This is a genomic window from Bacillus sp. TL12, assembly GCF_022625245.1.
Lineage (GTDB): Bacteria > Bacillota > Bacilli > Bacillales > Bacillaceae_G > Bacillus_A.
Genome location: NZ_JAJJBY010000025.1, coordinates 1 through 57,671 on the forward strand (window position 1 = coordinate 1; position 57,671 = coordinate 57,671).

Consider the following 57,671-nt stretch of genomic DNA (forward strand, 5'->3'; position numbering starts at 1 on the left):
TTTGGTCATAAAAAAACACCTCCAATTGTTAGTTAGTGTCCAACAATTGGGGTGCAGTTCACAATCAGGCTCCGTCTTTTCAGCGTATAACGAATTACAAAAATTTTAATTTGAAAATTTTTGTAACTTTTTGTTTTTTTATGTCATCTTTATTATAAATTAAAGAAATGATTCTATTAAATGTTTGTTCTTTCTTCATCATATGCAACGCTTCTACTCCATAAAGTAAATAACAGCAGTTAATAAGGGTGTTTTATTTTGCATTAGGGGAGAAAGGGATATCGCCACATGTCCTTTACTAGTTTAAATAGGAGGAAGTTTTGAAGTGCAAACAAGAGCAGTGAAAATAGAGGAAATCTATCAAGAAGTATTAGACGGTAAAAGAAGTAGGTTCCCGGCGAATACATGGAAAGAAGATGACAATAGAGATCTATCTAGAAGAGTAACAAAATATTTAATTGAAACAATTTTAAAGTGGAATGAAGAGGATATTAAACAAAAATGGAATACGCCTTTAATTATAAAATATCGATTACTCGGTGCGCTCAAACATGGTTATGATAATAGTCCCTATAAAATGATTGAAGACTTATATCCCAATAGATTTAAAGAGTGGGAATTTGGTATGGCACCTTTAAATTTTTGGACTAAAGAAAAAGCTCTTGAAGTATTAAAATGGACTATTGAAGAAAAAGAACAGCTAAGTAAAGTACAACTACTAAAGATATACGGAAAAAAATGGATAAAAGAAAATAAACTCAGTGCGCCATTAGTTATGTATTGGAATGGTAGCCCTTATGCAATGATAAACGCTTTATATCCTAATAAATTTAAAGAATGGGAATTTAGTATGACTCCAAACAAGTTTTGGACCAAAGATAAAGCATTAGAGGCACTAAGATGGACTATTGAAGAGAAAGAAAAGTTAACTCCTGCTCAATTATTACAAGTTTACAGTGTAAAATGGCTAACTATTCATAAATTAATCTCTCCTTGTCAGATATTATGGAAGAACAGTCCGTACTCTATGCTCAATGAATTATATCCGGATCAAAATAAAGAATGGGAATTTAAATTTACACCTACCGGATTTTGGACCGAAAAAAAAGCATTAGAGGCGCTGAAATGGACTATTGAAGAAAAGGAAAAACTAACAGAGGAGCAATTACTATCTACTTACACACAAAGGTGGTTAATAAAACATAAATTATGGACGCCATTAAGAAGGTATTGGAATGGTAGTCCATACGAGATGTTAAATGCTTTATACCCAAATCACTATTCAAAAGATATGTTAAAAGGTTATAAAAATAAATAATGATTACTAATACATAGGAACGAGCAAAAAGACCATCGCTATCAACCTAACGAAATTGAATACCTCAAAAACAAAAAATTTGAATCTGTTAATAAGGATTAAAAAAGAAATATTAATAAATTTTAAAACGTTAGTTTGTGTCTTTTTTTGTAGCTATTAATATAAACTGAAATTGAATTTTTAGAAGAATATGAAATCAATCAAAAAGAAATGATGATTATATTAGAAGTCCCACGTATAGTCATAAACTATCAAGTTTAAGATGAGTTAACAAAAAATTTGCTTTAAACAATTCCTAACTTAATTATAGGAAAATAAAAAACTTAATTAGAGGAGCGAAATTATATGTCACCTTTACGCGATGAAGCATTAAAAATGCATAAAGAAAAACAGGGCAAGATCGGTGTTTATCCTAAAGTTAAAGTGCAAAATTCGACAGATTTAAGTCTTGCTTACTCACCAGGCGTTGCTGAACCATGCTTAGAGATTTATAAAGATGAAAGTAAAGTATATGATTATACAATGAAAGGGAATCTCGTTGGAATTATATCCGATGGAACTGCAGTACTAGGTCTTGGGAATATTGGGCCTAAAGCAGCTATGCCAGTAATGGAGGGAAAAGCTTTACTTTTCAAGTCGTTTGCTGAGATTGATGCTTTTCCTATTTGTTTAAACACTAATAATCCAGATAAGATTGTTGAGGCTGTTAAATTATTAGAACCAAATTTTGGGGGGATAAATTTAGAAGACATTGCAGCACCTCAATGCTTTGAAATTGAGGAGCGCTTACGAAGATCTAGTGATATTCCTATTTTTCATGATGATCAACACGGTACAGCTATTGTAACTATTGCTGGCCTAATTAATGCTCTTAAGTTAGCAAATAAAAAAATTGAAGATGTACAAATCGTTGTAAATGGCGCTGGTGCTGCTGGGATAGCTATTGTTAAGCTGTTACTTCATATGCATGTAAAAAATGTTATTTTATGTGACACAAAAGGGATAATATATGAAAACCGACCTGTTGGCATGAATACACTTAAAGAAGAAATAGCTCGTATTACCAACATAGAACAGAAGCGGGGAACATTAGCAGACGCCCTTATTGGTGCTGATGTATTTATTGGGGTATCAGCTGCAGATGTAGTTGATGAGGAAATGATTCGTTCTATGAATAATGATCCTATTATTTTTGCTATGGCTAACCCTACACCTGAAATTATGCCTAATAAAGCAAAAATAGCTGGAGCACTAGTAGTTGGTACAGGTCGTTCTGATTTTCCGAATCAAGTAAATAATGTACTAGCATTCCCTGGAGTTTTTCGTGGAGCTTTAGATGTACAAGCAAAAGAAATTAATGAAGAAATGAAGCTAGCAGCTGTTTATGCAATAGCTGAGTTAATTTCAGAAGAAGAGCTTCATGTAAACTATGTCATTCCAGATCCGTTTGATCCTAGAGTGGTGCCGCATGTAGCATATGCTGTTGCGCGTGCTGCAATGGAAACTGGTGTTTCAAGAAAAAATATCAGTATGGCTGAAATTAAAAACAACCTATTAAGATTAACAGAAGAGGCAAATGTATTGAAATAAGTATTTGTCTTGAGAAAAGAAAATGTCATGGAGCAAAGATTGCATGTATTTGAAACAGGCTATCCCGACTAAGATAGCCTGCTATATTTTTAAAATTTTTTAATTGTTAATGCAGTTATCTTGAAGTTTTGACACCAAGATGATTTTTCTAATACTTAATATTTTTTGTAAAATCATGTACTTTTTGATTAGATTTTGTAGTATTAATTATAAATTAAAGATACGTTTCTATTAGAATAGGTTTGAAAGCGTTTCGACTCCCCTTATAAAGAAATTGCCAATTTCTTTATAAGGGGAGTTTGCATGATGGTTTTTTATTAGCTTAGATTCTTTTACTTACAGGCTATTTATATAGATTAGTAGTGAGAAAGCGGATAAATCCATGTTCTTAAGAAATTTAACAAAAAAGCACTTAATGACTATTGATTATTATCAGAGTGGATTTTTGCAAACATGTAAAGGACGTGTTTATAACTTTGGTTTAAATCAACAAACCCTTATTTTAATAGATGAATAGCAAAAGGTCTTCTACTTAGTTCTTAGCGTATAAAACGTTAAAACATGTATGTTACTCTTTCTATTATCTATAAAATACATATATATCTAGTTATTTGTAAATAAAATGGAAACGAACAAAATCTTAAAAGGAGCGAACTTGAATGATGATTGTTCTTCAGGTAGTTTTAGCAATTTTTATTTTAGTAGGGGGATTCATAAAACTTTTCCGTATACCTTTTCAGATTGAACATTGGCAACACTATCAATATCCATTATGGTTCATGTCTATAATCGGTTTTGTTGAAATTGTTGGGGCAATAGGAATAATCGGTGGTATCTGGAATCAATACTTAGCACTGGGATCAAATATATTATTAGTAGTTCTCATGGTCGGAGCCATTCATGCTCATATTTTTCGGGCACATCAATCTATCTTAATGATTATTCCTGCAACACTCTGTTTAATATTATCTACGACGATAATTATTTGGAACTTAAATGTATTTTCTTAAACTTAATTATAAACTTCCACTTCAAATAATGGGAATTATATAAATAACAATTTTAATTGAATAAATATAATTTTAAAATAAATAATTATTAAAAAATATTATATAAGATTTATTTAAAATGGTGATTAGTTAAAGAGTATTAATGCCGAAAAAATTATCACCACTTTACTTCTCCTTTTAATGATTATGTGAATGGAAAGCCCCTTTATTTCTTAAAATGTACCCTTGTAAAGGACATGCAAAAGCCTAGGCAACTTTAAGAAGGTGATCTCTTGATTGCATAGGGATGACCTTTTTAAATTCCATTGGTATATGTAGTAAATCATATATTGTTTATTTTCTTTTTTTATTCATCTAGAGTCTTTAATAGAGACTTCATCTTTCAGAGGGCCTAAGAAAGATTCTTTGAGAGAGTTATCCCAACAGTTTCCTCTTCTTGACATAGATTATTGTAACCCTAGTTTCTTAACTGTTTTTTGGATATTAGGAGGCATATAGTGAACTTCTTGATCTGAGTGAATCAATACACCTTTTGCCCGATACTTACTTGTTCGTTACAAAAAGCTAACATCTCTCGCGAAATCTCATAAGGTATTTGAAGATAAAAGATTTTGAATCTCTCGAGCAAATAATTGTAATTCATCAGATACAAAAATAGACATACTAAAACGCCATCCTTTCCTATAATTCTACAGAAAGAATATCGTATTTTTTATTTTAGGGGGGAGTTTGTGTTATTGGCTTGATGGTGATGGGGTAAGATTAAATCAGTCTGTCCAAAATCAGAAAGAATTTATTCACCAATTGTTTGGGCTTACAGCATAAGATACGATTCCGTTAGGAATATATGCGTTTTATTCTCTTTCGTGTTATTTTTGTACCAGAACTCTAATGGGTGGGTTGAACAAGAAATAAGATACTAGTCTCGATATAGTTTACAATGTTTATTTCTACTGTACGGGATATCAACAAATTTTTTCAGAATAATAATTTCAAACCGATAAAATTTATGATAAAAGGAGCAAAAGCGAGTTATTATGAACAAACAAATAGGATTCATCGGATGCGGAAACATGGGTATCGCTATGATAGGTGGGATGATTAGCAAAAATATAGTTCCTTCGGATAAAATAATTTGTTCAGATTTAAATGTCATTAATTTAAAAAGTGCTAGTGAAAAATATGACATAGCTACAACTACTGACAACAATGAAGTAGCTAAAAGTGCTGATATTTTAATTTTATCAATCAAACCAGACCTATACTCATCAGTAATTAACCAAATAAAAGAGCAGATAAAACACGATGTAATAGTCGTAACTATTGCTGCAGGAAAAAGTATTAAGAGTACTGAGAATGCCTTTGGCAGAAAGTTAAAGGTTGTTAGAGTAATGCCTAATACACCTGCTCTTGTTGGAGAAGGAATGTCTGCGTTATGTTTTAATGAAATGGTTACAGAAAAAGATCTAGAAAATATACTAAATATATTTAATAGTTTTGGTCAAACGGAGATAGTAAATGAAAAATTAATGGATGTTGTAACATCTGTAAGTGGTTCTTCTCCAGCATATGTATATATGTTTATAGAAGCCATGGCAGATGCTGCTGTACTAGATGGTATGCCAAGAGCTCAAGCATATAAATTTGCAGCTCAAGCTGTATTAGGTTCTGCAAAAATGGTACTGGAAACAGGAATACATCCAGGCACACTTAAAGATATGGTTTGTTCTCCAGGTGGAACGACAATAGAAGCTGTAGTAACACTAGAGGAAAAAGGTTTAAGAACAGCTATCATTTCAGCTATGAAACGTTGTACTCAAAAATCTGTTGAATTATCCAGTTTAACTAATAAATAAGAAGCTTCGTTTAGGGGTAACGTCACATCCATTAATTTAAGCCATTTTTAAAGTTAAAAGCCTGTTGCTATTATCTTATAGGGGAGGAGGACCGTAACATGGCCTTCCGCTACTGTACTCTAAGCTGGAATAACCTAAATTAGTATATAATTTACATAAACAAATAAAGAGTGTATAAAAATTTGTAATCGGAGGATTTATTATGTCAAAAAAAGTTCCTTCTTCCTTTATCATAATTATAGGATTAATGCTATTTGCATTGTTTTTTGGAGCAGGAAATTTAATTTTTCCACCTATGCTTGGTCAAATGGCTGGAAAGAATGTATGGATAGCCAATGCAGGTTTCTTAGTTACCGGAGTTGGTTTACCATTGCTAGCAATAACAGCATTTGTTTTTTCAGGTAAAAATGATTTACAATCTTTAGCTAGTCGTGTACATCCGTTGTTTGGTATTGTATTTACGACTGTTCTCTATCTAGCAATTGGTCCTTTTTACGCTATCCCTAGATCTGGTAATGTATCGTTTGAAATTGGAATTAAACCTTTTTTATCAAATGATGCAAGTCCTGTTACATTAATCATATTTACAATCTTATTTTTCACAATTGCATGCTTGTTATCACTTAATCCTACAAAAATTATTGATGTAGTTGGAAAATTTTTGACTCCTATTAAATTGACATTTATCGGATTGCTCGTAGTTGTAGCTCTTGTTCATCCGATTGGAAGAATTCAAGCACCTTTTGAAGGGTATACATCACATGCATTTTTTAAAGGTTTTCAAGAAGGTTATTTAACTCTGGATGCTCTTGGAGCTTTTGTTTTCGGGATTATTATTGTGAATGCAATTAGAGAAAAAGGGGCTACCACTAAAAAACAGCTTATGATTGTTTGTGCAAAAGCAATGGCTATTGCTGCTACACTCCTAGCTCTTATCTATACTGCCCTTTCCTATATGGGGGCTTCTAGTGTTGAAAAACTAGGTCGTTTAGATAATGGGGCTGAAGTTTTAGCAAAAGTTTCGGACTATTATTTTGGTTCTTACGGTGCAATTTTATTAGGTTTAATGATTACAGTAGCATGTTTGACCACAAGCGTAGGACTTATCACTGCTTGTTCTTCTTTTTTTCATGAATTATTTCCAAAGATCTCTTACAAAAAATTTGCCATTATTTTGTCTGTTTTCAGTACACTAGTTGCAAATATAGGATTAACACAATTAATTACGATTTCAATCCCTGTATTAATGACTATGTATCCAATTGCTATTACCTTAATATTCTTAACATTTTTACACTCTGTATTTAATGGTAGATTTGAAGTATATCAAGGGAGTTTGATATTAACATTTATTATTAGTTCATTTGATGGCTTAAATGCTGCTGGAATAAAAATCGAAATAATTCATAAGTTTTCCGCCCATTTTCTCCCTTTGTATAGTGTAGGTTTAGGTTGGGTACTTCCAGCTATTATTGGCGGTGTATGTGGTTATATTTTTAGCGTATTACGGAAGAAAAATACCCTTAGTTCTGGTGAAATTCGATTAAATAAATAATTTATTTATTATGTATGAGATATCACTAAATTCCTATCAGGCTAATAAAACTAAGCATCTCTTTAGAATGAAAAAATCTGTTATTCTTTGTTTTGGGAGTCACTCAAAATATCTACAATCTATTTATAAATAAATTGCAGCTGATTTTTGTTGAACATTGGATGAAGGAGAAAAAATAGAATCTATTCCTATAAAGATTCTCAAAAAAGCACCGATATTTTTTCTGAATATTTTAAATCTACATGATGTAAAGTTTTGGGATAGCTAATATCTAAGTAAATTTATATATACCACAAGAATTAGAAAAACATACCTTATTTTTTAAAGGGGATACAGAGAATATGAGTAAGTTATTAAAAAAGAAATCTGTTACACAATTGTTAGAGCATAATCAAAGTAAGACCTTAACAAAAACATTAGGAGCATTTGATTTAATTATGTTAGGAATAGGCTCGATAATTGGAACGGGAGTTCTTGTGTTAACTGGATTAGTAGCAGCAAAAGATGCTGGTCCAGCAGTTATTTTTTCATTTGCACTTGCAGCGATTGTTTGTACATTTATAGGATTATGTTACGCAGAAATTGCTTCTACACTCCCAACGTCAGGTAGTGTATATACGTACTCCTATGCAACAATTGGTGAGTTTGTGGCTCATTTAGTAGGTTGGACGTTACTCTCAATATATATTGTGGCAACAGCGGCAGTCGCTGGTGGATGGACAGGATATTTCCACAATTTAATAAGTGGCTTTGGATTAGAGATACCCAAAGTTCTATTAACGATTCCATCGCAAGGTGGTATTGTGAATCTACCAGCGGTAATCATTACATTGATATTAACATGGATGTTATCGCGTGGTACGGAGGAAAGTAAACGTATCAATAATACAATGGTATTGATTAAAATTGGAATGGTTGTATTATTTATTTTGGTTGGTATATTCTATGTAAAGCCAGAGAACTGGGTACCGTTTGCACCATACGGTTTAAGTGGAGTTTTTGCTGGTGGGGCAGCCATATTATTCGCTTTTACGGGCTTTGATATATTAGCAACTTCAGCAGAAGAAGTAAAAGATCCGCACCGTAATCTTCCCATCGGTATTATTGTATCGTTAATCATATGTACACTTATTTACGTTATAGTATGCCTTGTTATGACAGGGATGGTTTCCTATAAAGAATTAAATGTACCTGAGGCAATGGCTTATGTAATGGAAGTGGTAGGACAAGGAAAAGTTGCTGGTGTAATTGCTGCAGGTGCTGTAATTGGCCTTATGGCTGTTATTTTCTCGAATATGTATGCAGCAACACGAGTATTCTTTGCAATGAGTCGTGATGGACTGTTACCAAAATCACTTGCGAAGGTTAATAAGAAGACTGGAGCACCCACCTTTACAATTGGATTGGCGGGAATAGGAAGCTCTGTGATAGCTGGATTTATTGATTTGAAAGAGTTGGTTAATTTGGTTAATATCGGTAGTTTAGTGACATTTGCGCTAGTTTGTGTATCAGTTATTATCCTCCGTAAATCACACCCAAGTTTAAAACGTGGATTTATGGTACCGTTTGTACCTGTATTACCAAGCATTTCAATTATATGTTGTGTGTTCTTAATGCTAAATTTACCGTTAAGAACATGGTTGTACTTTAGTATTTGGATTACTATTGGGGCAGTAATATATTTCATTTATTCGATAAAACACAGTACTTTAAATGAGGAAACGATTTCAAAAGCACATGATAAAATAGCGAGATAATAACCACAGGAAATGCTATTAATAATCATATCGATAGTTGAGTACTATAGAAGCTGACTTCTGTTGAATACAGAAGTCAGCTTCTTGTTGTTACATAACTTAATTCAGCTAGTTTACTTCCGAATGAAGTTGATTACATAGTAGAACATACAAATATCCCTTTTAAATCATTGATTAAACCAATTTATGAATATTACTACACAACCTATAAAAAAATAAATAAAAGTATTAAAGTGGCTCCTATACATGACGTTGTTGTAATGAGTGCATTGGTTACCCTGAATTCTTTCAATATATGAATGGCGAAATGGAAGTTGATTTAACGAATTATCCGAAAGAATTCTCCTTCCCCAAGCGTGTGCAGGGCGATAGCCCAACGGTAGGTAGGAGATGAATTTCGGTTTGGCGCAGCTAAAAAGCACTTAACTTTGCTTTTTATTTTTTTGTTCTGACTTTCTATTATTTTCATATTGTCTGCTTGTCAAAAAGAATACAACGGTAAATATGTACAATGGGGTGACACTATAGACAGTATTAATACAGATAAACTAGAGAGAAATAACATTTCATATAAAGTTGAGGATAATAAAGCATACATTCCCAAAAATGAAAAACGAGTTGAATTCTCATAAATAATTAACGGTAGGGAACTGAATTTTTTGTTTAGGAGGTACTTTAAAATATTAGCTTGATGGGCATGTGGTACTACCATATATATAGATTCATTAAGAGTAAAAAACTATGCTATAAATACATTCGATAATATGCATATAATTTGCAGGAAAAAGAATAATGACTGGCGAAATTTTACAACATATGGATTGAAATAAGGAGTCATGTTATATGAATTTAGAAAAAACAAAGCCAGTAAATGAAGAATTAGCGGAGTTAAAAGAACTTGTAAAAGAATTGCATGGTAGTGTGCATCAACTACAAAGTGAAGTTCAACAGCTTAGGCATGAAAGACCGGTTGTAGAAGTGAAAAAAGGTGTTCAACTATCACCGGCAATCGTTGGACAAATTGGCGGTATGATTTTAGGGGAACTGGCAATTATTGGGGTATTTTGGTGACAAAAAGTTTGCAGCATATTGCTGCAAACTTTTTTACAGAATTTGTGAGCGGGAAAGCCCACGCGCTTTAGCCGTGGGAGTGGTCAAATTAAATAACGTAAATATATATAAGCATGTGATAATAATAATGCAATGATTGTTAACGGAAAACCAATTTTTAAGAAATCAAGGTAAGAAAATCCATGTCCTTCGCGGTTAGCAATCCCAGCAACAACTACGTTTGCTGATGCCCCAATAAGCGTTCCGTTTCCTCCTAAACAAGCGCCAAGTGATAATGCCCACCATAGTACTTCAATTTGAGGAGAGTCAACAGAAAGTCCAAGTCCTGATGCTAAATCTTGAATAAGCGGAATCATCGTTGCGACAAATGGAATATTATCAATAGTAGCTGATGCCACGCCTGATACCCAAAGGATAAGTATGGCAGCAAAGCCAATATCGCCATTTGTTACATCAATCACTTCTTTTGCGAGGGATGAAATAAGGCCGATATCAATTAATCCGCCAACAAGAACAAAAAGACCAGCAAAGAAGAAAATCGTTACCCATTCTACATGAGCAAATACATCTTCTAATTCGTGTTGTTTCACACCAATCAACATGAGAAGTGTTGCGCCAGTCATCGCGATAACTGCGGCATCTACATGAATAATCGAATGAAGAACAAACCCGAGGATTGTCAAACCTAAAATGGAAAGCGATTTTAGGAGTAAGCTTCGGTCACGAATATAGTCCTTTTCATTTAAAGCCATAAGTTTTGTAATTTGTTCAGGTGTTGTTTTTAATTTTTTACGATACATCAAATAAATAATGCCTAATGTAACAATGGAAATAATAAGTACAATTGGTGCCAAATTGAGCAAAAAGGCATTAAAATCTAAGTGTTTATTAGCAGATCCAATCATGATGTTTGGAGGATCACCAATTAGCGTTGCGGTACCACCAATATTTGAAAATAATACTTCGGAAATCAAATAGGGAACAGGTTGTACCTTTAAAATTCGTGTAATCGATAGTGTAACAGGAACGATTAATAAAACGGTCGTTACATTATCTAAAAAGGCAGAACCGACTGCGGTTAGTAGGGATAGAAATAATAAAATTCGAATGGGTTTTCCGCCGGCTGTCTTTGCTGCTTTAATGGCTACATATTCAAATACACCAGATTGGCTCGTAATATGTACGAGAATCATCATCCCGATTAAAAGCGTAATGGTTTCCCACTGAATATGTGATGTGAAAGCAGTATGTAAGTCTACAATTCCAAAAATAATCATAATGGCAGCACCGAACAGTGCAATTACAGCACGGTTCAATTTCTCAGAAATAATAAATCCGTATATCACTAAAAATACAGCGATCGCAAAATAATATTGCAGGTTTGCTACTTCATGTGCTGAATGTTCCAACATGTCACCTTCTTTAAAATATGTATTAAATTGTCGAAATATATCCCTCTGCATAACCACTATTGTAGCAAATTCAAAACGAGAAAGAAAATAATTTGCAAAAGTGAAAAAGATTAATAAATTTCACATACTATTATAAAAATAAAAAACAAAATGCAAATTATTATGCAAAGCGAGCTTTGTCCTCTAATATAGAGATAGCAATTTACATTATTTTTGCGTAAAATGGTTTAAAGAGGTGAAATCCGATGGAAATAGTAAAAGATAGTGCTGTTATTCAACATGAAATCGAACGTTTTGTAAATAAAGATGTATATATTCATTTAGAAACGACAAATGGAGCATACGCTTCACATTTTAATGAAAAAATGATGACAGTGGGAGCATTCATTAGAAATGCAATTATTCGTTTTGAACGCGGGAAAATAACAGGAACTAATCCATACCGAGTAGGTCTTAAAATGGATCATGGCTGGGTATATGCAGAAGGTATTACGCATTGGGAAGTAGACGAGCAAGATCGTCTATTACTAGCGGGACATGACAATAAAGGTCGCTTAGCCGTAGCGCTTGAGTTAAGCTTAACGCCATTTAAATAAGAAGGAGGGGAAAGTATGGAAAGACACGTACTTGTTGTATTTCCGCATCCAGACGATGAATCGTTTGCAGCAGGAGGAACAATTAGTTTATTAAGAAAGCAAGGAGTACCTGTAACATATGCGTGCGGAACGCTTGGACAAATGGGACGTAACATGGGAAAGAATGTGTTTGCAAACCGTGAAACAATTCCAAATATCCGTGAAAAGGAATTAAAAGATGCATGTGAAGCGATGGGCATTGAGGATTTAAGAATGCTTGGTTTTCATGATAAAACATTAGAATTTGAAGATGTAGACTTTGTAGCAGATAAAATTGAAACGGTGATTCGCGATGTGCAGCCATCACGAATTATTACATTCTATCCAGAGCACGGTGTTCACCCAGACCATGATGCATTCGGTCGTGCTACAGTTCGTGCAGTATCACGTATGCCAAAAGAAACGCGTCCGGTTATTCATGCAGTTGCAATTACAAAAAATCGTGAAGAAGTATTAGGTGAACCAGATGTTGTTAACAACATTAGTGAAGCATTTGAACAAAAATTAGCAGCTTTACGTGCGCATCGTTCGCAAACAGAAGCGATGTTAGAAGAAACGGAAGTAAAACTGCAAAACAAAGATGCTGCAACATTAAAATGGTTACAAATTGAACAATTTTGGACTTATAAATGGGAGTAGGTTAGAAGAGCTTCTTCTAGTCTTCCTTACATACGAAAACGATGTCATATTGAGGCGTCGTTTTTTCTGTTAGATAGGCACTTCCTGCATGCAGGCCACATACACTACAGAAAATCTTGAAAAGAGGGGAGCCATATGTACTATTCATATGAAGACGTGTTCGGTTATTTTCGAGATGGTTATGAGGTAAGTGGTGAAGTGGTAGCGCTTGTTGATCCATATGTTGTACAAACATTGCAATCTATCGTTGGAAAAAGAATTGTAGTGGAAACAATTCGAGGAAGTGTAAATGGAACTTTGCGAAGTGTGAAGCCAGATCATGTTGTATTAGAAGAAAATGAAATACCGGTATTTGTGAGAATTCAGCAGATTGTGTGGTTTACACCTGAAAAATAGAGATGCTTTGTAGACGGATTGGATTATGAGAATGAAAAGAAGAGCCTACTACTTGATTAGTAGGTTTTTTATATACAAAAACTCATAATATATGTTAATCTTTGTAAATAGAAGCAATGAAAAATTAATGTTAATTCATACCCTCCTATAGGTATTAACATGAAGTAATCGAGGTGTTTCGTTTGTTGTTTAATGATCGTATTTCGATAATGGCCCCTCCAGTTCCGTAGCGAAGAAAAACTCTAAAGATCTGAGATTTTCTAAGTTATAGGAGGGTATTAGAAAATGAAAAAAGTCTCAGTACCATCGTTATGGTTAATGATTATTCTTGTGGCATTCCCACAAATTAGTGAAACAATTTACACACCATCTTTACCAGATATTTCGAAAGCGTTGCATGTCAGTAATAATGCTACGCAGCTAACGCTTAGCATTTACTTTGCAGGGTTTGCTTTAGGTGTATTTTGCTGGGGCTGGTTGTCTGATATAATTGGGCGTCGTCCAGCAATGATTTGGGGAATTGTAACTTATGGTGTTGGTAGTTTATTATGTTACTTGGCACATTCAATTGAAGTATTGCTACTTAGTCGTTTTGTACAAGCGTTTGGAGCAAGTACGGGTTCAGTTGTTACACAAACCATTCTTCGTGAAAGTGTAGATGGGCATAAACGACATGTCATGTTTGCGCAAATTTCAGCTGTCATTGCATTCACGCCAGCTATCGGTCCGTTAATTGGTGGCTGGATAGATCAAATATTTGGATTTAGAAGTGTTTTTCTTACTTTAGTTTTGATGAGTATTGGGCTATTGTTTTGTACTTGTATGAACTTGCCAGAAACTCGTACGAATGTAACCGCTAATAGAATAAATATTTTTTCTGTAATAAAACGAATGATTCGAGATCCAAAAGTCGTAGCATTTGGTGTGCTGATTGGAGGAACAAACGGTATATTATTTAGCTATTACGCTGAAGCACCGTTTATCTTTATCGAGTATTTTAATCTATCACCTGGTGTATTTGGTTTTTTAGGTATTGTAGTAGCTTTCGCTTCCATTATTGGAGCGCAAATTTCAAAGCGATTACTTTTAGTTTATAAACCAGAAAAGATTATTGATATAGGTCGCATCGTAATGACAGGAGGAACGATTATTTTATCAATCGTTGCTTTTGCTGGAACGATTGCAAATATGATATATATGATTCTTTTTCTTGTAGCTATATTTGTATTGCTATTAGGGATAGGGATTGCTTTGCCGAATTGTTTAAGCTTAGCGTTAGTAGATTTTCAAGATGTGATTGGAACAGCAGGTGCTTTATTTAGCCTAGGATATTATATAATTGTTACTGTTACAATTTGGGGAATGAGTCAGCTGCATACAGGTTTTTTACTTGTTATGCCTCTATATTTTCTTCTACTTGCAGTTGTCATGACAGTTCTAAGTCGGATGTTTATTTATAATAATAAGATTAAAAAATCTGCTTAAATATAAAACTACAAACATATAAGGTGAAAGGAGTCCTATAGATGAAATGGGACTCTTTTTTTTGCTTTGTGTGAAATTATGAATTCACATTGTTAGGAAAAGATTAGAGAAAGGGAAAGGAGTAGTTTTGAACATCCTTTCCCTTTAATGCTAGTATTTAGTATTCATGTAACAAACAAATAAATCGATTTTTTTTGATTTATTTGTTGAATTTATAATGAAACAGTGCATATAATATAAACATCAAAAAAAGTTGATAAAGGGAGTGGAGCGCGTGAAAGAAAACTTCGGACAGTTTGAAAAGAAGTTTAAAGCTCTTGCAGACAAAAAAAGATTAGAGATTATGTACGAGTTATGTCAACGCGGACAGACTTGTGTATGCGATTTAACTGAAGTATTTGGGATTTCGCAATCTAAACTTTCGTATCATTTAAAAATATTACTTGATGCAAATTTAATTGTAAAAGAAACAAAGGGAACATGGAGCTATTACGATTTAAATGATGAAGAAGTGAATAATTTGTTGTCGGAAGAACTTTGTTGTGTGTTCCGAAAAACTGGTAGAGGAAGTTGCTGCTAAGTTTTTTGTACTATATAAATCAAAAAAAATTGATTAATAAATTGAGGGAGGAATAGAATATGCAATATGTACATGTTGGGATTAATGTGACGAATCTGGAGAAATCGATTGAGTTTTACAGTAAAGTATTTGGAATGGAACCAGTGAAAGTAAAAGCCGATTATGCGAAATTTTTATTAGAAAGTCCAGGATTAAACTTTACTTTAAATGTAAGAGATGAAGTAAAAGGAAACCAAGTAAATCATTTTGGTTTTCAAGTAAACAAACAAGAAGAAATCATCTTGCATAAAGAGCGTTTAGAAAAAGAAGGGTTCTTTTCTCGTGAGGAAATAGATACGACTTGTTGCTATGCTGTGCAGGATAAGTTTTGGGTGACTGACCCTGATGGGAATGAATGGGAGTTCTTCTATACGAAGGCTGATAGTGAAATTCATAAAGTGGAAACGTCTAGTGTAATTCCTGATGACAAGAGTATAAATTCAACTTCATGTTGTTAAAACAAAAAGGAGAAAAAATGAAACGATTAGCGTTTTTAGATCGATATTTAACCCTTTGGATTTTTGTGGCGATGATAATGGGAATTGGAATCGGGTATGTATCACCCGGATTTGTGGATGGGCTGAATCATTTACAGGTAGGAACAACTTCTATTCCGCTTGCAATTGGGTTAATTCTAATGATGTATCCACCGCTTGCAAAAGTTCGTTATGAAGAGATAGGGCGCGTTTTTAAAGATGTAAAAGTACTCATCTTATCACTTGTACAAAACTGGATTATTGGTCCTGTCCTTATGTTTGCTTTAGCCATTATATTTTTACAAGATAAGCCAGAATATATGGTAGGGCTCATCATGATTGGCTTAGCACGTTGTATTGCAATGGTTATCGTTTGGAACGACTTAGCAAAAGGTGATACGGAGTATGCGGCAGGGTTAGTTGCTTTTAACTCTGTATTCCAAATGTTATTTTTCTCAGTGTACGCTTATGTGTTTGTAACAGTCATTCCAGAATGGCTAGGGATTGAAGGTGCTGTTATTGATATTACAATGGCAGAGGTTGCAAAGTCAGTCTTTATTTACTTAGGAGTTCCTTTTATCGCTGGCATGTTAACGCGTTTAATTTTTGTAAAAGTAAAAGGTCGAGAGTGGTATGAAAAAGTATTCATTTCAAAGATTAGTCCAATTACATTAGTCGCATTATTATTTACAATCATTGTGATGTTCTCATTAAAAGGCGATGTCATTGTTAGCGTACCACTAGATGTTATACGTATTGCAATTCCGTTACTGATTTATTTTATAGTAATGTTCTTTGTTTCTTTCTTTATGGGCAAGAAGATTGGGGCAAATTATGGGGTAACAACAACATTAGCGTTTACAGCTGGAAGTAATAACTTTGAATTAGCAATCGCTGTAGCTGTAGGGGTATTTGGAATTCAATCTGGAGCAGCATTTGCGGCAGTTATTGGACCTTTAGTTGAGGTGCCCGTTATGATAGCACTTGTAAATGTAGCACTATGGTTTCAGAAAAAATACTTTCAAAAACAATTGTAATAAAGGTGGAATTCACATGGAAAATAAAAAAACGATTTACTTTTTATGCACGGGTAACTCTTGTCGCAGCCAAATTGCAGAAGGATTTGGAAAGAAATATTTGGGAGACAAATGGAATGTATATTCTGCAGGGATTGAAGCGCATGGCGTGAATCCGAATGCTATTAAGGCAATGAAAGAAGTAGATGTCGATATCACTGAGCAAACATCTGATATGATTAATCGTGACATTTTAAATAAAGCAGATCTTGTTGTTACACTTTGCGGTCATGCAAACGATGTGTGTCCGACTACACCTTCGCATGTAAAACGTGTTCACTGGGGATTTGATGACCCAGCAGGGCAGGAATGGTTAGTATTCCAACGTGTTCGTGATGAGATTGATGAACGTATTAAGAAGTTTGCTGAAACAGGGGAATAATCTATATAGAAACGAGGCTGTCTTTAAAAAAATTTTTATAAACAGCCTCGTTCTATTTTTGGTGATGTTTTGTTGCACATTACATTTTGAACGATTTTTTTAATAGAATCATAAACCAAACTAGGGTAAGACCAATGAGAGAGTGAGAGAATCCGATTATGTAGGTTAATTCTTTAAAATTAGCACCATTTAGCTGAAGAAGCCCCCGAGTTGCCAGTGAAGAAAGGGTTAAAATTAATCCAATATTATGGACGATGAACCACATATTAAAACCCTTCACTTTATGGAATGAAAATGCTTTTGCTAATGCAAGGGCGATTAAGAAAAATAAAAAACCGAGTACGAGCGTATGAGTATGTAAAAGGTTCAGCAGTGTAGATCCTAGAATACCCTTTGATTTTGCGTATTCTCTAGCGAATACACCTGATAATAAACCGATGACTAAATATACGAACGATGCATAATATAATTTTTTCATTTTATACCTCCTGAAGTAAAATTCGTAATGTTGATTTTTGATTCGTAAATTCCTATTGTATTTTCAAATGTTATATAGCAAAAACTCCTAGTTGCCCAGGAGTCATGTTATATCAGATTAAAAATTATTTTATCATAATTATAAGGTATTTGATTATATGAAATAACCGAACTTTTTGTGAACAAAAAGAGAGTGTAAGAATTAGATTTAAAGAAAACGGCTCTTCATCGGCCTCAGAAGCATCCAATTAATTTAAGAATAAATATTGACACCATCAAAATTATGATATAATCTATTCCCGTAATGTAAAACGTAATGATTACTATTTTCATTTAATTGAACAAAGAAAATCAATAAAAATATGACGTAAAGGATAAGTGAGATGACACAGGAAATAGAGTTTATAAAATTTAATCCAACTCAAAATATGACGATTCTCGTTAAGACTAATCATCCAGTTATAGAGTATAAGACGATTGCAAAAAAAATTATGTCGTATGACAGCGTGTATGCAGAACAAGTAGGATTTATAGAAGAATCTACAAAGTATGAAGCCGACGCACATCTACAAATGGCTGGAGGTGAGTTCTGTGGTAACGCCTGTATGGCATTAGCAGCTTTTATTGCATCTAAAAAAGGACTGAAACACAATGATTTATCAGAAATATTATTAGAAGTTTCGGGTACAGACGAACTCATAGTGTGTCAAGTGAGAAGAGAGTTAGAGGAATATTATTGTCAAGTTACTATGCCTATCCCTAAAGAGATAGAACAGAAAACTATAAAGCATGAAGGAAATGATTTGGACATTGTTATAGTAAATTACCATGATTCTATTCATATTGTGATAGAAGTAGAGGTTATTAGTGAAGAAGTGAGAAAAAAAGCCCAAACATTAGCAAAATCACTGGCATTAACCTTAGACACTAAATTGATAGGTATCTTATTGTATAAATCAAATTCTAATGAATTGGCTCCACTTATCTATGTTCCACATCTTGATAGTATGGTATGGGAAAGGGGATGTGGTTCAGGTACTGCCTCTTTAGGAGCTTATTTGGCTTGGAAAAATCAAAAGGAGGTGGTTGCACATGTAAGACAACCTGGTGGAACTATTATTGTTGTCGCCAACTTTCATAAAGAAGAGTTAACAAGTCTTAAAATTGAAGGAGGTGTTGGGATAGTAGCACAAGGAAAAGCATTTATAACTGTTTAACTATTACATTGTATTGGAGAGAAAATGAATGAATGACTTAGGGGATTTTCTGAAATATTTGAGTAATTACCTAGAGAAATTTACTGCCTTGATAGGAAGATATGATCACACTATCAATGATTGTTTAGAGTTAGAGACCTTAATAGATGAATACTCACACTTTATTATAAACACAAGGAACAAAGAAATATGGGAGAAATTGCAGCAACAAGAACACAGTGATTTGAACCAACTTGCGGTGTCTTTAAGAGAAAAATCAGCGCTTTGTGTAGCTATTATGGAAAAATATCGTGCATTAAAGCTTCTTAGTGGAGTTGCTGAAATAACAGATTACTTTAAGAATATAGAATCGTGTATTGAAAAGGAATTTGGTAGTTTTCAAATTACTTCTGATTCCAAAGTATTACTAGTAGGGGCTGGTTCATTTCCAATGACACCAATATTAATTGCTAAGCGAACTGGAGCAGAGGTTGTTGGCATAGATATTGATGATGAGGCTATCAAACTTGGATTAAACGTTGTAGAAAAAATAGGTGCAGGATTAAATATTAGATTAGAAAGAATACCAGTAGAAAATCTTGATTTTACAAGAGATGCGACTCATATCATTTTTAGTTCAACCGTTAAACATAAATATGACATACTAGAACAATTACATACATTAACAAATGATAATGTAGTGGTAGCTATGAGATATGGTAATCAGTTAAAGTCTCTATTTAATTACCCTTCGAGGGAAGTTGATAAACAAAAATGGAATAAAGTTGATGATATATTGCGTCCAGATGATGTGTTTGATATTGAGTTGTATCAAAAAGTTTAAATTGCTTACTTATGAGAAAGGAAAGATTTTATGAGTGCTTTTAAGCGTGTCTTAGTATTAGGAACTGGTCCTACATCTATTCAACTTGCTGTAAATTTAAAAAAGAAATTGAAAAGTGACGTAGGGATTGCTGGAAGAGAATCAGCTCGTTCAGAGAACTTTTTTTCGGCTCTTAAACAAAGTAATCATCTAATTCGTGTAAGTATTCAAAATGAAAAACATCGAAATATGGAAGGTGAATGCTTCGTTGATCAAGTTTTTAAAGGGTATGAAACTATTAAGGGTAATTGGGATACCATTATTTTCTCTGTAACAACGGATGCGTATATTGAAGTAATAAAGCAGATTAATAAAGAACTTCTGAAACAAGTAAGGTGTATCGTTTTAATTTCTCCGACTTTTGGTTCAAATAGCTTAATAAGTAATTATATGAATCGTATTAATTCGGAAGCAGAAATTATTAGTTTTTCTACATATTATGGGGATACACGTTGGATGGAAGATAGCCCTTCTAATCATGTTTTGACAACAGCGATTAAGAAAAAAATCTATATAGGATCGACGGATTATCCATCTAAAAATGTCGACATGCTCTGTAAGGCATATGAACAATTAGGAATTATTCTAGAAATCATGAAATCTCCAATTGAGGCAGAAACAAGAAATATTTCTTTGTATGTTCACCCACCATTATTTATGAATGATTTTTCGTTAAGTGCGATATTCGAAGATTTAGATACCCAAAAATTTGTGTATAAAATTTACCCTGAGGGTCCAATTACACAATATTTAATACGTGATATGCTGGCCCAATGGAAGGAAATTATGAATATTGTAGAAAAAATGAAGATTAAAAGACTTAATTTGTTGAAATTCATGACAGATGATAATTATCCAGTAAGATTGGAAAGTCTATCTCGACAAGATATAGAAAACTTTAATCATTTAGAAGATATCTATCAAGAATATTTATTGTATATTCGTTATTCCTCATTATTAATTGATCCTTTTTCAGAACCAGATAAGAATGGAAAATATTTTGATTTTTCAGCTGTTCCAATTAGAAAAATGTTTGTCAACAGAGAAGGGTATTGGGATATCCCGAGAATGCCTAAGGAAGACTATTATCGTATTAAAATAATACAAGGAATTGCAAAATATTTAAGTTTAAATTGTCCAACAATAGATAAATTTATTAAGACATACGAGAGTAAAATTGAAAAAGTTGCTCAATTCTATAAAGGAGAATTATTATCTAATGCATATTATATTCAAAGTTTCGATGAAGATTTGAATATGATTTGTAGTGAAATAGGAAAAAATATTGAAGGTAAGATGGTGGAATAAGCTTTCACTTAAAGTAAATCACCACACTATTTAAATCGTAATGATTACTATTTTCGTATTTTGATTAATATGTTTGGAACGTCAATCATAGTTAAATAGCAAAATAAATTACATCTAAATTAAGAAAACGAAAGGGAGAGGAATACTTTGTTGATTAAAAGATTTAAGGTAGCGACTCTAGTTTCTTCGGTCTTATGCCTTCTAGCTGCCTGCTTTATAATTTTGAAAAGCTCAGATAGCAAGAAAAAGGAAGGTGATCATTCAATAAGTAACAAAAAAGAATTAACTTATGCAGTATCTAAAGATATTAATGATATGAATCCGCATTTGTATACAGGTTCAATGTCCGCTCAAGGAATGGTATATGAATCATTAGTTGAAAATACAAAAGAAGGGATTAAGCCTTTACTTGCTAAATCATGGGAGATATCAAAAGATGGAAAAATATATACTTTTCATCTAAGGAAAGACGTGAAATTTCATGATGGGGAACCATTTAATGCAGAAGCAGTGAAAAAAAATATTGATGCTATACAAAATAATGCAGAAAAGCATTCATGGATTAAACTATCAACAAAAATAGTAGCTTGTAATGTGGTGAATGAATATACAGTTGAATTGGTGCTATCAGAAGCATATTATCCAACTCTAGTTGAATTGTCTATGACTAGACCTTATGTATTTATATCACCTAAAAATTTTGTAAATGGGAAAACAAAAGATGGTGTAAATGGATATAACGGTACAGGTCCATATATTCTCGATGAACATAAAATCAATGAATCCGCAACTTTTAAAGCAAATGAAAACTATTGGGGTGGCTTACCTAAAATTAAGGAGATAACTTCTAAAGTTCTACCAGCAGGGGAAACAACATTTTTAGCATTACAAAAAGGAGAAGTTAATTTTGCTTTCACAGATGATAGAGGTGCAGACAGTATTGATGTTGAGGCAATGAAGCAATTGATTGATTCAGGCAGCTATAAAATTACTAGAAGTGAAGCAATGAATACGAAAATGATCGTGGCTAATAGTAGTAAATCTCATAATCCAGTAAGTGAAAAAGCTGTTCGCGAGGCTATTTGGTACGCTATTGATAGAGAAACAATTACTAAGGATATTTTAAATAATACCGAAACAGTAGCTAATACACTGTTTTCTTCTAATGTTAATTATGCAGCTGTTCCATTGAAGAAACGAGGCTATGATTTAGAAAAAGCAAAAGAAATTTTAAAAAAAGCAGGCTGGGTATTGGAAGGTGATGCTGTTGTTAGAACTAAAGACGGCAATAAACTAGCAATGAATCTTTATTATGATAGTAATTCTCCTTCCCAAAAAGCAGAGGCTGAATTTATTCAAAGTTCGTTAAAAAGTATAGGTATTCAATTAAAAATTATTGGTGAAGAATCAACTTCAATCGCTAATAGAAGGTCAACAGGGGACTATGACTTATTATTCAATCAAACATGGGGACTAGCGTATGATCCACAAAGTACAATAGCTGGTTTTACTTCCAATGCTTCTTATTTGCATACTACAAGTGGTATTGCAAAGGCAGATGAGCTTTACAATAAAATTGCTGAGGTTATGGTATCTACGAATGAGGCAGAACGAAAACAATTGTATGCTGATATTTTAAAAACTGTTCATGATGAAGCAGTCTTTATTCCAATTTCATATGGTCGTGTCACTGTAGTTGCTCCCAAAAACTTAAAAGACATTTCATTTAAGCAAACACAATATGAGTTACCATTTGAGAGAATGAACTTTAAATAAAGATGTAGAGGGGGATTTTCCCCCTTTTATTAAAAGGAGATTTTCTATGGGAAGCTATATTATTAAAAGGTTATTAATATCTATTCCTTTACTTTTTGTTATTTCATTGGCAACGTTTGTTTTAATCAATCTTTCTCCTTTAGATCCAGCAGAAGTGGTATTACGTGCACAAGATACTCCAGAAATAACAGGTGAATTAATTGCACAAACGAAAGAGAAGTTAGGGCTGGATAAACCATTTATAGAACAATATTTACATTGGACCATTGCCTGCTTGCAATTAGATTTTGGGAATTCATATGTCACAGGGAAACCAGTTTGGTTATTAATAGGACCAGCTTTTCTAAATACATTAAAACTAACCATAGTGTCATCTGTTTCCATTATTATTTTATCGATATTATTAGGTGTTATCTGTGCAATGAAAGAAGGACGGATAATTGATAAATCAGTAAGAGGGATTTTATTTCTTCTAACAGCAATGCCGTCATACTGGCTTGCTTCCGTTATGATTTGGTATTTTTCTGTTAAATTCGATCTATTACCAACAAGCGGGATGAATTCGTATAAAAGTTATATTCTACCGGTTATTGTCATCACGATAAGTTATGCAGGAGTTTACTTTCGAACTGTTAGAAGTTCGATGTTAAGTAACTTAAGTGAAGACTATGTACTGTATGGAAGAGCATGCGGCTTAACAGAGGGGAAAATTACTATACATGTTTTAAGAAATTCACTGCAAGTTGCCGTTTCAATATTTTGTATGTCTATACCTATAATATTGGGAAGCACAGTAGTGATAGAAAATGTGTTTGCATGGCCGGGGGTAGGAAGCCTGAGTGTTAAATCTATTCTAAGTAGAGATTTACCGGTTATCCAAGCGTATGTCCTTATACTAGCGGTAGCATTTGTGTTGTTTAATATGATTTCCGATATTATAAATGCTGTAATGAATCCTAAATTAAGGAATGATCTCTAAATGAAAATATTAAAAGCTTTAAGGAAAGATAAGTTAGCCATTATATCTTTGGTAGTCATTGTTGTGATAATTGTTGCCGGTATATTTGCTCCTTTACTTGCGCCACATGATCCCGAGGAAGTAAATATGAGACTTCGGTATGAAGCCCCATCGTGGAAATACCTATTAGGTAATGATCACTTAGGGAGATGTGTCTTATCTAGACTGATTTATGGAATTCGTCCTAGCATTCTATGGGTTTTAGTTACGCTATTGATAATTGTTTCAATTGGAACTATTTTAGGCCTCATAGCCGGCTACTTTAGAGGAAGAGTAGATGCTTTTATTATGAGGATTTGTGATATAATGCTTTCTTTTCCAGGTTACGTTATGGCATTAGCAGTTGTGGGTATTCTAGGCGTGGGTTTTAAGAATATATTAATTGCATTTATTTTCATCAAATGGGCATGGTTTGCTCGAGTAATCAGAACATCTGTTATGCAGTATTCTGAGTTAAACTATGTGAAATTTTCTAAAGCATCTGGTATGAGTGATATACAAATTATATGTAAGCATATTGTTCCTGTTGCATTGTCTGATATAGCGGTGATCTCAAGTAGCTCTATTGGTTCAATGATTTTACAAATATCTGGTTTTTCATTTCTAGGTTTAGGAGTTCAAGCTCCAGATGCCGAATGGGGAATGATGTTAAATGAGGCGAGAAAAGTTATGTTTTCAAAACCAGAGTTAATGTTAGCACCTGGATTAGCTATTATTATTGTAGTATCCGCGTTTAATTTTTTATCTGATGCATTTCAGATTGCTTTAGACCCTAAATTAAGAACTTCTAAAAATAATGCTCGAGAAAATTGGATCACCCCTAAAGAAAAGTTCAAAGAAAAAGAGGTGGCAAAATAAATTTATGAATATATTAGAAGTCAAAAACTTAAGAATCTGGGATAGCAACACCGATAAAGTGATTATTTATAATAGCTCATTTCATTTAGAGTATGGAAGCTGTCTAGCAATCGTGGGAGAAAGTGGCAGTGGTAAGTCTGTAACGTGTAGGTCAATTATGAGATTGAATAAACTTTGTATTCATCAATCGGGAGATATTCTATTTAAAGGAGAAAACTTGAATAGTCTTTCTGAGAAAGAGATGAGAAAGAAAAGGGGAAAAAACCTTTGTATGATTCTACAAAATGGTATGAGTGCATTTGATCCTTCCTGTGTGATTGGTGTTCATTTAAGGGAAACACTTGCCCAACATTTTGGTTGGAATAATAGCAAAATAGTAGGTGAAATGAAACATGCTATGGAAAGTGTCATGCTGAAAAATCCGATAGAGGTAATGCATAAATATCCATACCAGCTATCAGGTGGAATGTTACAACGAATTATGATTGCATTGGCATTAGTATTGAAGCCTGACATTATAATTGCTGATGAGCCGACCACAGCACTAGATACAATTTCACAATTTGAGGTCGTTGAGCAATTTATTAAATTAAGGGAAAGAGTGGGGTGTTCGATGATTTTTGTTTCCCACGACTTAGGTATTGTAAAAAAAATTGCCGATAACGTTTTGGTAATGAAGGATGGGAGAGTTATTGAAAGGGGAAATACCCAAACCATCTTTTCAGAAGCACAACATGAATATACAAGATATTTAGTATCCAGTAGATTAGCACTAAGCAATCATTTTAAGAGAATAGTGGGGAGGAGTTCTAATTGTTGAAAGTTGATCGTGTTGAGAAATCCTATAATAAGGGCGGATTATTTTCTAGAGAAAAGCAGAAAATCGTGAAGAAAGTTAGTTTTGAATGTAGGAATGGTGAATGTCTCGGCATTATCGGAGAAAGTGGTAGTGGTAAGTCAACATTAGGACGTTTGATATTAGGAATTGAAAAGCCTGATCGTGGAACAGTTTTATTTGAGGGAAATCGTGTAGAGGACAGAAAAGTGAGGTTAGGTAACATTAGCGCTGTCTTTCAAGACTATGCTTCCTCAATCAACCCATTTTTTACTGTTGAAGAAGCGATTATGGATCCCTTAAAAGCTCAGAAAAAGGATAGAAAAGAATTTAACAACAAGATTGATAATTTGCTAAATCAAGTTGGATTAAATCCGTCCTATAGAAAGAAATACCCTCATGAGTTATCGGGGGGGGAGATTCAAAGAGTATGTATCGCAAGAGCCATCTCAACAGAGCCCAAATGCATTTTATTAGATGAAGCAATCAGCTCTTTAGATGTATCTGTTCAAAAACAAGTACTTGAATTATTAAAGGAATTAAGAAAGATTTATGATATGAGTTATATTTTTATAACACATGATATTCAGGCTGCTGCCTATATCTGTGATAGAATTATAATCTTTAAAGATGGTCAGATTGAAGAAATGGCCCAGATTGAGCAATTAAAGGATGTTCGGTCAGAATATGAAAGGAAATTACTGGGGATGGTAGTAACGTTTTGATATGATCCATGTTGAGTATGCATCATTATTATAGTGTAGGTATGAAAAGAGTAGGTCTTTTTAGGTAAATAATGAAACGATTTCAGAAAAAGAGTTCGTTGCAAAGAGGTATAGAATTAGGAGGAGAAATTGTGAATGGAGCTATGTCTTGGCCTTTTCTACGTTTATATATATTAGTTTTTCTTTATTTTAGTGCTAATGCCATATTAAACGTTATTATTCCTTTACAAGGGGGAATATTAGGGGCGAACAATACAACAATTGGTTTAATTATGGGAGGGTATTTATTTACAACTATGTTCTTTCGCCCGTGGGCAGGTCATATTATTCAAAAGCACGGTCCGGTAAACGTATTACGTATTATTCTCATTCTCAATGGTATTGCTTTAATATTATATACTATTTCTGGGTTAGGGGGCTTTTTCATTGCACGTATTTTACAAGGAGTTTCGACAGCTTTCTTTTCAATGGCATTACAGATGGGGATAATTGATGCACTGCCAGAAAAGGATCGCTCTCAGGGAATTTCACTTTACTCTTTATTTGCTAATATGCCAGGTATTATTGGGCCTGTAGTAGCATATAACATTTGGAAGGCAGGAGGTATGGATTATTTTACAGTGGTGCTGATAACAATTGCTATCTTTACAGGGATGTTTGGCTATAGTGTTAAAATAGAAAAAAGAAAGAAGCAACCTGTTTTAGATAGTACCGAGCAAGAAGAAAGTATACTTAAATCTTTCAGGCAGTTAGTAAAAAATCCGCTTTTGTTCAAATGCAGTGTATTAATGTTAGTTGCTTCGATTGTATTTGGAGCTATTACAACATTTATACCACTATACGCTATACAATTGAAAAGTGGAAATGCTGGAGTTTATTTAATGCTTCAGGCGGGGACTGTTGTCTTTGTTCGTTTTGCTTTAAGAAAAAAAATTCCTTCAGACGGTAAATGGCATGCGTCCTTTGTTATGGGGACTATGCTTCTTTTAGCAGTAGCTGCACAGTGTGTAAGTTTTTCTATAACGGGTGGAGCAGTTTTTTTCTACATGGGTGCAATTTTAATGGGAATACCTCAGGCACTTCTTTATCCAGCATTAACAACGTATTTGACTTTTGTCTTGCCACAAAAGAATCGTAATGTGTTAATTGGTTTATTTATTGCCATGGCTGATTTAGGTGTTTCGCTAGGCAGTGTCATTATGGGGCCGATAGCTGATTTTACCTCATACTCATTTATGTATATGGTTTGTGCTATTTTAGGTGTAATGATGACCATTTTTGCTTATGATCGAAGAAGAATATTTGCTGAGTAAAAATTTAATATTATCTCGAAATTCATCCCCCACTTCTAAACGTGAAGTTGTAAAAGCATCAATGAAAGTGGGTGATGAATTTTTGTTAGGCGAAACCAATTTTTTTAAATGATTTTGGCAATCACGGGCAGCAAGAGCTAGAAAACTACTGGTAGAGTTGCAAGAGAACGGAATTTACTATAATTATAAACTAGTTGCTCGGGTTTAGTTGCTAGACGCAGGTTAGGTAGACGTTGCAGCAATGTGCCAAATGCAATTTGTCCTTCTAGGCGTGCCAGCGGAGCACCTAAACAGTGATGGATACCATTGCCGAAAGCTAAATGATCATTTTCTTCGCGTGTAATATCTAATGCTTCAGGATTAGAGAATTTCTTCGGATCAATGTTGGCAGCTGCAAGTGAAAATAGTACCATTTCACCTTTGTGAATCGTTTTGCCATGCATCGTGATGTCTTCACTGGCAAAACGGTTACCTATCATAATTGGACCAGCATATCGCAACAGCTCGTCGACAGCGGAGGGAAGCATCGAAGGGTTGTCTCGTAGCCGGTCCATTTGTTCGGGATGTTGCAGTAAAGCCAGTACGCCATTACCAATTAGATTGACTGTTGTCTCATGCCCAGCGATAATGAGAAGCCAAATCGTCGAAAGAAGCTCGTTCTTACTTAGCTTGTCTTCCTTTTCTTGTGCTTGGACCAGAGCGCTCATCAGATCATCGTTAGGATTTACGCGCTTTTGGGCTAGTAATGTTTCAATGTAATGAATAAACTTTTCGAGCGTTGCAGTAACTATAGCACCCTGACGAGGATCCAAAGCAGCGTTCATGAGCTCATGTGTCCAGTCACGAAATTGATTTCGATCAGCAGTGGGAATTCCAAGCATTTCTGAAATAACAATAATGGGCAGAGGATAGGCAAAATCTGCAATAATATCCATCTTTCCTTTTTCCTTTACCGTATCCAACAATTCGTCAGCAATCTCCTGAATACGGGGATGAAGTTTCTCAATCATACGCGGGGTAAAGGCTTTAGAGACCAACCGGCGTAAGCGAGTATGATCAGGTGGATCGACCGTAAGCATATTCGGCATATTCATCATCCATTCAAACAGCTTGCTCACAGATGTATTTTCTTCAGTAAATTCCTTTTTATCTTTGGGTGGTTCGAATTTTCGCAAATCTTTGAGGAAGCGAGGATCTTTCAGGATGGAAAAAACATCGTCATAGCGCAATGCGATCCAAGCTCCTCCCATACCGTAAAAATCATCAAGTCGAAAGAGGGGTTCTTGTTGTTCGAAGAAAGACTTATAGAAAATAATGGGATTACGCATAGTTTCTGGTGAGTTTAAATCACCAAGATTAATTTTTTTCATTCGTTTACTCCTTTCATTATTAATGTATGTTTTATATTGTTATAATAGAGGATGTAAATTCTACAACATTTTTCATTGGAAAACTAATGAATATGAAAGTTTCCCTACTAAAAAAGGAAAAGAATTATTATAATTCTTTTCCTTTTTTGTTAATAAGCAAAACTAATCTAATGTAAGAAGATACATGTATACAATTGTTAGTTCTAATGCAAATATATTACGACATCGAAAAACTCAAAAAATGCCTTGATCAAAACACTTTGTTATATCCTTTTGGTGGTAACAAGCATTTTGAAAAAAGGTGTTAAAATATAATCGTATCAAAAATGAATGAAAGAAAGACCGATAAAAACCTAGCTTTCCTTATATACGTATTTAAACAATGTTATTCTTTAACAACACTTCTCTTTCATTGCTTTCATCATAGACATAGTAGAATTCATCATTTCATCACATTCTTGCATTTTATTCACCATAGCTTTATCCATTTCTACATCCATTTGCATCATATTGTTCATCATCATTTTCATACATTTCATTTCACACATCATCTTTTCCATAGACATCATCATGTTTGTTGTTCCTACCATCATTGTTTTTTCCATTTTAACATCCTCCTAAAATTTTTCTATCTTGCAAATATAGGAATTCGTTTTTATTTTACAAATACCTCCAGATATCAGTGCTGCAAAATGTTTAGAAAGAATTTTCTTGAAAAGAAGAAAATAAGTTTTTAAGAGATAATCTTTAAATTAGAGATGAACGAATTGAGGAACTTGAGAAGAAATTACATGAATTAAAAAGAGCAGCTAGCAATAGTTAGCTGCTCATCTTCAAGGGGGAGGAGAAAGATTATTGTATCTACATTATTGATGGAATATTGAGGATTATTGAAAACTGTATCGTTACTTATTAAACAGAACATATTTTTTACGAGATAATTGGAATGAGAATAGTGGCATTTAAAGGGTTAAACAATAATTTCTTTATAGAAGAAGAAAACGAGAAGAAAAGGAAAAAAGAAAATAAATCGGTAATATTATTTGTATTTTCATCTAATTGAGATGTTTTATTCCCTGTAATTGGAAGTAATGTGCCCCTTCATCTATATAACAGCTTGTACAAAAATATCCTATAGGGTAAATTGAAAAACAGGTATATTGACGTTTTTTAATTTATATATCGTGCCGATGTGTAAAAAACGACTGCAAGGAATTAATTCTCGATGTATTCGTTTTTTATAGTAAAACAAGAAATTCTAATATCTTTTTGAATTTTTAGTGCGGAGAACTTTATCAGCTGATATAGATGCAGAATAAAAATGGAGGAAGGAGATTATATGTTGATAAAAAACGTATAAAGGGTATGCAAAATAAAGACTATATTTTGCTAACATAAAATCAAAGTATCACAAAACCTTTCAAAGTTCCTTCAGAAGTACAGAAGGAGCTTTCCATTCACATAATCAGCGTTCTAGGAATAAAACAAATTCCCCAAAAAGTCTTTCTATCTACCTTTTTATGTGAAATTATATTTATTCTTTAAGTGAAGAGCTTGTTCGTAATTAAGACATTATAAAGAATGCAACTATTTTATTCCGCATTAACGGGCAGTAATACTCCCACCTCAAAATTCGGCAGGAATAATGTCCAGCTCTAGCGGCTAGAATCTCCGGTCGTTTCGCACCCTCGGACGAGGCAAAAAGCGCCTCTCTGTCGGGGGCTCCAACGTCCTACGATTATGAGCGAGCCGCTTCCGCTTTTCTAAAGAAGTTAGGTGGGAGATGAACTGTCCGTAAAAGCCCGATTGGTGAGGGATGAGAATCAGTGGGGGATGGGGAAAACCCCTACTGATTAAAGTTTCACTTTATATAATATTCCTAAGGTTTATCCTTATTTTTCTTGTTTCTTTTCTCCCTCTTCTACATTCCATTCATCGCCCCAGTAAATTGAGATGTTATCGCCATCCTGCATGCTTATATCTTCCGTGGGGTTCAACTCATTTGTGTGTTGTTTTTTTTGGGGTGTTAATTCTTTTTTTGAACGATTTGGCTTATGAGTAGACATATGCATTTTTCCTCCTTAAATAGCTAGTTACTTTATACTGGTATTATTTCTCTGTTGTGAAGGTTTATACCATTCTTGTTTCTGAACGCTGGGCTAATCATTTACAAAGAGTACATTAGAAATACTTAAGAAGCTTTTCATTCACATAATCAGCGTTCTAGGAATAAAAACAAATTCCCGAAAAAGTCTTCCTTTCTATCTATCTTTTGGAGTGAAATTATTCCTGTGTTTTAATTTTTTGGATAGGGAAAGGGAGTTCTATGAAATCTTTAGTAAAAGTAACATGTTCAGCATTTTTACTTACAAGCTTAATGGTAGCTTGTAGTGAACAAACTACAACAAAGCAAGAAGTAACTACTCAATCAAAAGAAGTATCTGAAGAGAACAAAATGGAGAAGGATGCACTACGATATGGAGAAATTGCAAAAGGTGGGTACTACAGAGCAACAGTTGAAAATGCAAAATATGAAAAAGTAGATGGAATAGAGCGCATTGTAGCTCGTGTTACGATTAATAATGCTCGGGCTGATGAAAAAGCAATTGATCTTTCAGAAATACAGTACTTTGTTAAAGATGGAGAGACGGAAAAAAATATGAAGGACAAGTTATGCCTATGTACGAAGAGAAATTCAAAAGTGTTCCAGCTGGCTACTCTTTAACTTTTGACGTTTCATTTAAGACGGAAAATCCACCAAAAGATTTCAATAATATGTATCTATATATGGATAGTAAGCTTGATCCATTTGGAGATATCCATTGGAAACTTGATAATCTAGTATCTAAATGAAAAGATGTCTAAGTTAAACACTTTTTCTTGTATAGAGAGTTGTATACACTATTTATCCCGCATTAACGAGCAGTAAGACCCCCATCCAAAAATTAAGCAGAAGGGGGATCAACTGTCCGTAAAAATACGATTGGTGAGGGCTAACTATCAGTGGGGGATGAAGAACCCCCCCACTGATGGAAGTTTCACTTTATCCTGTTCTCATCCCTCTAGAGCGTCTTAATTCACTACGCTTTTGCATAATGACTAAGAAGAGATCCCTAACTTTATCTTTTTTCTCTAGAATAAATATAGTAATGAATAGAGGTATTATCACCCCTACAATTGTATAAATTATATTTCCGTAATCTATAAATTGAAGGAGGATTTTATTAACGCCTATGTGCATATACATGATAGCCATGCCTTTTTTGTTAATAAGAGAAAAAAGCGATAGGATTTTTTCGGATTTCATTATCTGGAATATCCCGCAATATGCTATGGTCATTACCAGCGGAATCACTACATCCAAACCATAGTGTTCATATGATACATACTTCATACTTAAATGATAATCCATCAGATTCAGTTCCTGAATCGTAATAAATCCAATTATCAATAAGATACAGAGCCCTGTAAGTATAGAAGGGATTTGTTGTACATACGGTTTCATATAATACCCTATACTATAATATACAAGGGCAAGCATAGATACATCTATATTCCAAGGAATCCATACATGTAGGGAAGGCTCGAATCCGCCCAATGTACCGATATAACTTCCTTCAATATGAGACACTACATATAAGAGTATAATAAACAACAAGCGGGCTTTTGTTCTTTTAAAAATAAGAAATATAACAAGGAATAATACTTGTGTAAAGAATAGACAAGTTACAAACCAAAATACTCCGTAATAGCTTGTAATAAACCTTCCACCAAACAGTACGTTTCCAATGTCTTCTATATACCAATTTAAAGAAACATTCCCTTGTATTAATTCTTCTACATAGCGAATGATTGTAAAGAGACCTAAGTACGTTATATAAGGAATGAGAAGGCTATGTGCTCTTCTTTTTAGATAAGGTCCGATTTGTGACCATCGTTCTACCGGTTTAGATACATAACCGCTAAACAGAAAAAAGGCAGGCATATGAAACCAATAGATATAGGTTATAAGGCTGTTATGATTGTAAGCATGTCCTGCAACAACAAGAATCATTGCAAATCCTTTTGCTGAATCAAGCCACAATTCACGTTGTTTATTTATCATGCTTTCACCTCCTGGCTGTAATACCAACATCTATTTTAAAAGGAATGAAAGTAATTTTCCCAACATGTTATTAGGCTTTAAAATGTTAGTAAGGAAATAGAAACACTGGTAATGAAATAATAATTTTGTAATGGAATAGAAAGAAATGTATATATACATTTATACATTCAAAGAAATAAAATGTAGTTTTCTCGTATTCGTAAAAGCGATGATATTATTCCGATTTATGGAAAAGTGAGATATGGGGAAGGAACTGCTTCAAATGAGGAATTGCTGATGATGCGGGGATGGATAAATGAAAATATAAAGAAAAGTTTATAGTGAAAAAAGAGATAGAAGGAGAAAGTTTGCTATTAGCGGAAGTATTACTGTATTGTTTCATCCAAATTGATATGAGAAGGTGGATATAGAATGACCGTTAAAAAACTTTACTTTTTACCAGCTGGCCGCTGCAAGTTGGATCATTCTTCCGTTAATAGTACGCTTACTCCTGGTAAACTTTTGAATTTGCCGGTATGGTGCTATCTTTTAGAAACAACAGAAGGTCCAATTTTAATAGATACAGGGATGCCAGAAAGTGCAGTAGGTAATGAAGATCTTTTTAAGGGAACGTTTGTTGAAGGGCAGATTCTTCCGAAAATGAATTCGGATGATAGAATTGTAAAGATTTTAAAACGAGTGGGTTATGCGCCAGAAGATCTTCTTTGTATTATTAGTTCTCATTTGCATTTTGACCATGCTGGAGGGAATGGGAGCTTCAGCCATACACCAATTCTTGTGCAACGAACTGAACATGATGCTGCTTTACATAGAGAAGAATATTTAAAGGAATGTATATTGCCAGATTTGAACTATCAAATGATTGAGGGAGATTATGAAGTAATGCCAGGTGTTCAATTGCTTTATACGCCAGGGCACTCTCCTGGGCATCAATCTATACTTGTGAAAACAGAAAAAGTAGGTCCAGTTTTACTAACAATTGATGCAGCTTACACACAGGAAAACTTTGAACAAGGTGTCCCATTCGCAGGATTTGATTCAGAAATGGCCACAAGGTCTATCAAACGATTAAAAGAAATTGTTTTGGATGAAAAACCAATTGTTTTCTTTGGGCATGATATTGAGCAAGAGAAAAGTTGTAAAATATTCCCGTATTATTTGTAATGTGTTTATTTTGTAGAAATATAACTACATCTTTTTCCATATTGATTTATGGAGATGCGATATCCTAATAAGATCTATAAAAGGTGGAAGGTATGCGGAAAATCATAATGCTCTTTAGTATAATGATATGCTTCTTACCGTTAAATGGCTGTAACCACACATATTCATATGTTGGAGAAAGTAAACATTGGAAAGGAAAATATATTATTTCACAAACAGATACGAGTGAGTCTGGAGAAGGTACGATTACTTACAAAGGAAAAGATAAAGAAAAAGTTAATGAAGTAAAATGGAAAGTTGAAAGTAATAGTGGCAATCAAGAAGGAATAGGATTCATTGATAGAGGAACGATTCAATTAAAATCATCATGTTCAGGTTGTGCAGTGCATGATAAGGAAGAAGCGTTTCTTGTTCTAATCGAATGGAATGGAAAGAAAGAGACTTTTGAAATGACATACAAGTAGTTAAGTACTCCTATACAGGATTACTTTAGTTGTTAAGAAGGAGTGATAGGATGAGTAAGAACTTTATTATATTTGGAGCAAGCCAAGGGCTAGGCGATGCATTTGTAAAAGGCTTACCCATCAAGGGAGATACAGTATGGGTGGTGTCACGCACTAGGCCAAGTAGTTTAGATATAAATGATGGTGTCAATCGTAAATGGCTCGCAATTGATTTATCTAGTCAACAACAAATTTCTTCTTTAAAAGAAACGTTAAAAGATGTTCCTATTGATGTATTAATCTATAATGTCGGCGTATGGGAAAAGCGTGGTTTTGAAGATGATTATACGTTCGATAAGGATGAAATTGAAGATATTTCGAACTTAATCAATATTAATTTAACCTCTACTATTACTTATATTCAGGCGCTTTTACCTAATATAAGACAGGCGAAAAACGGAAAAATTATTTTAATTGGCTCAACAGCAGGGTTAGATCATACGAATAATGCACAAGTTTCATTTGTCACATCTAAATTTGGCTTACGTGGTATTACAAATGCTTTACGCGAGCATGTGAGAAAAGACAAGATCTCTGTAACGTGTATAAATCCAGGAGATCTTGCTGCTGAAGTCCCTTATGAAGAAGGTGCAGAAAAGGCAATTATGTTGTATGAAGGTACACGTATTCCTGTACAAGACATTGTAGCGATTGTCCAATGTGTTATGAATTTATCACCTGTTTCATGTGTAAAGGAAATTAATGTCCCTGCCATAACAGATTTAAATGCATGAATCTTAAAATCTAAGATTATATTCATCATTGATGATTAAAAAAGAAAAGAATCCTCTCACTTCAATCGGGTGAAGGGCGTAGCTCAACGATAAGTGGGCGATGAATTTTTGGTGGCGTAAGTCAAAGTGCTTATAGTTATCTGATGATTTTGTCAAAATAAATCTATACACATAGAAAGTTGAGAACACAATGGAATTAGATAGTAATAAATATTCAGTCTTTCTTCTGCATGATCATTTTAAATACCGCAGAAAAGTGTTTGATGATGACATATTTAATTATGCAAAAGACATTTTTGTGAGAATAAGACAGTCATATAACATTACGCTCGAAGACTGGATTAACCAAAAAAAGCACTTTCGAATAGTGCTTTTTTTGGAAGGAGCTAAAATGATTTTTTAGATTATTAATATATGTGTGTATCAGTTAAAGGAGAAAATAGAATGAAAATTTCATATTGAATCTTCCTAATATTAAAACGTTTTTTTTTTGCTAACTTCTTAAAAGGAAATACTGTTGACAGGAATAAAATGTTTCAAGTTAATACGTATAAGAGAAAACTGATATTCACCCTGAAATAACAACTTGGTCTACTAAAATTGTTATTTTCTTTTCTTAAGACTGCACATATTGTTTAATTTGATCAATACATAAATTTCTCATTTCTGTACTGGAGTACGCCTTGTAATTTTTATACCAGTCTACCGTATGGTCTAAAGTCTGTTGAAGGGACCATTTTGGTTCCCAATTGAGCTTGAATTTTGCTTTACTTATATCGAGGTTTAGGAGTGTTGCCTCATGAAATTCTTCTGGATTTACATTTGAAGATATCCAATTCCCACATCCCCAGGACTTTATTATACCGGTAACAAGCTCTTTTACTGAGACAATATTATTTAGTTTTGGACCAAAATTCCATGCACCAGAAAAAAGGATACCATCTGTTAAAATTTTTTTTGTTAAAAGTAAATATCCACTTAAGGGTTCTAGTACATGTTGCCAAGGTCTTATTGCATTAGTATTTCTAATAAAGATTTCTCGATTTGATTCCAGTGCTCGTATACAATCAGGAATAATTCTGTCTATTGACCAATCTCCTCCACCAATTACATTGCCTGCTCGAACACTTGCGATTATTTTTTTATGATGCTCATATTTCTTTTCTGGAAAGTAAGAGTTACGGTAGGAAGAAATTAAAAGTTCACAGCATCCTTTACTAGAGCTATAAAGGTCATGTCCACCCATTGGGTCATTTTCGCGGTATCCCCAAACCCATTCATTGTTCTCGTAACATTTGTCACTTGTAACTATAATTCCCACTTTAGTTGATTCATGTAAACGAATTGCTTCTAATACATTCATTGTTCCCATAACATTAATATCATACGTGTCTCTAGGATAATCATAGGAATATTTAACAAGTGGCTGTGCTGCTAAATGAAATACAATCTCAGGTTTATATTCTTTGAAAAGCTTATTTAATTTATGAAAGTCTCTAATATCCCCACGAATATCAATTATGTCGTTTTGGAGATTTGTTAACATAAAATTATCTTTTTTATTTTTAGGATCTAAAGAATATCCAATTACAGTTGCACCTAACTCTTTTAACCAAATGGATAGCCAAGAGCCTTTAAAGCCGGTGTGTCCTGTGATTAAAATCTTTTTTCCATGAAATACATTATTAAAGCTATTATTTAACAATTGATTCACACCTTAGAAATAGATTTTCATACATTCGGATATAGATGTGCATTATGTTTATACCAATTTACAGTTTTAATAATACCTTCTTCAATACTTATGCGTGGTTCCCAGGAGAGCATCCGTTTAATTTTATTAATATTTGGTTTAGAAATCCTTCTTTCATTCGTTCTATAGGATAATGTACCATAATTGGGTCTTTTATCGGTTTTTAAGTGTTTAAAGAGTAATTCTACATAATGTTTTAAAGGGTAAATTTCGCCACTTCCAATATTAAAAATCTCATTTTGTATAGAATTATTTTCAATTGTTAGCATACAAGCATCTATAATATTATCTACATAGCAATAATCTCTTAATTGATTACATAGAGTTAAATCTACAGTTCTATCCCGCAATACTTGTAAAATAATATAACAAAAAATTTTATGTGGTTCTTCACCTTCTCCAAATATTCCAAAGGGTCTTAAGGTAATAAGGCTAGTATTATTTTCAGCAGCAATTTGATGAGCAAGTATAGTGGCTGCTGCTTTGCTACTTCCATAAATATCTACTGGTGTTAATGCCATATCTTCATGAATAGATTCTGCTTTATCTCCATACTCAGAACTGCTTCCAATATTAATAATCTTTTTGCAATCTATAGACTTTGCTGCTTGAATAATATTAATTGTACCTAAAACATTCGTTTCAATGGCACTCATGTAATCTGTATGAGCTAAATTTACCCCATATGCAGCGAGATGAAAAATATAATCTGGACGAATTTGTTTTATAATATTTTGAACTTGTATCTTATTGCGTATATCTACTTCATACAGTTTTACATTTTTTAATACGTCTTTAAGGCGCCACGTGTTAGATGAATGTCTTGCCAAAATAACGATTTTTGCTTGTGATCTTAGTAATCTTCGTACTAAATGAGAACCAATAAATCCGTATCCGCCAGTGATAAGAAACGTTTTATTTTCAAAATTATAAATCCTATTCATGGAATTTCATTCGTCTCCTTAAAAAATTTTTAGGTGAAGGGAATAAATAATTTTACTTATTTATTTTGTAAAAGTTAGAAAATAATACTACTTGTGTAAAAGAGAGAATGGACTTTATCTGAAATGTGAGGTAGGGTATCGGAAATAGTTTTTTACTGAGGAATTATCTAATTGTCCAGCAAATAAAGGAGTAAGAGAAAAAGCAGTATTAAGTATGCGACATGTATTTCTTATTTTTTCGATATAAGGGATATAGATATATTCTAAAATTGACGGATCTATTTCTACATGTTCTTGTTTCCATAAATCAAATTCATTTTCATTAATAATTTGCATACTCCCAAAGTGAAAAGCGATTAATTCATCTTGATCTATAAAAATCCTGTTTTCTGTGTTGGTTATAGAAGAATGATTGGTTAAAATTAGATTCCAAGGTGCAGCGTTAATACCCTTTTGAGTCATGATTTTAATGTTAGAAAATAAATCGGGAATGTGATTTAAATATTTTTGATCTCCCCATCTATTCATCTCAACATCATATACATCCAAACAATATTCCAGGCACTTATCTTTCCACCATGTTAAAATATCTTTACAGTTTTGATCATTTTTAAATCCTATTAGACCCGCCTGATACATGCCATGTACATTTTCTAGTTCAGTAGTACCTCTCTGTGGACAAAGAAATACAGAATATTTCCACCAATCATCAAGAATTATGGTAGGCCTTGTAAAGAAAAACATATCTGCGTCACAATATATAATGTGATCGACTTCAGAATAATATTGAAGAATATGGAGGCATAGAGGAGCTTTTAATGTCCAACAGTATTCCTGCAAACTTCTTTCATTCTTTATACTTAAGAGTTCTTGATTTTCTATGTCTTTCACATGAATCAGTATAGCATGCTCCAATTTTAAGTTTGTTAGAATTTGATAAGTAAAATTATCCATACAACAGATCCACACAATAAAATTTGTGCCATGGCTTTCTAGGGAATAATAGCAAGTCAGACCTTGAATTAAACGTTTTTGACTCATAATCATTGAATAATTCATAAAATGATTTGATAGATTCATTTTTCTTCTTAACTGTGAATCTTTATATAAAGTTTGCGCCTCATTTATGTCTTTAACACTTAACAGGCGCTGTGTTTTTTTACCTAATTTTTCTGTCAATTTTGTGAGGATAAACTGAATTTCTTCTAGATAGGGGGTATAGATAAGGTGTAATATATTATTCGGTATTGAAATTTTACCTAAAGACCAAAGGTCAAAATCCTGTTCATTGAAAATGGTAATGCATGCAAAATGATATACAATTAGTTTATCTGTTTCAATGTATACCTTATTTTGATTTTTATCAATTATATAATTGTTATTATAAATACAATTCCAAGGTGCGGCATTTATACCTAGATTGCTTGAGATTTTTACTTTTGGAAAGTAAATAGGAATTAAATCTAAATATTTTTGGTCACCAAATCTTCCTTTATCAGGATTAGCACTACACCAATCTAAGCATTTATCTTTCCACCATCGTACGCTTTTTAATCCGTAGAAATCGTTTTTAAACCCAATTAACCCAGCCTGATATTTCCCATATTTTTCTTCTACCCAGTCACGGTCTCTCTGTGGACAAAGATAAATAGAATTGTCACCCCATTCTTCAAATATCGTGTTAGGATCAGAGAAGAAATATAAATCACTATCACAATAAAGAACAGATGGCAAATTATAATTTACCAATAAATATTCAATAAGTACGGACTTTAAAGTCCAACAATATTCACTGACTGTCCTATTTCTTTTAATATCTTTCAAATTTGGATCTTCTATATCATCTACCTGCAAGAGATTTACATTATTCAAGTTCATTTCTTTCAATGTTGAATAAGCAAACACATCTATACAACAAATCCATAATGTAAACGTTTGTGAATTTTGCATTAGAGATTGGTGCAAAGTAATTATTTTCAAGACGTATTCTGTTCCAACTATGGCACAAAAATGATTTTCAGAGTGAGGCTGTTTATTATAAGGTAGAGGATAGATTTGTTTGCTTGTAGTTTTTTTAGAGTGATTAACAGCTGAAGCATCTGAAGATAACGGAAGATCTTTTTCTATTTTAAAGGGAGTATAGCGGTGCGGCCAACCTTTCTTTCTATTGTTAAAACGCAATGTTTATTCACTCCTTTCAACTATTTTTGTTAGGGTTCCAGCTTTCATTTGCATCTTTAAGATCTTTTGGTGTATCTATACTAATCCAATAATCATTGTGCTCATAAACTGCAAGTTCCTTGTTTTTGATTAAATTTAGTAGAGGTTCTTCTTCAAGCATACAATCATTATCATTCAAATAATCGAATATTCCTTTATTAAATACAAAAAAACCTCCATTTATTACAGCATTAAGTAGGGGTTTTTCCTTAAAATCCACAGCAATCCCGTTTTCAATCTGTAAAAGACCATATTGACTACTTTTTTTTATACCGGTTAATGTTGCGATTTTTCCTTTGTCTTTATGAAATTTTATAAGTTCGTTAATATTTATCTTTGCTAATCCGTCACCATAAGTTAATAAAAACATCTCATTTTGTATATGCTTTTCAAGTTTTTTTAATCTGGTTCCGGTCATGGTTTCAATCCCTGTATCTATAAATTTTATATTCCACTGTTTTGGTTCTTCAAGCAACTGGTACCGATTATTTTTTAAATCTAAAGTAAAATCATGTTCTTTCCATATATAGTCCATGAAATATTCTTTGATTTTTTCACCTCCATATCCCAATGGTAGGATGAATTCATGATGTCCAAACTTACTATACAAATCCATTATATGCCAAATGAGAGGTTTTCCTTGAACTTGAACTAATGGCTTTGGAATATCTTTGAGAATTCCCTGCATCCTTAATCCCTTTCCACCACACAAAATTATGACTTTCATTAAACTTTTACCGCCCTTCCGTTTACATAGCTAATTTAGATTATGTAATACATTTATAGCGTGTATCCACCAATGTACAGACATTTATAAAAAAATAAAAAATTAATAATCAAGTCATTATAATTATTGTGAATTTAATAGGGGGTCAGATGAAACATCCCCAATAAGGTTATTATATTATAAAGTTTTTAAGGTTTTGTAATAACTGTATCAACAAAAGAGAAAAGATTAAAAAGGATGAAATATATGAATTTAGCTAATAAAAATTCCGTAATAGGTGTACTAGACTCAGAAGTTGGGGGATTAACAGTTGTCGAAGGAATTATAAGACAATTGCCAAAAGAGAGTATTTATTATATTGGTGATAATAAGTGTTATCCCTATGGGCCAAGAAGTGTAGAAGAAGTTAAATAAGGGGTCCTGCCGCATGCCCATCAACTTAAGACATTGGTAGTTCCCCGAAACGAAGAAAATGAGTTGAATTCTCATAAATAACTGTAAAATAATAAAATTTTCGTTTTGGAGACACCATAAAATATTAGCTGGATAGCGATGTGGCGATACCCCTATATACTCTCCTCCTAAATAACTTAAATATTTTAAAAATATTATATATTAATAAAGAATGTCTAACATATAATGAAAAACCGAATATTATAAACATGTCGACAAAATCCTGACGAGTTTCAATTTTTTTACTATGCTACCTGATGAGTAGAAGTGGTATACTCATAAACAACACCCAAAATTTTCAATGGGAGGAAATGATATGAGGGTCACAATACAAGAATATGTAGTCAATGAAATAGAAACAGGACCATATGGAATAACGGTAGGAAAAGATGGGGCATTGTGGTTTACGGAGCAGAAAGGGAATCGAATTGGGAGAATAAATGCTAATGGTGAAATAAATTCTTTTCCCATTCCGACAGCAAATGCAGGAGTTATGTCAATTATTTCGGACCAGAATGGTGACTTATGGTTTACGGAATATAACGCAAGCAAGATTGGTAAAATGTCGATGAACGGTCTTTTTGAAGAATATGCACTCCCTGCAACGAATGCTACCCCTTTTGGCATAACGGAAGGACCAGATGGAGCAATATGGTTTACAGAAATGAATAACGGTAGGATCGGAAGAATAAAAAAGTCAGGGGAAATCACCGAGTTTGAATTGCCTAACTCCAAATCATTTCCCTCTTTTATTACTCTGGGATCAGACGGGGCATTATGGTTTACACAGAATCAGAACAATACGATTGGGAGAATAACCACTAAAGGTGAGGTGACAGAATATCCAATCCCAACACCTAACTCCGGGCCAGTTGGAATTGCGAGCGGACCAGATGGAGCAATATGGTTTGTGCAAATCATGGGCAATAAAATTGGTAGAATTACGTTCGAAGGTGAGGTCAAAGAATTTGTTATACCGACGCCGAACGCTCGCCCTCATGCCATAATACCCGGGAAGAACGAAGATCTTTGGTTCACGGAATGGGGAGGTAACCAAATCAGCCGAATTACAGTTGAAGGAGTTATTACAGAATATACGATACCTACAAATAATGCAGAGCCACATGGTATCACGTTTTGTCCGAATGGCGATATTTGGTTCGCTGAAGAGTGTAATCAAATTGGACGCCTAACAATTATTACGTAATAGGTATATCATCCATCACTATGAAACTCAGAAAAGTAAATATCCCAAAACGAGAAAATTGGCATTTCCAGGTGAAAATGTACAATTTTTTTGTTTTGGGGACACTTCAAAATATTAGCTTGATGGCGATGTGGCAGGACTCCAATAAAGAGTCTACCTTAATTGGTGGACTCTTTATTTTGAACAAAATGGAATTTTGATTAGCCATATGCTACTTAAGTATAAATTTATAGAATATCGTTTATCTACTTGCTTTAAAAAAATATAGGAACCAATAGAAGGAAGCCAGTGTTTTGATCAAACTTTATTCTAAGTCCTACACTAATAATATTGATAAATGATTTAGATTTATTGCCCTTTGTACATGAAATAAATTTGATTTGCAATATAATCAGAACTAAAGTATAATTCATTCCTTATCCACCACATTATGATACCTACTAATGAGGCTGTTTTTATATCAACCGCAACATAATTATTAGGTAACTCCTTTTTAGTATTCTCTCTTCTCGTTTCTATTAATCCCTTTAAAAATAAAAACAATTGCTCTTCAAATTGATTCATTTTAAATAAAACAAATAAATAACTTCGGTGGGTATATAAATAATCAAGCAATTGTGTTAGCTTTTGTTTTTCTGATAAATCTTTTTCGTGTATTAAATCAACAATTTTATTAGAAAGCTCATTTAAAATCTCATTAGTAATTTGGTCTAGTAAATCTTGAATATCTTGATAATGTAAGTAAAATGTTGTCCGATTCAATCCTGCTTTAGTTGCGACTTTTTGAACTGTTAAACTTGAAATACTAGGATTCTCACATAAGAGAGAAAAAACAGCATTTTTGAACATTTTCCTTGAACGAACTGTACGAGGATCTTCTTTTTTAGGTGTAGACATTTTTAAACCCCTTTATAGATTTTTTCTTGACTTACTCGACATCGCATACTTTCTATGTCGAGTAGTAAACATTTTCAAAAAAACTGTTCATGGTCAAAGAAAATATATTTTGTTACCATTAATTTTATCGACACGATGTCGATAATTCAAGGGAAGAATGAAGGAGTTTATTCATGCAAAAGGAAATATCAGAAAGAAATAAAAAAATCATATTAATTGTCCTAATTGCTGGCTGTTTTTTATCAACATTAAATCAGACACTATTAAATGTAGCAATGAGTAATTTAATGGAAGTATTTGACGTTAAAGCTGCAACTATACAATGGTTATCAACAGGTTTTATGCTCGTAAACGGTGTTCTGGTACCGATTACAGCATTTTTAATGAAACGTTTTACAACAAGGCAGCTGTTTATTAGCTCGATGTTCTTTTTATTCATGGGGACTGTACTATGTGCCTGTGCCATGAACTTTAGTATTCTGTTAACAGGAAGAATGATTCAAGCAATGGGGGCAGGAATTATTATGCCACTCATGATGACGGTTATTTTATGTTTATATCCAAGTGAAAAGCGTGGAAGTATTATGGGAACCATCGGCTTTGCCATAATTTTTGCACCAACCATCGCTCCAACATTATCTGGTTTTATCATTGAATATGTATCATGGAGGTGGCTATTTATTGGATTAGCTCCATTTGTATTAATCGTAATTATTCTTGCACTTAAATATTTAAGGAATGTTGCAGACACAACAAAAGCAAAGTTAGATATCATAAGTGTTATGTTATCGACGATTGGCTTTGGTTGTATTTTGTTTGGGTTTAGTAGTGCAGGAAGTAAAGGGTGGGCTCATCCAGTTGTTATTACAACAATTATCATCGGAATAATCGTTACAACTCTATTCTGTTTGCGTCAAATAAAGTCTAAGGATCCGTTATTAAATTTATCCGTATTTAAGTATAAAATTTTCACTCTTACATCAGTCATTAACGTGCTCATTACGATGATTATGTACGCGGATTTAATTCTTTTACCAATTTACTTGCAAAATGGGCGAGGTTTTACCGCGTTTGAATCAGGTCTACTTCTATTACCTGGAGCTGTGATTAATGCCTTCTTATCACCTATCACAGGTAAAATGTATGATAAATACGGGGCGAAACCACTTTTTATTACAGGGTTAGTATTTATCATTATTTCGATGTGGGGTGTAATTGATTTGACCGAATCGACAACTTATATGTATGTAATGGTTCGTACCATTATTTTACGAATTGGATTAAGTTTCATTTCGATGCCTTTAAATACAGCAGGTTTGAATGCTTTACCAAGAGAATTGGGTTCGCATGGTTCAGCAGTAAATAATACCATTCGCCAATTGGCAGGTGCTATCGGAACCGCAGTTGTCATCACGGTGTATACAATACAAGCAACTTCTCATGCTTCGGAGTTATCTATGGAAAATGGAAATATTTCAGCTATGCAACTAGCGAAATTGTCTTCCATCTTTAGTTCAAGTGATGCCTATGTATTTATGTTATTCTTATCTTTTGTGGCATTAATTTTTGCGTGTTTCATGCCTAAAAAAGTAGCAATTCAAAAATGTGAAGGTGAATCACATAACTAAAATCATTAACATTATTATTTATCCCGCATTAACGGGCAGTAATACTCCCACCTCAAAATTCGACGAAAGCAATGTCCAGCTCTAGCGGCTAAAATCTCCAGCCGTTTCGCTCCCTCGGACGAGGCAAAAAGCGCCTCTCTGTCGGGAGCTCCAACGTCCTACTATTTTGAACGAGCCGCTTCCGCTTTTCTAAAGAAGGTAGGTGGGGGATAAACTGCCCGTAAAAGCCCGATTCGTTTAACTAATAATCAGTGGGAGATGAAGAAAACCCCCACTGATTAAAGTTTCATTTTATCGTATTTAAAATGAAAGCATATCTGAGATTTCTCAGATATGCTTTGTTATTTTTCAAAGATGGCATCACAATTAATTTTCGAGCAACTTGGTGTGATTATTGTCAAAGAGAAATGCTAGCCTTTGAAAACGTTTATTATCATTTTTTTGTAGGAGTCATAAGCATATTAGGGTTTCTTGCATGGATCTTTCATGTTCAGAAAGTACTTTTTACTAACTTTCAGTTGTTTTTAGAAGAGGCATATTCAGTACAAAATCGCGAATTACATTTTTAAATTCTTCTTGATTTTCTAAGTAAGGATGGTGTTTAGCTTCTAAGATAGCAACGGACATATTAGGGAACTTAAATTTCTTATAATGATCTGGTCCAATAGCATCATCATATTTTCCACTAATTACAAGGGTGGGTACAGAAATTTCATTTGTGATGTGAGTATAATCTTTAAAGAATTCAGGGGATGCGTGTATATAGTTACGAAAATCAGGGCGATGTTTCAGTTCTTTATCTAAGTCTTCAACGATTTTATGATTTTTTCTATCCATGAACTGTAAATCGTAATATTTTCTCATTTCTAGTAACTTTTCAACAATTGCAAAGAAATCTTGATAGAAAGAATCGATAGACTCATAAGTATCCAAAACAGTTTCTTTCCCTAACCACTTTCGTCCAATGTTCATTTGGTGCAGGTTTGATTCTCGCTTGTTTAGTGTACAGTTAATCAAGATTAAACTTAAGACACTATTAGGATATTGCTTCGTGTAGTTACTAGCTAAAATACCACCAAATGAGTGCCCCATTACAATCCATTTGTCTATATTTAATTCTTGTCTTATTTCCTCAAGATCTAAAAGTAGCCTTTGTAATGAGTAGTCTCCCTCTGGAGCAAGTGAAGAGCGACCACAACCTCGTTGATCAAGGTAATGCATTTCCATAAAGTTTTCTAAAAGAGGACCACCTGTTTGTTCAAAAGGATAACTCCAATAACCAGGTCCCCCATGTAAGAAAATGCAAGGTATTCCGTGGCCACTTTTACTGATATGTAAAGTAACACCATCACTTGTCATTACATTCTTCATTTATATCTCCTCCTTAAGATAAGCTTTTCACTTAATAGTGCCCGATTGTGGAAAAATCGTTTTCTAGTTAGTTTTTTTCATGTATTAGTGGGAAAAGAATCCTTTAATAAGAAGCAGGTACTTTTCTTTCATTTTTTTCACTAACTTTAGAGTCTAACATTTTTGTTATTATGTAGTACAAAAATGTACCAGTTAATCCTAGAGTAAGAAGCAATCCCCCCATATATATGGGGCGAATCCACTCTCCAACGATGATCAACAACGAAGATACAATCATTGCTCCGTAGAAAGTTAAGCTATTAAAAGCCATATAGGTGCTACGAGCGTTAGATGGTGCAAGTTCCCCTATCATCGCCTGTTTAATAGGAACATACATCAGTTCACCAATTGTTCCAATAAACATGGCAATAAAAAGAAACAACACGCTATTTGTAAAAGCAAAAACACTAAAACATATAGAAAAGATCAACATTCCTGTAACTAGAGTCCAGCGATCACTCCACTTTTTAAATAGGAATAATACAACACTTGATAGGAGAACTACAAGAATTGTATTCTCTGTTCGGAGAAAACCCAGCATCTTTGTGCCATCAACCATGAAATCTATTCCAAACAATGAAGCCGAATGATGGGGTATATCTTTTTCAAGACGAATCCCAATATAGTTTGTTAAAGACTGTTCCAAGGAAAAGATCAAGATCGCTCCGAAAATATAAAACATAAACAGCTTATCTTTTAAAACGGTTGAATAGGTTTGAAACATCTCTATTGGTGAAAATTTTTTCTTATAATTAGAAGGCTTAGATGAAGGTTCCGGTGTATAGGTTTCTGTGATGAAGAATACGGTCATGAGTACAGATAACAAAGAGATAAATGAAATCCCAATAAATAACTCAAACAAGTGGTTTTTAAAAAGAAATGCTCCAATGATTCCTCCAATAGCCGTTGATAAATTCCCCAACCAGTAGCTAATTGTAAATACAAGCTTTCTCGATTCAGAGTTTGTAACATCAATGATCATAGCTTGTGCTGCTGGCTGAAACATTCCTCCACAAAACATATTGATGATAAAGCATGCTGCGGAAATATAAGGAAGGTTAAACCAAGGGGAATTACAAAGTGCTATAAACAGATACGAAAGCAATATACCAAGTTCAGAATAAATCATTATTTTTCTCCGACCTATTTTGTCTGAGACATGCCCCCCGATAAAACCTCCAATAACCCCACTAATCACAATTATTATAAGAATAATACCCGTTTCAGTAGTTCCGATTTTCTGAGAAAAATAGATTGCTAGAAAAGGTATAACGGCCATGGAGATAAGGCTGCCTAGAAATTGCATGGCCAGGCGAAGCTTGATGTTGGGATGGATATCTCTCAATTTCATATAAATCACTCCTTATTTATTAGAGATAGGTCCAAATAATCTCAGGGCTTGTATCGTAATATCCTTCCACATCAAGTTTGTATATTCATCAATAAACGTTAAACGCATTCCGTTTAAGATGGATAAGTACGACTCAGCAATTAATGAAGGTGAGTCTTCATAAAAGTAACCCAGCCTTTGCCCTGCTTCAATAACCGGATGAATACAGTCTATAAATACATTTACGAAATCGTTAAGTTCTTTAAAAAGCTTTGGAAATCGATCAGGTCTCGCAAGAACCTGCTGGATTAGACGTAGGTATTCACTTCTCATTGAAAAGAGTTGTACATGGCAATCTATCATTTCTTTCACAACTTCAAGAGGGTCACCTTTAAAGTGTTCTTCTATCTCAATAAAATATGGTTTGATTTCCTCCAATGGCTCCAAAATCGCCGATTCATAAAGTGCTTCTTTTGAATCAAAATACGTAAATACGGTACCAAAGCTAACTCCTGATTCTTTTGCTATTTCGGCAACTGTTGTCTCTGCAAAACCATTCTCACTATATAATTTAATTGCGGCGTTTAGGATAGTAGATCTTTTTCTTTTCTTTTTTTCATCATTAGTAAGTCTAGGTTTCATTTAGATACTCCTTTCATAATAAATGATTGATTAATCAATCAAATTTTATTTCAATTTATTTCCATTGTCAATATGATGAAGGAATTTATTTTCATATTTTTACAGTTAGTTATATTTGAACTTCATAAACGAATAAATGTATTTCAAAAGTTGTTATTCCATTATTCAACAAAAAGAGTGTCAATCTTTCTTGGATCAACACCCCGATATTAAGCTAATTTTTAACACCTTACATATTTACGTTTGAAACCAAGCCTTCCTCTCTCGATTTCTTTATGAATACTTTCGTAAGCATTTAGGAAACTGCTTTTTTTCTTGTCCCGTTTCACTTCTACTGTACCTACTTCCTTTGCGGCCTCGACTGCCTTCTCGTGTAGCGGCACATATGAAATCCCTACGGTGTATAGAAAATTATTCATAGCAGATTTCGTTCGTTCTGGCGAATCATGAATCGCATTTTTCACAATTTCAAGCATATTGGAAATCTTGCTTTCGGAAAATTCATTGTCTAGGCGATTCCCTAAAAGCCAGCAGTAGCAACTCCAGCCCGCTGACATTCTCAGCTCGTCACCGCTTGCAATCCATTTATCAGCAACGTCTTGTGCAAAATCTGACTCTGATAAAGTTACTGCCACCACATAATCGGATAGCATATAAAAATACGCCCCATCCATCCAACGATCAAAATCCGACTCACTCATAGCTTTTGGGTTTGCGATAATGCCTGCAAAGTACATTGCATCGTAGTTACCTGTGGAATAAAGCTCTTCAGCTAAATGTTGATTTATTTTTATTTTCTTTGCGATTGGTTTCATAGCACCTGTAGCTACGCCAAAAAGCGGCTCGTGTGCACCATTGGATATGTATATTTTTTTCGTTCGTTCCTTACCGAGGGCTTCAAGCTCCTGCATAACTGTTTCGAAATCCATAGTTTTGCACTTCCTTCCTTGATACTAAAATCCTTTTAATTGTAACCAACTAGTTTGTATTCTTTATCCAGCCTTCTATGCTTCTCAATTTTACCATTAATCGTATTCAAGTAGGATGTTTACTGTCTATAATTCCTCAACAATTCGGCCCGATTGTTGAATAGAATGGCTCGCATTTTTTTAAACAACTTTTTTGTCATTTTACACATAACAAATTATTTTATATAAGTATAAATACATATTTGTTTAATTAAGTATGTTTTCTAAGAATTGTCCTTATTTCTGTATGAAATCGTATATTTCTTTGTACGCCCAAAAATGTTTCTCGGGAAACCCTGTTTGTTTCATTACTCGAATAGCTTCAACTAAGGCTTGCTTAGGATGTTCAATGGCTTTTAAAATGAGATGTAGGGTTTCCTATTATAAATTTAAAATAAACTCATGATGTTTGTAAAAAAGTTGTCTGAATGGTGTTTTTAACCATACCACTAGTTAAAGAAAATACATATGTGGTGGACCTTTTGAGATAGATATAATTATGTGAAAATGAAAGTAAGGAGGGCGAGAAATTGTTTAATGATTTAAAATTTGTAGACGATCGTCCGGTATATATCCAATTAAAGGATCATTTGAAAAAAATGATTATGAAAGGCCAACTATTGGAGCATCAGAAGCTCCCATCTACCCGAGAATTAAGCAAATTATTATCGGTTAGCAGAACGACTATCCTTACTACTTACGCAGAATTAGAGCAAGAAGGCCTAATTTATGCGATAAAGGGAAAAGGAAATTTTGTAGGGAAAGTTGATGCATCCAAAACGCCGTCCATCGAACTAAATTGGGAAGAAAAGCTTAATGAAGTAACTTTTCAAGCCGATGAATTGGATTTAATGAAGCACGGTGTTCGCTGGGAAAAAGGTATGATTTCATTCAATAGCATTGCCCCAGACGAAAAACTTTTTGATGTTGAAAATTTTAAACGAGCTTTTTTAACGAGGTTATCCAATGAAGGAGATATCATTTTGAATTACGGATATGCCAAAGGGTATAGACCTTTAATTCGTTACCTTCTTCATTACATGGAAATGAAAGGAGTAGACATTTCCAATAAAGATATTCTCATCACGAATGGCTTCACTGAGGGGCTTGATATTTTATTGTCTGCCCTAGCTAAAAAATCAGGGCGTATTATTTGTGAAAACCCTACCCATCATACTGCATTAAAGCTGTTTCGATTACATGGATATGAAATCCATGGTATAGAGATGAAAGATGATGGTATCGATATTTGTCAAGTTGAGAAAAGTTTGGCGGAAACAGATTTTGATTTTGCCTATCTAATTCCTTCCTACCATAACCCTACTGGGATTGTCACCTCCTCCGAAAAAAGATCTGAAATGATGAAGCTTTTTTCAAAATATAAAATTCCAATTGTAGAAGATGGCTTTAATGAGGAGTTGCGTTATTCAGGTTCACATTTAGCGCCGTTATTGACTTTTTCCGGACCCGGGAACAACGTTATTTATATTAGTAGTTTTTCAAAAGTTCTTTTTCCGGGTTTACGTGTCGGTTGGATTTTAGCAGATAAGAAATTAATCCACTACTTGGAGAGTATGAAAAGGGCACGTAATATTCATACGTCCACATTGGATCAGGCAGTGCTTTATCAATATTTACATGACGGCTATTTCGAAAAATATTTAAAAAAGGCCAAGTCAATTTATAAGAAAAAATATGAACTAGCCCTTCATTCTTGTAAGAAATACATTCCATATAAAAGAATGACTGGAGATGGAGGACTTCATCTTTTTATAGAATTAGAAGAAGGAATACATGCACGTACACTTTTGAAAAAATGTTATGAAAAAGGAGTTGTTTTTTCTCCTGGAGATGTCTTTTACACAGATGGAAAGGGCAGCAATACATTTCGGTTGGGGTTCTCTCGATTAAAAGAAGAAGATATTCTCAATGGAATTAAGATTATTGGTGATACGTTGAAAAATGAATATGAGGAGTTGGAAAAATGAGAGTTGGCGTTATTATGGGAGGCGTGTCCTCCGAAAAACAAGTGTCCCTTATGACAGGGGAAGAAATGATTGCACATTTGGATAAGAGTAAGTATGAAATTGTCCCTATTAAACTAAATGATAAAAAAGAACTTGTTGAAAAAGGAAGCAATCTTGATATTGCATTGTTAGCACTTCATGGAGAATATGGGGAGGACGGCACGATTCAAGGTACATTAGAAACGCTAGGCGTTCCATATACAGGAAGTGGTATGCTATCAAGCGGTATTTGTATGGATAAAGATCTTTCGAAAAAGATGATTCGTTATGACGGGATTCAAACGCCAGATTGGATTCATCTTTCAAATAGGGAAGAGCTTCAGCTTGATGAAATAGATAAAATGGGATATCCGTTAGTGGTAAAACCAAACTCAGGTGGTTCCAGCGTAGGAGTAAAGATCGTATACGATAAGGAGTCTTTACTGGCCTCCCTTGAAGATGTATTCAAATGGGATGCTGAAATAGTGATTGAAAAATATATAAAAGGTGAAGAAATTACATGTTCTATTTTGAACGGGAAGCTTTTGCCAATCATTTCGATTCAACATACGGCTGAATTTTTTGATTATCATGCAAAGTACAATGATGTCGCTACGATTGAAGATGTTGTAGAACTTCCGCCTACAACATATGAACGTGTCGCAGAAGCTGCAATGGCGTGTTATAAAACATTAAAATGTAGTGTTTATGCGAGAGTAGATATGATGATACAAGACGGAATCCCGTATGTGATGGAAGTGAATACATTACCGGGGATGACAAAAAGTAGCTTACTGCCTAAAAGTGCCCATGCAGCGGGAATTTCTTATAACAAGCTATTGGATATGATTATTGAAACCTCCTTACAAGTTAGAAGGAGTGAAGGTTTTTAATAGCATTAATAATATTTAAATACAATTTATAAACTGAAAATTCTGATGGAATTATTATTTTTAGTTGCTCAGTTTCTGATAGTTGTAGGAACAAAAAAGTATCTCGTTTTTTCTATCATTCGCTAAATATATAAGATTATTGAAAAGGACAATAAATAAAAATTCTATGCTCATATATTTTTTCTAACACGTAAATCGGATGACGGTGTAGTCAATTCAGAAGTTGTACCGAATTTTTGTGTTAGAAAATGTAAAAATACTATGATTACACCTAGGGGGAGTCATGCATGACCGATTGGTTTCAATTAGATAAAGAATATGTAATGTCTGCGTATCACCGCATGCCAGTTGCTATAGAAAAGGGAGAAGGTTGTAAGCTTTATGATGTGAATGGTAAAGAATATTTGGATTTATTTTCTGGTGTAGGAGTGAATATATTAGGCTACAATCATCCTAATCTTATAAAAGCTACCTTTGAACAAAGTACGAGATGTTTACATCTTCCCTTTCATTTCTTAAACCCAGCAGCTATTGAGTACGCTCAAAAATTAGTGGAACATTCTTTAAAGAACGGGAAAGTCTATTATACAACCTCTGGTGCAGAGGCTACTGAGGCAACCTTAAAATTAATCCATAAGTACAGACAGATAACAAATCAGAAACGTGATGGTGTGATTGTACTTAAAGAAAGCTTTCACGGACGTACATTAGGTGCTCTTCACTTTACGAGACAAGAAAGTATATATCAAAATTTTCCACGCACGTCTATTCCTATATATGAAGTGGAACGAGAAAATTTAGAGGAATTAGAAAGAACGATACGCAAGGAAAATCCAATTGCTATTATGCTAGAGCCAGTATTAGGAAGTGGCGGGGTATATCCTTTGTCGGGTGAATATTTAAAGGGTGTGGAAGAGCTTTGCAGACAGTATAATTTGTTATTTATTGTTGACGAGGTGCAAAGTGGGATAGGGAGAACGGGAAAATTGTTTGCTTATCAGCATTTTGATATTACACCTGATATTATTCAATTTGGTAAAGGAGCAGGTGGCGGTACACCGTTAGGAGGGATAATAGTAGGTTCACGACTTTATGATATATTCTCACCAGGCGATCATGGAACGACGTTTGCACATTCACCGATTGGTACAGCTTTAGGTTTAGCTATATTAAAAACATTAATTGACGATGGTTTAATGGAAAGGTCTTATGAAATGTCACTATATTTAAATACTAAACTTCAAGAAATTCAGAAGGAAAACCCTTATCTTATTAAAGAAATACGTCACTGTGGGATGATGTTTGGAATTAGTATTCATGATACGAATGAAAATGTGAAAAAACTACAATTAGAATTATTGGATAAAGGAATGCTAGTCGATGTTACACAAGGGAATATTATTCGTCTACTTCCCCCTTATATTATTACAAAAGCTGAAATCGATGAATTTATTCATCAATTCATTTCTTGTATCCCTAAATCAGTCGCATTGACAAGCTAAGTGTTCTTCTATTTACGATTGTGGCGCTAGAATAAAGTCGTACTGTTATATCCCTTTAGCTATTATTATAGTTAAAGGGTATTTATTTTTTTGATGAAAGGTACTGAACAGAAGAATAGGGTGTTTTGATTCATCTTTTTTCACACACTCTAAACCTACAGTAAATTTAGTATTTGATACTCTGGCAAGTACGAATGAATGAAGAGAAGGTGTTCGTATGAGTAATCCAAAACATTATGTTTCAGCGGGTGTTGTTGTTGTAAACGATGAAGGGAAGATCCTGTTAATTCGTGGTCCGCGTCGAGGATGGGAGCAGCCAGGGGGACAGGTTGAAGAAGGAGAATCTATTCAAGATGCTGCTGTCAGGGAAGTGAAAGAAGAAACAAGAATTGATATTCGTGTGACGAAGTTTTGTGGTATATATCAAAATCTAAGTTCAGGTGTTTGTGCGACTTGTTGGCTAGCAAAACCTATAGGTGGCAAGTTAGAAACAAGTAGTGAGAGTTTAGAAGTCGGATTCTTTACGGTTGAAGAAACTTTACAGATGGTTACATGGTCAAATTTCAAAGAGAGAATTGTAAAAAGTTTAGATGAAAAAGAGCAACCGTTTTTTGTGGTGTTTTAATCGAATATAGTTGAATCAAAAATAGAGAAAGTATAGCTTTCTCTATTTTTGATTCATTAACGTTTTATATGGTTTAAAAAAGTAATTGTCTTTTCAATTGTGATTTTATTAATAGAATAATACTTTGTTTTACCTTCTTTTCTCACATGGAGAAGATCGCCGCTTTCTAGTACAGCTAGGTGCCGCGATACTGTACTTTGATGTAAGCTAGTTTTATTAATAATCTCTTGAGCAAATAGTTCTTGATGATCGGAAAGTACCGTTAATATAGTTAAGCGTGCTGGATCTCCTAAAGCAGTAACAGCAGGGGTGATTTCATCAATATTTAACGGAGTATTGGAATCATCATTTTGTTGTGTAGGTGCTGATTTTGGTTCAAATAAAATATAAAGTACCTCATCAACTTCAAAAATAGATAAGAAACTCCCCATATGTATTGTTGGTATAAAAGTAATGCTTTTGGAAGAACGAATCGTTTCAGTCCAAGAACTGTCAGGATATAATCCAGTTATTGAAAAAATAAATTCATCATTTGTTTTACATGAATGAGTGGAAATGGATTGTAATTTCGCAGTTTCTTGCTGTAAAGTACTTGCATAATTGAGCCATACGGGTTCGAATGCAGATTCCCAAAATTCCTTCAACAAGATCATTATATTTCTTTTCACTTCGTTTGCATCTAGAAAAAAAGATATCTTTTCTTCAGTAGATGTAATCCCCCATTAAAAAATAGTCATTACAACAATTCCCGAAGAAATCAGAAGTAATCCAAACATTTTTTTCTTTTCAAATTTCACGACCTTCATACCTAATAAGCCGAAATGATCGATAATAATAGATGAAACCGATTGCCCAAGTAAACTTAAAGCGATGGTGATAGACACGCCAAGTGCTGTGAAGCTTATGTTGCTAAATAGTACAGTAAATACACCGATAGCTCCTGCGCTATAAAGATAAAGTGGTATCTCTTTTTGCATACGAAGCTTAGATTTGCTAGCGAGTAAAACAATGACAATGCCAACTAACCCAACGATATGAATTATCACACTAGACATATAGTTACCCGTCATTTCAGATAAGATCCCATTTAGGGGAATCATAATGGCAATCAGAGCACCTATAATAATTGAGAGTAAATTATACAATGACGTTTCCTCCTTACAAATTTACATGTAATGTATCATGATTAAATCGTGAGCTACTATGACATATGTCATAGTGAAAGGAAGAAACTTTCTTTATAATGAAAATGAGTTATAAGGGTGGGGGATGTATGAAGAAAATATGTAATTCATATAAGTTAGATGAGTTTGTTAGGCAGAATAATATTGAATCGTTTTTTAGCAATGACATGAAAGCATATATGGAATTATTACTCTTTAAAAAGAGTGAACATATTTGTAAGGAGAATGAAGATATTCACTATCTGTATTTCTTTGTTGAAGGAAAAGCAAAGGCTTATAACACATTAAGTAATGGGAAATCTGTCTTGTTATGTTTTTATGATAGCTTGCAAGTATTGGGGGATGTAGAGTTAATTCACTCCCAAAAAACAGCTTCAAATGTACAAGTGATGGTGGATTCTTATTGCATTGGAATCCCTTTAGAAAAGGTGAGAGAAAGGTTACTTCAGGATGCAACTTTTTTACGGTATATTTGTGGCTCCTTATCTCATAAGTCAAATAGACTTTCTAAAAATAGCACGATTAATTTACTATATCCTCTGGAGAATAGACTAGCAAGTTACATTCTTGCCACTGGGGAAAGCCTTACTCATAATGAACAAAGAATTATATTTAATGGGAATTTAACTGAGACGTCGGAATTGCTAGGAACAAGTTATCGGCATTTATTGCGAACATTAAATACCCTTTGTGATAAAAGTATAATAAGAAAGAATAACGGGTGCTTTGAAGTGATAAATATAGATTGTTTAAAAGAGCTTGGAGCTGATGTTTATAAATAAAAAAGAGACACTTGATGATGAAGAAATTTCTTAATTATTAAGTGTCTCTTTTTTTGTGTATATAAATCAATTAGAAATGGTGTTATTTCCCTTGATTTGTAAAAAGAAAATGGATATGATGGAACAAAACATATGAACGTATGAACAAATATTCATATATTTTGAGTGATGAAACGAGGGGATAAAAATGTTAGACGTAATTATAGTAGGAGCTGGTCAAGCAGGGTTAGCTACGGGGTATTATTTACGGCAAGGAAACTATAAATTTGTCATCTTAGATGGAGAAAAAAGAATTGGTAATTCATGGAGAAATCGATACGATTCTTTACAATTGTTTACGCCAAGAGGCTACTGTGCATTACCAGGGATGAATTTAAATGGAAATCAAAATGAGTTTCCAAATAAAGATGAAATTGCAAATTATTTAGAAGCGTATGCGAATCATTTTTCCATACCGGTAAGGCTAAATACGGATGTTTCAAAAATAAGAAAGAAGGGGCATGAGTTTGAAGTCTACACTTCTAAAGAAATTCTACAAGCTAAACGGGTGATTATCGCATCAGGTGCTTTTCAAAGGCCATTTATTCCTTCCATTTCTCAAAATCTTTCCAATGATATTTTTCAAATCCATTCTTCACAATATCAATCACCAAAACAAATTCCAGAAGGGCCAGTTCTTGTCGTTGGAGGGGGGAATTCTGGTACACAAATCGCAGTAGAACTTGCAGAGTCTCGAGAGGTTACGATTGCAGTGAGTCATCCTTTTGCATTTCTTCCACTACAAATAATGGGGAAAAGTATTTTTGCTTGGCTGGAAAAAATAGGCCTATTATATGCTGGAACTGATACAAGGCGAGGAAGGTGGTTTCAGAAGCGGAAAGATCCTATATTTGGTTTTGAATGTAGGGAGTTGATTCGTCAGGGACGAATAACAGTGAAACCAAAGATAGTAAATACA

Annotated in this window: 52 protein-coding genes and 4 pseudogenes (1 of these 56 running past the window's edge); 38 read left to right on the plus strand and 18 right to left on the minus strand. The window is 33.7% G+C overall.

The window, feature by feature from the left end; all coding sequences use genetic code 11:
- Positions 1-325: 325 nt before the first annotated feature.
- The 3 genes from LOK41_RS19620 (at position 326) to LOK41_RS19630 (ending at position 3,918) form a co-directional block, all read left to right on the plus strand.
- On the plus strand, positions 326-1,318 hold the full coding sequence (locus LOK41_RS19620) for a DUF4046 domain-containing protein (RefSeq protein WP_241817938.1): 993 nt from the start codon (positions 326-328) through the stop codon (positions 1,316-1,318).
- A 345-nt stretch (positions 1,319-1,663) separates the two neighbouring features.
- Complete coding sequence (locus LOK41_RS19625; protein ID WP_207994185.1) at positions 1,664-2,908, plus strand: NAD(P)-dependent malic enzyme; 1,245 nt, start codon at positions 1,664-1,666, stop codon at positions 2,906-2,908.
- 659 nt (positions 2,909-3,567) lie between these two features.
- Positions 3,568-3,918 carry a DoxX family protein gene (locus LOK41_RS19630; RefSeq protein WP_207994184.1) on the plus strand — a complete coding sequence of 117 codons (351 nt, stop codon included), beginning with the start codon at positions 3,568-3,570 and terminating at the stop codon, positions 3,916-3,918.
- Positions 3,919-4,164: 246 nt separating this feature from the next.
- Here LOK41_RS19630 and LOK41_RS19635 read toward each other — a convergent pair.
- Positions 4,165-4,451 (minus strand): annotated as a pseudogene (locus LOK41_RS19635) (IS3 family transposase); the annotation flags it as partial.
- Positions 4,452-4,955: 504 nt separating this feature from the next.
- Here LOK41_RS19635 and proC point away from each other — a divergent pair.
- The 5 genes and pseudogenes from proC to LOK41_RS19660 all read left to right on the plus strand — a co-directional run bounded on the left by proC (position 4,956) and on the right by LOK41_RS19660 (position 10,157).
- Positions 4,956-5,774 (plus strand): pyrroline-5-carboxylate reductase, encoded by an 819-nt coding sequence (gene proC, locus LOK41_RS19640; protein ID WP_241817939.1) that lies wholly within the window; start codon positions 4,956-4,958, stop codon positions 5,772-5,774.
- A gap of 202 nt (positions 5,775-5,976) precedes the next feature.
- Positions 5,977-7,329: a branched-chain amino acid transport system II carrier protein BrnQ5 gene (gene brnQ5 / locus LOK41_RS19645; protein ID WP_241817940.1), complete on the plus strand. Its 1,353-nt coding sequence runs from the start codon at positions 5,977-5,979 to the stop codon at positions 7,327-7,329.
- Between the two features lie 341 nt (positions 7,330-7,670).
- A complete protein-coding gene (locus tag LOK41_RS19650; protein WP_241817941.1) occupies positions 7,671-9,086 on the plus strand; it encodes an amino acid permease in 1,416 nt (471 codons plus the stop codon).
- A gap of 101 nt (positions 9,087-9,187) precedes the next feature.
- Positions 9,188-9,408, plus strand: a pseudogene (locus tag LOK41_RS19655) (nucleoside hydrolase); the annotation flags it as partial.
- Positions 9,409-9,929: 521 nt separating this feature from the next.
- Positions 9,930-10,157 carry a hypothetical protein gene (locus tag LOK41_RS19660; RefSeq protein WP_241817942.1) on the plus strand — a complete coding sequence of 76 codons (228 nt, stop codon included), beginning with the start codon at positions 9,930-9,932 and terminating at the stop codon, positions 10,155-10,157.
- Between the two features lie 83 nt (positions 10,158-10,240).
- Here the strand turns inward: LOK41_RS19660 and LOK41_RS19665 are convergent, their stop codons facing one another.
- Positions 10,241-11,566 carry an ArsB/NhaD family transporter gene (locus LOK41_RS19665; protein WP_241817943.1) on the minus strand — a complete coding sequence of 442 codons (1,326 nt, stop codon included), beginning with the start codon at positions 11,564-11,566 and terminating at the stop codon, positions 10,241-10,243.
- Positions 11,567-11,814: 248 nt separating this feature from the next.
- Between LOK41_RS19665 and LOK41_RS19670 the strand changes: the two genes are divergently transcribed.
- From LOK41_RS19670 to arsC, 8 genes are all read left to right on the plus strand, one after another.
- Positions 11,815-12,165 carry a YojF family protein gene (locus LOK41_RS19670; protein WP_000407035.1) on the plus strand — a complete coding sequence of 117 codons (351 nt, stop codon included), beginning with the start codon at positions 11,815-11,817 and terminating at the stop codon, positions 12,163-12,165.
- Between the two features lie 15 nt (positions 12,166-12,180).
- Complete coding sequence (gene bshB2, locus LOK41_RS19675; protein WP_003198867.1) at positions 12,181-12,843, plus strand: bacillithiol biosynthesis deacetylase BshB2; 663 nt, start codon at positions 12,181-12,183, stop codon at positions 12,841-12,843.
- Between the two features lie 135 nt (positions 12,844-12,978).
- The gene (locus LOK41_RS19680) at positions 12,979-13,239 is read left to right on the plus strand and encodes a YuzF family protein (RefSeq protein WP_241817944.1); all 261 of its coding nucleotides are present in this window, start codon (positions 12,979-12,981) and stop codon (positions 13,237-13,239) included.
- Between the two features lie 285 nt (positions 13,240-13,524).
- Entirely contained in the window at positions 13,525-14,724 is a 1,200-nt protein-coding gene (locus tag LOK41_RS19685; RefSeq protein WP_241817945.1) for a multidrug effflux MFS transporter, read from the plus strand.
- 265 nt (positions 14,725-14,989) lie between these two features.
- Positions 14,990-15,304, plus strand: coding sequence for an arsenical resistance operon transcriptional regulator ArsR (gene arsR / locus LOK41_RS19690; RefSeq protein ID WP_481748828.1), 315 nt, complete (start codon positions 14,990-14,992; stop codon positions 15,302-15,304).
- A 59-nt stretch (positions 15,305-15,363) separates the two neighbouring features.
- Positions 15,364-15,801, plus strand: coding sequence for an ArsI/CadI family heavy metal resistance metalloenzyme (locus tag LOK41_RS19695; protein WP_241817946.1), 438 nt, complete (start codon positions 15,364-15,366; stop codon positions 15,799-15,801).
- Between the two features lie 17 nt (positions 15,802-15,818).
- A complete protein-coding gene (arsB, locus tag LOK41_RS19700; protein WP_241817947.1) occupies positions 15,819-16,856 on the plus strand; it encodes an ACR3 family arsenite efflux transporter in 1,038 nt (345 codons plus the stop codon).
- A 16-nt stretch (positions 16,857-16,872) separates the two neighbouring features.
- Positions 16,873-17,277: an arsenate reductase (thioredoxin) gene (arsC, locus tag LOK41_RS19705; RefSeq protein ID WP_241817948.1), complete on the plus strand. Its 405-nt coding sequence runs from the start codon at positions 16,873-16,875 to the stop codon at positions 17,275-17,277.
- Between the two features lie 79 nt (positions 17,278-17,356).
- On the opposite strand, the gene LOK41_RS19710 is transcribed toward arsC, so the two are convergent.
- On the minus strand, positions 17,357-17,755 hold the full coding sequence (locus LOK41_RS19710; RefSeq protein WP_241817949.1) for a DUF2871 family protein: 399 nt from the start codon (positions 17,753-17,755) through the stop codon (positions 17,357-17,359).
- A 382-nt stretch (positions 17,756-18,137) separates the two neighbouring features.
- On the opposite strand from LOK41_RS19710, the gene LOK41_RS19715 reads away from it, so the two are divergent.
- The 9 genes from LOK41_RS19715 (at position 18,138) to cntE (ending at position 27,666) form a co-directional block, all read left to right on the plus strand.
- Entirely contained in the window at positions 18,138-18,971 is an 834-nt protein-coding gene (locus LOK41_RS19715; RefSeq protein ID WP_241817950.1) for a histidine racemase CntK family protein, read from the plus strand.
- Positions 18,972-18,999: 28 nt separating this feature from the next.
- The gene (locus LOK41_RS19720; RefSeq protein WP_241817951.1) at positions 19,000-19,794 is read left to right on the plus strand and encodes a methyltransferase domain-containing protein; all 795 of its coding nucleotides are present in this window, start codon (positions 19,000-19,002) and stop codon (positions 19,792-19,794) included.
- Between the two features lie 30 nt (positions 19,795-19,824).
- Positions 19,825-21,141: an opine metallophore biosynthesis dehydrogenase gene (locus LOK41_RS19725; protein WP_241817952.1), complete on the plus strand. Its 1,317-nt coding sequence runs from the start codon at positions 19,825-19,827 to the stop codon at positions 21,139-21,141.
- Positions 21,142-21,288: 147 nt separating this feature from the next.
- Complete coding sequence (cntA, locus tag LOK41_RS19730) at positions 21,289-22,917, plus strand: staphylopine-dependent metal ABC transporter substrate-binding lipoprotein (RefSeq protein WP_481748826.1); 1,629 nt, start codon at positions 21,289-21,291, stop codon at positions 22,915-22,917.
- 46 nt (positions 22,918-22,963) lie between these two features.
- Entirely contained in the window at positions 22,964-23,896 is a 933-nt protein-coding gene (gene opp1B / locus LOK41_RS19735; RefSeq protein WP_241817953.1) for a nickel/cobalt ABC transporter permease, read from the plus strand.
- Positions 23,897-24,793, plus strand: coding sequence for a staphylopine uptake ABC transporter permease subunit CntC (gene cntC / locus LOK41_RS19740; protein ID WP_241817954.1), 897 nt, complete (start codon positions 23,897-23,899; stop codon positions 24,791-24,793).
- 4 nt (positions 24,794-24,797) lie between these two features.
- Positions 24,798-25,613, plus strand: coding sequence for a staphylopine uptake ABC transporter ATP-binding protein CntD (gene cntD / locus LOK41_RS19745; protein WP_241817955.1), 816 nt, complete (start codon positions 24,798-24,800; stop codon positions 25,611-25,613).
- Positions 25,607-26,353: an ABC transporter ATP-binding protein gene (locus LOK41_RS19750; RefSeq protein WP_241817956.1), complete on the plus strand. Its 747-nt coding sequence runs from the start codon at positions 25,607-25,609 to the stop codon at positions 26,351-26,353. The genes cntD and LOK41_RS19750 overlap by 7 nt, the downstream gene beginning before the upstream one ends.
- A gap of 131 nt (positions 26,354-26,484) precedes the next feature.
- Complete coding sequence (gene cntE, locus LOK41_RS19755; protein ID WP_241817957.1) at positions 26,485-27,666, plus strand: staphylopine family metallophore export MFS transporter CntE; 1,182 nt, start codon at positions 26,485-26,487, stop codon at positions 27,664-27,666.
- A 137-nt stretch (positions 27,667-27,803) separates the two neighbouring features.
- On the opposite strand, the gene LOK41_RS19760 is transcribed toward cntE, so the two are convergent.
- The 3 genes from LOK41_RS19760 to LOK41_RS19770 all read right to left on the minus strand — a co-directional run bounded on the left by LOK41_RS19760 (position 27,804) and on the right by LOK41_RS19770 (position 31,102).
- The gene (locus LOK41_RS19760) at positions 27,804-29,036 is read right to left on the minus strand and encodes a cytochrome P450 family protein (RefSeq protein ID WP_241817958.1); all 1,233 of its coding nucleotides are present in this window, start codon (positions 29,034-29,036) and stop codon (positions 27,804-27,806) included.
- Positions 29,037-29,428: 392 nt separating this feature from the next.
- Complete coding sequence (locus LOK41_RS19765; RefSeq protein ID WP_174102717.1) at positions 29,429-29,641, minus strand: hypothetical protein; 213 nt, start codon at positions 29,639-29,641, stop codon at positions 29,429-29,431.
- Positions 29,642-30,928: 1,287 nt separating this feature from the next.
- Positions 30,929-31,102, minus strand: a complete 174-nt coding sequence (locus tag LOK41_RS19770; protein ID WP_241817959.1) for a hypothetical protein — start codon at positions 31,100-31,102, stop codon at positions 30,929-30,931.
- A gap of 260 nt (positions 31,103-31,362) precedes the next feature.
- Between LOK41_RS19770 and LOK41_RS19775 the strand changes: the two are divergent.
- A pseudogene (locus LOK41_RS19775) lies at positions 31,363-31,889 on the plus strand (hypothetical protein).
- Between the two features lie 190 nt (positions 31,890-32,079).
- On the opposite strand, the gene LOK41_RS19780 reads toward LOK41_RS19775, so the two are convergent.
- A complete protein-coding gene (locus tag LOK41_RS19780) occupies positions 32,080-33,141 on the minus strand; it encodes an acyltransferase family protein (RefSeq protein ID WP_241817960.1) in 1,062 nt (353 codons plus the stop codon).
- A gap of 411 nt (positions 33,142-33,552) precedes the next feature.
- Between LOK41_RS19780 and aiiA the strand changes: the two genes are divergently transcribed.
- The 3 genes from aiiA to LOK41_RS19795 all read left to right on the plus strand — a co-directional run bounded on the left by aiiA (position 33,553) and on the right by LOK41_RS19795 (position 35,542).
- Positions 33,553-34,305, plus strand: a complete 753-nt coding sequence (gene aiiA, locus LOK41_RS19785; protein ID WP_241817961.1) for a quorum-quenching N-acyl homoserine lactonase AiiA — start codon at positions 33,553-33,555, stop codon at positions 34,303-34,305.
- A gap of 92 nt (positions 34,306-34,397) precedes the next feature.
- Positions 34,398-34,769 carry a hypothetical protein gene (locus LOK41_RS19790; protein ID WP_241817962.1) on the plus strand — a complete coding sequence of 124 codons (372 nt, stop codon included), beginning with the start codon at positions 34,398-34,400 and terminating at the stop codon, positions 34,767-34,769.
- Between the two features lie 50 nt (positions 34,770-34,819).
- Positions 34,820-35,542: an SDR family NAD(P)-dependent oxidoreductase gene (locus tag LOK41_RS19795; protein WP_241817963.1), complete on the plus strand. Its 723-nt coding sequence runs from the start codon at positions 34,820-34,822 to the stop codon at positions 35,540-35,542.
- Positions 35,543-36,158: 616 nt separating this feature from the next.
- On the opposite strand, the gene rfbG is transcribed toward LOK41_RS19795, so the two are convergent.
- From rfbG to LOK41_RS19820, 4 genes are all read right to left on the minus strand, one after another.
- Complete coding sequence (gene rfbG, locus LOK41_RS19805) at positions 36,159-37,247, minus strand: CDP-glucose 4,6-dehydratase (RefSeq protein ID WP_174102711.1); 1,089 nt, start codon at positions 37,245-37,247, stop codon at positions 36,159-36,161.
- A 26-nt stretch (positions 37,248-37,273) separates the two neighbouring features.
- Positions 37,274-38,239, minus strand: a complete 966-nt coding sequence (locus tag LOK41_RS19810; protein ID WP_241817964.1) for an NAD-dependent epimerase/dehydratase family protein — start codon at positions 38,237-38,239, stop codon at positions 37,274-37,276.
- A 114-nt stretch (positions 38,240-38,353) separates the two neighbouring features.
- Entirely contained in the window at positions 38,354-40,420 is a 2,067-nt protein-coding gene (locus LOK41_RS19815) for a glycosyl transferase (protein WP_277818705.1), read from the minus strand.
- Positions 40,421-40,436: 16 nt separating this feature from the next.
- A complete protein-coding gene (locus LOK41_RS19820) occupies positions 40,437-41,186 on the minus strand; it encodes a sugar phosphate nucleotidyltransferase (RefSeq protein ID WP_241817965.1) in 750 nt (249 codons plus the stop codon).
- Between the two features lie 246 nt (positions 41,187-41,432).
- On the opposite strand from LOK41_RS19820, the pseudogene LOK41_RS19825 reads away from it, so the two are divergent.
- Together LOK41_RS19825 and LOK41_RS19830 are read left to right on the plus strand one after the other, a co-directional pair.
- Positions 41,433-41,597 (plus strand): annotated as a pseudogene (locus tag LOK41_RS19825) (glutamate racemase); the annotation flags it as partial.
- A gap of 358 nt (positions 41,598-41,955) precedes the next feature.
- A complete protein-coding gene (locus LOK41_RS19830) occupies positions 41,956-42,846 on the plus strand; it encodes a Vgb family protein (protein WP_241817966.1) in 891 nt (296 codons plus the stop codon).
- Between the two features lie 348 nt (positions 42,847-43,194).
- On the opposite strand, the gene LOK41_RS19835 is transcribed toward LOK41_RS19830, so the two are convergent.
- Positions 43,195-43,743, minus strand: coding sequence for a TetR/AcrR family transcriptional regulator (locus LOK41_RS19835; protein WP_241817967.1), 549 nt, complete (start codon positions 43,741-43,743; stop codon positions 43,195-43,197).
- A 173-nt stretch (positions 43,744-43,916) separates the two neighbouring features.
- Here LOK41_RS19835 and LOK41_RS19840 point away from each other — a divergent pair, with 173 nt between their 5' ends.
- The gene (locus LOK41_RS19840) at positions 43,917-45,371 is read left to right on the plus strand and encodes a DHA2 family efflux MFS transporter permease subunit (protein ID WP_241817968.1); all 1,455 of its coding nucleotides are present in this window, start codon (positions 43,917-43,919) and stop codon (positions 45,369-45,371) included.
- 507 nt (positions 45,372-45,878) lie between these two features.
- Here the strand turns inward: LOK41_RS19840 and LOK41_RS19845 are convergent.
- The 4 genes from LOK41_RS19845 to LOK41_RS19860 form a co-directional block, all read right to left on the minus strand.
- Positions 45,879-46,742: an alpha/beta fold hydrolase gene (locus tag LOK41_RS19845; protein WP_241817969.1), complete on the minus strand. Its 864-nt coding sequence runs from the start codon at positions 46,740-46,742 to the stop codon at positions 45,879-45,881.
- Between the two features lie 103 nt (positions 46,743-46,845).
- Positions 46,846-48,132 (minus strand): MFS transporter, encoded by a 1,287-nt coding sequence (locus LOK41_RS19850; protein ID WP_241817970.1) that lies wholly within the window; start codon positions 48,130-48,132, stop codon positions 46,846-46,848.
- A 12-nt stretch (positions 48,133-48,144) separates the two neighbouring features.
- Positions 48,145-48,753, minus strand: coding sequence for a TetR/AcrR family transcriptional regulator (locus LOK41_RS19855; protein ID WP_241817971.1), 609 nt, complete (start codon positions 48,751-48,753; stop codon positions 48,145-48,147).
- A 221-nt stretch (positions 48,754-48,974) separates the two neighbouring features.
- Entirely contained in the window at positions 48,975-49,682 is a 708-nt protein-coding gene (locus LOK41_RS19860; protein ID WP_241817972.1) for a DNA alkylation repair protein, read from the minus strand.
- Between the two features lie 569 nt (positions 49,683-50,251).
- Here LOK41_RS19860 and pdxR point away from each other — a divergent pair.
- The 4 genes from pdxR (at position 50,252) to LOK41_RS19880 (ending at position 54,747) form a co-directional block, all read left to right on the plus strand.
- Positions 50,252-51,709, plus strand: coding sequence for a MocR-like pyridoxine biosynthesis transcription factor PdxR (pdxR, locus tag LOK41_RS19865; RefSeq protein ID WP_241817973.1), 1,458 nt, complete (start codon positions 50,252-50,254; stop codon positions 51,707-51,709).
- Complete coding sequence (locus tag LOK41_RS19870; protein ID WP_241817974.1) at positions 51,706-52,620, plus strand: D-alanine--D-alanine ligase; 915 nt, start codon at positions 51,706-51,708, stop codon at positions 52,618-52,620. Before pdxR ends, LOK41_RS19870 begins: the two co-directional genes overlap by 4 nt.
- Before the next feature lie 287 nt (positions 52,621-52,907).
- Positions 52,908-54,122 (plus strand): aspartate aminotransferase family protein, encoded by a 1,215-nt coding sequence (locus LOK41_RS19875; protein ID WP_241817975.1) that lies wholly within the window; start codon positions 52,908-52,910, stop codon positions 54,120-54,122.
- Between the two features lie 217 nt (positions 54,123-54,339).
- Positions 54,340-54,747 carry an NUDIX hydrolase gene (locus LOK41_RS19880; protein WP_241817976.1) on the plus strand — a complete coding sequence of 136 codons (408 nt, stop codon included), beginning with the start codon at positions 54,340-54,342 and terminating at the stop codon, positions 54,745-54,747.
- A 56-nt stretch (positions 54,748-54,803) separates the two neighbouring features.
- Here the strand turns inward: LOK41_RS19880 and LOK41_RS29150 are convergent, their stop codons facing one another.
- Together LOK41_RS29150 and LOK41_RS19890 are read right to left on the minus strand one after the other, a co-directional pair.
- Entirely contained in the window at positions 54,804-55,415 is a 612-nt protein-coding gene (locus LOK41_RS29150) for an ArsR/SmtB family transcription factor (RefSeq protein WP_241817977.1), read from the minus strand.
- Between the two features lie 54 nt (positions 55,416-55,469).
- The gene (locus LOK41_RS19890; RefSeq protein ID WP_241817978.1) at positions 55,470-55,892 is read right to left on the minus strand and encodes a DMT family transporter; all 423 of its coding nucleotides are present in this window, start codon (positions 55,890-55,892) and stop codon (positions 55,470-55,472) included.
- 128 nt (positions 55,893-56,020) lie between these two features.
- Here LOK41_RS19890 and yeiL point away from each other — a divergent pair, with 128 nt between their 5' ends.
- Positions 56,021-56,713: a transcriptional regulator YeiL gene (yeiL, locus tag LOK41_RS19895; protein ID WP_241817979.1), complete on the plus strand. Its 693-nt coding sequence runs from the start codon at positions 56,021-56,023 to the stop codon at positions 56,711-56,713.
- Positions 56,714-56,900: 187 nt separating this feature from the next.
- Positions 56,901-57,671: the 5' portion of a flavin-containing monooxygenase gene (locus LOK41_RS19900; RefSeq protein WP_241817980.1), read on the plus strand. The gene runs 282 nt beyond the window's last position; the window shows 771 of its 1,053 coding nt (coding positions 1-771); it begins with the start codon at positions 56,901-56,903; the stop codon falls past the right edge of the window.

Coding starts and splice junctions, on each gene's coding strand:
- LOK41_RS19625 (WP_207994185.1), top strand. CDS start 1,664: ATGTCACCTTTACGCGATGAAGCATTAAAAATGCATAAAGAAAAACAG.
- LOK41_RS19630 (WP_207994184.1), top strand. CDS start 3,568: ATGATGATTGTTCTTCAGGTAGTTTTAGCAATTTTTATTTTAGTAGGG.
- proC (WP_241817939.1), top strand. CDS start 4,956: ATGAACAAACAAATAGGATTCATCGGATGCGGAAACATGGGTATCGCT.
- brnQ5 (WP_241817940.1), top strand. CDS start 5,977: ATGTCAAAAAAAGTTCCTTCTTCCTTTATCATAATTATAGGATTAATG.
- LOK41_RS19650 (WP_241817941.1), top strand. CDS start 7,671: ATGAGTAAGTTATTAAAAAAGAAATCTGTTACACAATTGTTAGAGCAT.
- LOK41_RS19660 (WP_241817942.1), top strand. CDS start 9,930: ATGAATTTAGAAAAAACAAAGCCAGTAAATGAAGAATTAGCGGAGTTA.
- LOK41_RS19670 (WP_000407035.1), top strand. CDS start 11,815: ATGGAAATAGTAAAAGATAGTGCTGTTATTCAACATGAAATCGAACGT.
- bshB2 (WP_003198867.1), top strand. CDS start 12,181: ATGGAAAGACACGTACTTGTTGTATTTCCGCATCCAGACGATGAATCG.
- LOK41_RS19680 (WP_241817944.1), top strand. CDS start 12,979: ATGTACTATTCATATGAAGACGTGTTCGGTTATTTTCGAGATGGTTAT.
- LOK41_RS19685 (WP_241817945.1), top strand. CDS start 13,525: ATGAAAAAAGTCTCAGTACCATCGTTATGGTTAATGATTATTCTTGTG.
- LOK41_RS19695 (WP_241817946.1), top strand. CDS start 15,364: ATGCAATATGTACATGTTGGGATTAATGTGACGAATCTGGAGAAATCG.
- arsB (WP_241817947.1), top strand. CDS start 15,819: ATGAAACGATTAGCGTTTTTAGATCGATATTTAACCCTTTGGATTTTT.
- arsC (WP_241817948.1), top strand. CDS start 16,873: ATGGAAAATAAAAAAACGATTTACTTTTTATGCACGGGTAACTCTTGT.
- LOK41_RS19710 (WP_241817949.1), bottom strand. CDS start 17,755: ATGAAAAAATTATATTATGCATCGTTCGTATATTTAGTCATCGGTTTA.
- LOK41_RS19715 (WP_241817950.1), top strand. CDS start 18,138: ATGACACAGGAAATAGAGTTTATAAAATTTAATCCAACTCAAAATATG.
- LOK41_RS19720 (WP_241817951.1), top strand. CDS start 19,000: ATGAATGACTTAGGGGATTTTCTGAAATATTTGAGTAATTACCTAGAG.
- LOK41_RS19725 (WP_241817952.1), top strand. CDS start 19,825: ATGAGTGCTTTTAAGCGTGTCTTAGTATTAGGAACTGGTCCTACATCT.
- opp1B (WP_241817953.1), top strand. CDS start 22,964: ATGGGAAGCTATATTATTAAAAGGTTATTAATATCTATTCCTTTACTT.
- cntC (WP_241817954.1), top strand. CDS start 23,897: ATGAAAATATTAAAAGCTTTAAGGAAAGATAAGTTAGCCATTATATCT.
- cntD (WP_241817955.1), top strand. CDS start 24,798: ATGAATATATTAGAAGTCAAAAACTTAAGAATCTGGGATAGCAACACC.
- LOK41_RS19760 (WP_241817958.1), bottom strand. CDS start 29,036: ATGAAAAAAATTAATCTTGGTGATTTAAACTCACCAGAAACTATGCGT.
- LOK41_RS19765 (WP_174102717.1), bottom strand. CDS start 29,641: ATGGAAAAAACAATGATGGTAGGAACAACAAACATGATGATGTCTATG.
- LOK41_RS19770 (WP_241817959.1), bottom strand. CDS start 31,102: ATGTCTACTCATAAGCCAAATCGTTCAAAAAAAGAATTAACACCCCAA.
- LOK41_RS19780 (WP_241817960.1), bottom strand. CDS start 33,141: ATGATAAATAAACAACGTGAATTGTGGCTTGATTCAGCAAAAGGATTT.
- aiiA (WP_241817961.1), top strand. CDS start 33,553: ATGACCGTTAAAAAACTTTACTTTTTACCAGCTGGCCGCTGCAAGTTG.
- LOK41_RS19790 (WP_241817962.1), top strand. CDS start 34,398: ATGCGGAAAATCATAATGCTCTTTAGTATAATGATATGCTTCTTACCG.
- LOK41_RS19795 (WP_241817963.1), top strand. CDS start 34,820: ATGAGTAAGAACTTTATTATATTTGGAGCAAGCCAAGGGCTAGGCGAT.
- LOK41_RS19810 (WP_241817964.1), bottom strand. CDS start 38,239: ATGAATAGGATTTATAATTTTGAAAATAAAACGTTTCTTATCACTGGC.
- LOK41_RS19820 (WP_241817965.1), bottom strand. CDS start 41,186: ATGAAAGTCATAATTTTGTGTGGTGGAAAGGGATTAAGGATGCAGGGA.
- LOK41_RS19830 (WP_241817966.1), top strand. CDS start 41,956: ATGAGGGTCACAATACAAGAATATGTAGTCAATGAAATAGAAACAGGA.
- LOK41_RS19835 (WP_241817967.1), bottom strand. CDS start 43,743: ATGTCTACACCTAAAAAAGAAGATCCTCGTACAGTTCGTTCAAGGAAA.
- LOK41_RS19840 (WP_241817968.1), top strand. CDS start 43,917: ATGCAAAAGGAAATATCAGAAAGAAATAAAAAAATCATATTAATTGTC.
- LOK41_RS19845 (WP_241817969.1), bottom strand. CDS start 46,742: ATGAAGAATGTAATGACAAGTGATGGTGTTACTTTACATATCAGTAAA.
- LOK41_RS19850 (WP_241817970.1), bottom strand. CDS start 48,132: ATGAAATTGAGAGATATCCATCCCAACATCAAGCTTCGCCTGGCCATG.
- LOK41_RS19855 (WP_241817971.1), bottom strand. CDS start 48,753: ATGAAACCTAGACTTACTAATGATGAAAAAAAGAAAAGAAAAAGATCT.
- LOK41_RS19860 (WP_241817972.1), bottom strand. CDS start 49,682: ATGGATTTCGAAACAGTTATGCAGGAGCTTGAAGCCCTCGGTAAGGAA.
- LOK41_RS19870 (WP_241817974.1), top strand. CDS start 51,706: ATGAGAGTTGGCGTTATTATGGGAGGCGTGTCCTCCGAAAAACAAGTG.
- LOK41_RS19875 (WP_241817975.1), top strand. CDS start 52,908: ATGACCGATTGGTTTCAATTAGATAAAGAATATGTAATGTCTGCGTAT.
- LOK41_RS19880 (WP_241817976.1), top strand. CDS start 54,340: ATGAGTAATCCAAAACATTATGTTTCAGCGGGTGTTGTTGTTGTAAAC.
- yeiL (WP_241817979.1), top strand. CDS start 56,021: ATGAAGAAAATATGTAATTCATATAAGTTAGATGAGTTTGTTAGGCAG.